38 protein-coding genes and 1 pseudogene (1 of these 39 only partly in view) are annotated in these 44,843 nt (G+C 67.6%); 18 read left to right on the forward strand and 21 right to left on the reverse strand.

Annotation, left to right across the window (positions count from 1 at the left end; translation table 11 throughout):
- Window positions 1-381: the end of a formate/nitrite transporter family protein gene (locus ROA7023_RS11545; RefSeq protein ID WP_085879192.1), read on the forward strand. It extends 435 nt beyond the left edge of the window; 381 of the gene's 816 nt are visible here — the last part of the coding sequence; the start codon falls outside the window, past its left edge; its stop codon occupies window positions 379-381.
- A 17-nt stretch (window positions 382-398) separates the two neighbouring features.
- Here the strand turns inward: ROA7023_RS11545 and ROA7023_RS11550 are convergent, their stop codons facing one another.
- Together ROA7023_RS11550 and ROA7023_RS11555 are read right to left on the reverse strand one after the other, a co-directional pair.
- The gene (locus tag ROA7023_RS11550) at window positions 399-1,127 is read right to left on the reverse strand and encodes a gamma-glutamyl-gamma-aminobutyrate hydrolase family protein (RefSeq protein ID WP_085879193.1); all 729 of its coding nucleotides are present in this window, start codon (window positions 1,125-1,127) and stop codon (window positions 399-401) included.
- Window positions 1,124-2,137 carry an amidoligase family protein gene (locus ROA7023_RS11555; RefSeq protein ID WP_159458490.1) on the reverse strand — a complete coding sequence of 338 codons (1,014 nt, stop codon included), beginning with the start codon at window positions 2,135-2,137 and terminating at the stop codon, window positions 1,124-1,126. The genes ROA7023_RS11550 and ROA7023_RS11555 overlap by 4 nt, the downstream gene beginning before the upstream one ends.
- A gap of 480 nt (window positions 2,138-2,617) precedes the next feature.
- Here ROA7023_RS11555 and ROA7023_RS11560 point away from each other — a divergent pair, with 480 nt between their 5' ends.
- From ROA7023_RS11560 to ggpS, 3 genes are all read left to right on the forward strand, one after another.
- Window positions 2,618-3,598 carry an NAD(P)H-dependent glycerol-3-phosphate dehydrogenase gene (locus ROA7023_RS11560; RefSeq protein WP_306372487.1) on the forward strand — a complete coding sequence of 327 codons (981 nt, stop codon included), beginning with the start codon at window positions 2,618-2,620 and terminating at the stop codon, window positions 3,596-3,598.
- A 158-nt stretch (window positions 3,599-3,756) separates the two neighbouring features.
- Window positions 3,757-4,533 (forward strand): HAD-IIB family hydrolase, encoded by a 777-nt coding sequence (locus ROA7023_RS11565; RefSeq protein ID WP_085879195.1) that lies wholly within the window; start codon window positions 3,757-3,759, stop codon window positions 4,531-4,533.
- A gap of 12 nt (window positions 4,534-4,545) precedes the next feature.
- On the forward strand, window positions 4,546-6,036 hold the full coding sequence (ggpS, locus tag ROA7023_RS11570; protein ID WP_085879196.1) for a glucosylglycerol-phosphate synthase: 1,491 nt from the start codon (window positions 4,546-4,548) through the stop codon (window positions 6,034-6,036).
- A 129-nt stretch (window positions 6,037-6,165) separates the two neighbouring features.
- Here ggpS and rhaI read toward each other — a convergent pair whose 3' ends face one another.
- Window positions 6,166-7,440, reverse strand: coding sequence for an L-rhamnose catabolism isomerase (gene rhaI, locus ROA7023_RS11575; RefSeq protein WP_085879197.1), 1,275 nt, complete (start codon window positions 7,438-7,440; stop codon window positions 6,166-6,168).
- A gap of 13 nt (window positions 7,441-7,453) precedes the next feature.
- Entirely contained in the window at window positions 7,454-9,556 is a 2,103-nt protein-coding gene (locus ROA7023_RS11580) for a bifunctional rhamnulose-1-phosphate aldolase/short-chain dehydrogenase (protein WP_085879198.1), read from the reverse strand.
- A 187-nt stretch (window positions 9,557-9,743) separates the two neighbouring features.
- Between ROA7023_RS11580 and ROA7023_RS11585 the strand changes: the two genes are divergently transcribed.
- The 8 genes from ROA7023_RS11585 to ROA7023_RS11620 all read left to right on the forward strand — a co-directional run bounded on the left by ROA7023_RS11585 (window position 9,744) and on the right by ROA7023_RS11620 (window position 19,028).
- Window positions 9,744-10,547 (forward strand): DeoR/GlpR family DNA-binding transcription regulator, encoded by an 804-nt coding sequence (locus ROA7023_RS11585; RefSeq protein WP_085879199.1) that lies wholly within the window; start codon window positions 9,744-9,746, stop codon window positions 10,545-10,547.
- A gap of 36 nt (window positions 10,548-10,583) precedes the next feature.
- Window positions 10,584-11,579, forward strand: a complete 996-nt coding sequence (rhaS, locus tag ROA7023_RS11590; protein WP_085879200.1) for a rhamnose ABC transporter substrate-binding protein — start codon at window positions 10,584-10,586, stop codon at window positions 11,577-11,579.
- A gap of 83 nt (window positions 11,580-11,662) precedes the next feature.
- On the forward strand, window positions 11,663-13,198 hold the full coding sequence (locus tag ROA7023_RS11595) for a sugar ABC transporter ATP-binding protein (RefSeq protein WP_085879201.1): 1,536 nt from the start codon (window positions 11,663-11,665) through the stop codon (window positions 13,196-13,198).
- Between the two features lie 3 nt (window positions 13,199-13,201).
- Window positions 13,202-14,185, forward strand: a complete 984-nt coding sequence (locus ROA7023_RS11600) for an ABC transporter permease (RefSeq protein WP_200812494.1) — start codon at window positions 13,202-13,204, stop codon at window positions 14,183-14,185.
- Window positions 14,182-15,183: an ABC transporter permease gene (locus ROA7023_RS11605; protein WP_085879202.1), complete on the forward strand. Its 1,002-nt coding sequence runs from the start codon at window positions 14,182-14,184 to the stop codon at window positions 15,181-15,183. Before ROA7023_RS11600 ends, ROA7023_RS11605 begins: the two co-directional genes overlap by 4 nt.
- Window positions 15,180-15,497: an L-rhamnose mutarotase gene (locus ROA7023_RS11610; RefSeq protein ID WP_085879203.1), complete on the forward strand. Its 318-nt coding sequence runs from the start codon at window positions 15,180-15,182 to the stop codon at window positions 15,495-15,497. The genes ROA7023_RS11605 and ROA7023_RS11610 overlap by 4 nt, the downstream gene beginning before the upstream one ends.
- Window positions 15,494-16,873: an FGGY-family carbohydrate kinase gene (locus tag ROA7023_RS11615; RefSeq protein WP_085879204.1), complete on the forward strand. Its 1,380-nt coding sequence runs from the start codon at window positions 15,494-15,496 to the stop codon at window positions 16,871-16,873. The genes ROA7023_RS11610 and ROA7023_RS11615 overlap by 4 nt, the downstream gene beginning before the upstream one ends.
- Window positions 16,874-16,973: 100 nt before the next feature.
- Window positions 16,974-19,028: a putative bifunctional diguanylate cyclase/phosphodiesterase gene (locus ROA7023_RS11620; RefSeq protein WP_159458491.1), complete on the forward strand. Its 2,055-nt coding sequence runs from the start codon at window positions 16,974-16,976 to the stop codon at window positions 19,026-19,028.
- Window positions 19,029-19,164: 136 nt separating this feature from the next.
- On the opposite strand, the gene ROA7023_RS11625 is transcribed toward ROA7023_RS11620, so the two are convergent.
- Window positions 19,165-19,992, reverse strand: a complete 828-nt coding sequence (locus tag ROA7023_RS11625) for a 3-oxoadipate:acetyl-CoA acetyltransferase (protein ID WP_085879206.1) — start codon at window positions 19,990-19,992, stop codon at window positions 19,165-19,167.
- 374 nt (window positions 19,993-20,366) lie between these two features.
- On the opposite strand from ROA7023_RS11625, the gene ROA7023_RS11630 reads away from it, so the two are divergent.
- Window positions 20,367-21,380, forward strand: coding sequence for an aldo/keto reductase (locus ROA7023_RS11630; protein WP_085879207.1), 1,014 nt, complete (start codon window positions 20,367-20,369; stop codon window positions 21,378-21,380).
- Window positions 21,381-21,428: 48 nt separating this feature from the next.
- Here the strand turns inward: ROA7023_RS11630 and ROA7023_RS11635 are convergent, their stop codons facing one another.
- Window positions 21,429-22,385, reverse strand: a complete 957-nt coding sequence (locus ROA7023_RS11635) for a LysR family transcriptional regulator (RefSeq protein WP_085879208.1) — start codon at window positions 22,383-22,385, stop codon at window positions 21,429-21,431.
- A gap of 273 nt (window positions 22,386-22,658) precedes the next feature.
- Between ROA7023_RS11635 and ROA7023_RS11640 the strand changes: the two genes are divergently transcribed.
- The 4 genes from ROA7023_RS11640 (at window position 22,659) to ROA7023_RS11655 (ending at window position 25,151) form a co-directional block, all read left to right on the forward strand.
- Window positions 22,659-23,477, forward strand: coding sequence for a class I SAM-dependent methyltransferase (locus ROA7023_RS11640; protein WP_085879209.1), 819 nt, complete (start codon window positions 22,659-22,661; stop codon window positions 23,475-23,477).
- A gap of 140 nt (window positions 23,478-23,617) precedes the next feature.
- The gene (locus ROA7023_RS11645) at window positions 23,618-24,103 is read left to right on the forward strand and encodes a hypothetical protein (protein ID WP_085879210.1); all 486 of its coding nucleotides are present in this window, start codon (window positions 23,618-23,620) and stop codon (window positions 24,101-24,103) included.
- Between the two features lie 9 nt (window positions 24,104-24,112).
- The gene (locus tag ROA7023_RS11650; RefSeq protein ID WP_085879211.1) at window positions 24,113-24,772 is read left to right on the forward strand and encodes a hypothetical protein; all 660 of its coding nucleotides are present in this window, start codon (window positions 24,113-24,115) and stop codon (window positions 24,770-24,772) included.
- Window positions 24,773-24,857: 85 nt separating this feature from the next.
- Window positions 24,858-25,151: a Dabb family protein gene (locus ROA7023_RS11655; RefSeq protein WP_085879212.1), complete on the forward strand. Its 294-nt coding sequence runs from the start codon at window positions 24,858-24,860 to the stop codon at window positions 25,149-25,151.
- A 40-nt stretch (window positions 25,152-25,191) separates the two neighbouring features.
- On the opposite strand, the gene ROA7023_RS11660 is transcribed toward ROA7023_RS11655, so the two are convergent.
- The 14 genes from ROA7023_RS11660 to ROA7023_RS11720 form a co-directional block, all read right to left on the reverse strand.
- Window positions 25,192-26,400: a M14 family metallopeptidase gene (locus ROA7023_RS11660; RefSeq protein WP_085879213.1), complete on the reverse strand. Its 1,209-nt coding sequence runs from the start codon at window positions 26,398-26,400 to the stop codon at window positions 25,192-25,194.
- 1 nt (window position 26,401) lies between these two features.
- The gene (locus tag ROA7023_RS11665) at window positions 26,402-27,454 is read right to left on the reverse strand and encodes an aldo/keto reductase (RefSeq protein ID WP_085879214.1); all 1,053 of its coding nucleotides are present in this window, start codon (window positions 27,452-27,454) and stop codon (window positions 26,402-26,404) included.
- 2 nt (window positions 27,455-27,456) lie between these two features.
- On the reverse strand, window positions 27,457-27,804 hold the full coding sequence (locus ROA7023_RS11670) for a TIGR04076 family protein (RefSeq protein WP_085879215.1): 348 nt from the start codon (window positions 27,802-27,804) through the stop codon (window positions 27,457-27,459).
- On the reverse strand, window positions 27,801-29,462 hold the full coding sequence (locus ROA7023_RS11675) for a hydantoinase B/oxoprolinase family protein (RefSeq protein ID WP_234992169.1): 1,662 nt from the start codon (window positions 29,460-29,462) through the stop codon (window positions 27,801-27,803). Before ROA7023_RS11675 ends, ROA7023_RS11670 begins: the two co-directional genes overlap by 4 nt.
- Entirely contained in the window at window positions 29,455-31,128 is a 1,674-nt protein-coding gene (locus ROA7023_RS11680) for a hydantoinase B/oxoprolinase family protein (protein WP_085879217.1), read from the reverse strand. The genes ROA7023_RS11675 and ROA7023_RS11680 overlap by 8 nt, the downstream gene beginning before the upstream one ends.
- The gene (locus ROA7023_RS11685) at window positions 31,125-33,179 is read right to left on the reverse strand and encodes a hydantoinase/oxoprolinase family protein (RefSeq protein ID WP_085879218.1); all 2,055 of its coding nucleotides are present in this window, start codon (window positions 33,177-33,179) and stop codon (window positions 31,125-31,127) included. The genes ROA7023_RS11680 and ROA7023_RS11685 overlap by 4 nt, the downstream gene beginning before the upstream one ends.
- Before the next feature lie 9 nt (window positions 33,180-33,188).
- Window positions 33,189-34,784: a dipeptide ABC transporter ATP-binding protein gene (locus ROA7023_RS11690; RefSeq protein ID WP_085879219.1), complete on the reverse strand. Its 1,596-nt coding sequence runs from the start codon at window positions 34,782-34,784 to the stop codon at window positions 33,189-33,191.
- Window positions 34,781-35,623, reverse strand: a complete 843-nt coding sequence (locus ROA7023_RS23805; RefSeq protein ID WP_143535534.1) for an ABC transporter permease — start codon at window positions 35,621-35,623, stop codon at window positions 34,781-34,783. The genes ROA7023_RS11690 and ROA7023_RS23805 overlap by 4 nt, the downstream gene beginning before the upstream one ends.
- Before the next feature lie 3 nt (window positions 35,624-35,626).
- Window positions 35,627-36,637: an ABC transporter permease gene (locus ROA7023_RS23810; protein WP_143535535.1), complete on the reverse strand. Its 1,011-nt coding sequence runs from the start codon at window positions 36,635-36,637 to the stop codon at window positions 35,627-35,629.
- 9 nt (window positions 36,638-36,646) lie between these two features.
- Window positions 36,647-38,260 (reverse strand): ABC transporter substrate-binding protein, encoded by a 1,614-nt coding sequence (locus tag ROA7023_RS11700; RefSeq protein WP_085879220.1) that lies wholly within the window; start codon window positions 38,258-38,260, stop codon window positions 36,647-36,649.
- A 1-nt stretch (window position 38,261) separates the two neighbouring features.
- Window positions 38,262-38,990 (reverse strand): GntR family transcriptional regulator, encoded by a 729-nt coding sequence (locus tag ROA7023_RS11705; protein ID WP_085879221.1) that lies wholly within the window; start codon window positions 38,988-38,990, stop codon window positions 38,262-38,264.
- A complete protein-coding gene (locus tag ROA7023_RS11710; protein ID WP_085879222.1) occupies window positions 38,987-39,814 on the reverse strand; it encodes a hormone-sensitive lipase in 828 nt (275 codons plus the stop codon). The genes ROA7023_RS11705 and ROA7023_RS11710 overlap by 4 nt, the downstream gene beginning before the upstream one ends.
- Window positions 39,811-40,986, reverse strand: a complete 1,176-nt coding sequence (locus ROA7023_RS11715; RefSeq protein ID WP_159458492.1) for a M14 family metallopeptidase — start codon at window positions 40,984-40,986, stop codon at window positions 39,811-39,813. Before ROA7023_RS11715 ends, ROA7023_RS11710 begins: the two co-directional genes overlap by 4 nt.
- 182 nt (window positions 40,987-41,168) lie before the next feature.
- Window positions 41,169-41,888 (reverse strand): endonuclease/exonuclease/phosphatase family protein, encoded by a 720-nt coding sequence (locus ROA7023_RS11720; protein ID WP_085879224.1) that lies wholly within the window; start codon window positions 41,886-41,888, stop codon window positions 41,169-41,171.
- Between the two features lie 313 nt (window positions 41,889-42,201).
- Here ROA7023_RS11720 and cls point away from each other — a divergent pair, with 313 nt between their 5' ends.
- Window positions 42,202-43,614 carry a cardiolipin synthase gene (cls, locus tag ROA7023_RS11725; RefSeq protein WP_085879225.1) on the forward strand — a complete coding sequence of 471 codons (1,413 nt, stop codon included), beginning with the start codon at window positions 42,202-42,204 and terminating at the stop codon, window positions 43,612-43,614.
- A 157-nt stretch (window positions 43,615-43,771) separates the two neighbouring features.
- Here cls and ROA7023_RS11730 read toward each other — a convergent pair.
- Window positions 43,772-44,583 (reverse strand): annotated as a pseudogene (locus ROA7023_RS11730) (transposase).
- Between the last annotated feature and the right edge of the window lie 260 nt (window positions 44,584-44,843).

Below are 44,843 nucleotides of genomic sequence, written 5' to 3' on the forward strand. Positions count from 1 at the left end.
CACGGGCGGATCATCCCGCCCGATCGCCTGGACGGCGTGCTGGAGATCTCGCGCCACTTCGCCGAGGCCTCCACCTTCGAGCATTTCTCGCGCGGGATACCGGCGGGGTTCATGATCGCGGCACTGGTCTGGATCCTGCCGCGAATGACCGGCGCGGGAGAGACGCTGATCATCATCATCCTGACCTACATGATCGCGCTCGGCGATCTGTCGCACGTCGTCGCGGGGGCGACAGAGCTGTTCGTCGTGATGTTTCACGGAGAGATCTCGGTCTGGCAGACCGTCTTCGCGGGGATTCTGCCGGCACTGGCGGGCAATGTGCTTGGCGGCACGGGCATATTCGCGGCGCTGACCTATGCGCAGGTGCGCCAGGAGATCTGAGCCTGCGCGGCCCCTGCCTAGGCCCGCCGGTCGACCCGGGCCAGCTGCGGATCGCCCCCGGCGGCCTCGTCCCGGCGGGCCCGCGCGGCCACCACGAGTGCGCTGAAAAGCCGCCGCTGCCGGCGCTGGTAAAACAGGTGTTCGGGATGCCATTGCACCCCGACGGTGAAGGGATCGCGCGTGCCCTCGACCGCCTGGACCATGCCGCCGGTATCCTCGGCCGCGATCTTCATCCCGCGCCCCAGGCGATCGACCGCCTGGGTGTGCAGCGCATTGACCCGCACCGCAGAGCCACCCAGCAGCTGGCGAAGCCGGGTCTGCGGACAGGTCCGGATCTCGCGGCGCGGCAGGATCGTCTTGTAGTGGCGGGCCTGCGGATACTGGCTCCAGGCGTCCTGATGCAGGGTCCCGCCCATGGCGACGTTCAGCATCTGCGCCCCGCGACAGATGCCGAGGACGGGCAGCCCCTCGTCGACCGCCGTTTCCGCCAGACGCCGTTCCAACGCGTCCCGGGCGGCATCGATCCGCGCCGTCGCCCGCAGCTCGCCGCCGTAGAGCTCGGCCGAGATGTCGTCGCCGCCGCCGATGATGAGCCCGTCGATCGTGTCGAGATCCGCGGGCCGCCCGGTGCCCCAGCGCACGGCGCGCCCGCCCGCAAGCCAGACGTTCAGCGCCACCAGCGGAAAAATCCGCCAGCCGGAGCGGCGCGAGGTGGTCACGCCGATGGTCGGGGTGGTCCTGGTCATTGCGGCGCCCCGGGACCGCCTTCGGGCGCGAGCTGGGCGAGTGGACCCAGCGCCTCGGTCATCCTGTCCTGCCAGTCCTGGTGGGGCGGGCGCAGGGGGACGTTTTCGAAATCGCCGCGCAGGGCACAGAGGCGGGAAAGACAGTCCGGGTCTGCGGCAACCCTCTCTGCCAGGATCCAGCGCCGCCATTCGTAGCCCAGCGACCAGCCTGGGGTTCCGAACCGCGTCTCGGGCATCCTGTAGTGATAGGTCGGACGCGCCTTGACCGCCCCCGCCTCCGCCTGACGGCGCGCAAAGCGGTCGGGCGCGAGATGGGCATAGGCCGGCAGCAGGTCGAGCCCGTGGTTGCGATCCGAGATATGCGCGTCGACCGCGTCGAGCAGGTGGCCCAAGTCGGCATCGCCGCCCATTTCCGCCAGCGCATCCACGAAGGCGCCCGGAAAGATCCGCGTGAACGGCAGCACCCGGCGGCTGACATCGAGCGGATCTCTCGCCCGCAACCAGGGCTCCAGCAGGGCGAAGGCGAGCGCTGTGCGCGGCATGTCCGTCCCGTTCTCAGGGTCCGCCAGTTCGACATTCAGATGCAGCCCGAAGCCATAGAGCAGCCCGTCGCGGGAGCCCGACGCCCCGGCGTCCGACAGCGCGTCCATCATCCGCTCCACCAGCGGCAGCCGGGACCGGGCAAGCGGCTCGGTCACGATCTCGAGCGGCACCACGCGGCGGGCGATATCGACGGCAAGCTCGGCGCCCTCCGACGTCGCCTCCGGCCGCAGACGCGTGTCCAGGTAGAGGTCCAGGCCGCCGATCCGGCTGTCCTCCAGCCGCCATTGTCCAGCCTTCGGGTGCGAGAGGTCGCCCCCAAGGCAGTCCCGCAGGATCGCCGCCGCGGGTTCGTCGTCGAGGTCGCCGAACTCGATCTCGATCCCCGTTCTGCGCCCGTCCTTGCGCTCGTCGCCATCGGCGCCCGGCAGTGGCGGGAAAGCGTCGAGCGCCAGGGCGGTCTCTGTCACATTCTGGTCCATGACGGGGGAACGCGAAGGCCCGCACCGAAGTTCCGATGGCGGGTACCCCCAAGAGCGGTCCTGACCCCTAACTTCATACCATCAAGTTACTTTTCAGAATCTACCGTCAAGATTTCCGCCTCAGTGCCCCCGGCCTGACAGCCCGAATCCCGCCCCTGCTCCGCGCGGCGGACCGGAGGGCTTTCGACGCGCAGAACGGCGCCGGCCGATTCAAGAGAATGCCCGATTTTTGCGCGGCATGCCTGAAAGGCGGGCCGCCTCTCTATCCCGCCCCGGAAACCGCCGCGAAATTCCGACAATGCCCGACATCTTGCACCCGCAGCATTGACTTTGCCCCCGTTGAACACATCGTTTACGACATGAATGGTACGTAAGCGACAAATATCGAAGGCCCCGCGAGACCTTCGCAAAGCCCCGGGCTAACCCCCCAGTGGACAATATTTCGCTTTTCTGGATCCGAGGACATCAATGAAAGATCAAGTCGTCTCTGGCGCTCCGTCGTCCTTTCCTGCGCATCCCTACCGCAAGGCCGCCGTCATCGGCGCCGGCTCCTGGGGGACCGCGCTGGCCGTCACCATGGCGCGGGCGGGCTGTGCCGTCTCGATCTACGGACGCGATCCGGAAGTGATCGCCGAGATGAACACGAAATCCACGACCGAACGCTTTCTGCCCGGCGTGTCGCTGCCCGGGAACCTCACCGGCGTCACCGACATGGCGCAGGCGTTGGAGGGGGCAGAGGCGGTGCTGATCGTCGTCCCCTCGCGCAGTGTCCGCGAGGTCTCGAGGCAGGTCGCCGAACACGTGCCCGCCGGCATCCCCATCGCCGTCTGCGCCAAGGGGATCGAGCCGGACACCGGCCTTCTGATGACCCAGGTCGCCGAGCAGGAGCTGAACGGCCACCCGATCGGCTGCCTTTCTGGCCCGACCTTCGCGCTGGAGACGGCCCTGGGCCATCCGACGGCGGCCACCGCGGCTTTTCCGTTCTCCTATGGCGACCGGCTGAAGCCCCACGACAGCCCGGCCGTCCGCCTGGCGGTGTCGCTGTCCACGGAAAGCTTCCGCGTCTACGTCTCCGACGACCTGGTCGGGGTCGAGATCGGCGGCGCGGTCAAGAACATCATCGCGATCGCCTGCGGCCTGATGACCGGCGCGGGCTTTGCCGAGAATACACGCGCCGCACTGATCACCCGCGGCCTCGACGAGATGAAGGCCCTGGCCGAGGCGCTCGGCGGGCGGCGCGAGACGGTGACCGGCCTGTCCGGGATCGGCGACCTCGCGCTGACCTGTTCCAGCGCCACGTCGCGTAACATGGCACTGGGCCAGCAGCTGGGCGAGGGCCTGTCCCGCGCGCAATGCTTCGAGGGCAAGCCCGTCGTCGTGGAAGGCGAGCTCAACGCCATATCGGTGACGGACCTCGCCCGCAGCCTCAAGGTCGCCATGCCGATCTGAGAAACAGTGCGCTCGATCCTCCATGACGGCGCCGGCCTCGGCAAGGCCTTCGCCAGCCTCTGGGCCCGCCCGATCGAGGCGGAACCCCGGGCCATGGACCTGTCATTCGACCACCCCGCAACAGAACAAGACATTGCAACATTTGCAGAAAGGATCTCATGAACCGGCGCGAAAAATTCGGTGTATCTGACATATCCGACAAGGACTTCGTCCTCGCAACCGACCTAGATGGCACCTTCCTCGGGGGATCGGACGAGCAGAGGAAGAGCCTCTATTCCTGGATAGAGACCAACCGGAGCCGCGTCGGACTGATCTTCGTGACCGGGCGCGATCCTGGCTTCATCCATGACCTGACGCGCAAGATGGGCGTGCCGCGCCCCGATTTCGTGATCGCGGACGTGGGGACCACCATCGCCACGATGGACCGGAACCACATCGTCTCTCCGATCCCCGAGCTGGAGGAAGAGATCGCGGTCGCTTGGGGCGACGCCGGGTCCAAGGCGCAATTCGCGCTGACCGGCGCGGCCGGGCTCAGGCTGCAGTCGACCCTGTTCCGCTACCGGCTGAGCTACGACATGGACCCGGCGCTGTTCGACGAGGCCGCGGTCGACACGATCGCGGAGCTCGGCCTCGACACGATCGTGTCTGACAACCGCTTTTTCGATGTCCTGCCGAAAGGGGTCAGCAAGGGCCCCTCGCTGCTGCGCCTTCTGACGCACCTGGGCATCGACAACCGGCGCGTCCTGGTGGCCGGCGACACCATGAACGACCTGACCATGTTGAAGATGGGCCTGCCGGCGGTGGCCGTCGGCGGATCCGAGCCGGCGCTGATCGACGAGGTGGAAGACCTGGAGCACGTCTACGCGGCACAGGCCGAGGGCGCCGCCGGGATCGCCGAGGCGATCCTGCACCACAACCTCTTCACTGCCGACTGAAAGGACCGTCCCATGTCATCCGAAATGGTCATCGTGTACCATCGCCAGCCCTACGAGGAAGTCGAGGAAAACGGCAAGATCGTCCTGCGCGAGAACAAAAGCCCGAACGGGATCGTGCCGACGCTCAAGGGGTTTTTCGGCAAGGTCAATCACGGCGCCTGGATCGCCTGGAAGCTGGCCGACGATCCCGACAATCCTGATTTCGAACGACGGATCGAGATCGACGACGATTACGGCAGCTACTCGGTGTCACGCCTGGCCCTGTCCGAGGACCAGGTGCGCGAATTCTACCACGTCACCTCGAAAGAGGCGTTCTGGCCGATCCTGCACGGCTTCAAGGAGCGCTACAATTACGACCCTGTGGACTGGGCCAACTTCCAGTCCGTCAATCGCCGCTTTGCGCAGGCGGCCGCCGAAGAGGCGGCAGAAGGGGCGCTCGTCTGGGTTCACGATTACAACCTGTGGCTCGTCCCCGGGTATCTGCGCGAGATGCGCCCCGATGTCAGGATCGCCTTCTTCCACCACACGCCGTTCCCGTCCTCGGACATCTTCAACCTGCTGCCCTGGCGGCGCGAGATCATCGCGAGCCTTCTGGCCTGCGACGACGTGGGCTTTCACATCCCGCGCTATGCCGCGAATTTCGTCTCGGTTGCCAGCAGCCTGTTCGACGTGGAAGTCATCGAGCGCAAGCAGGTCCCCGAGAAGTGGATCTCGGACGGGGCCGCGCTGACCGAACGGACCTGGCCCAACGCCATCCGGTGCGACGACCATGACGTGGCTGTCAGCGTCACGCCGGTAGGGGTCGACATCGGCTATATCGACGACATCGCCCGCTCCGAGGAGACGGCTGTCCAGACCAAGCGGATTAAGGAAGAGACGGACGAGGTGAAGCTGATCCTGTCGGTCGGCCGCACCGATTACACCAAGGGCGGCATCGAGCAGCTGGCGAGCTTCGAGCGGATCCTGGAGTTCAACCCCGAGCTGCGCGGCAAGGTCCGCCTGATGCATGTCTCGGTCGCGGCAAACCGCAACATGGCCGCCTACGAAGAGATCCAGACCGAGATGGAGCAGATCGTCGGGCGGGTGAATGGCCGCTTCGGCACGCTGGAATGGCAGCCGGTCACCTTCATCTCGCGCGCTATCCCGTTCACCCGGCTCGTGTCCTACTACCAATCGGCGGACGTGGCCTGGATCACGCCCCTCGCGGACGGCATGAACCTCGTCGCCAAGGAGTTCATCGCCTCGCGGATCGATGGGGGCGGTGTGCTGGTGCTCTCTGAATTCGCGGGCGCCGCGGTGGAACTGGCGGATGCGATCATCACCAATCCGTTCTCTTACAGGGCCATGGACCTGACGATCCTGAGCGCATTGGAGCTGCCGGAGCTAGAAGCCCGCCAGCGGATGAAGGGCCTGCGCAAGGCCGTGCAGGAAACCGACGTGCGCGGCTGGATGCCGGGGACACTGAAGATGCGAAGCGACGAGAACAGCGAAAGCGCGGCCTGACGCCGACGCGCCCGCCGGGGCCGGATCGGCCCCGGCAGAGGACATTGCCCGCCAGGCCCCCGAACCGCACCCCCAAGGGTGCCGTCGGGGCAGGCCGGGCGCGTAACCGCCCCCCCCCCCCCCCAGAAATCAGACGATGCCGCCGCCCGCCCCGCTGACCGCCGGACGCTCTGCCGCGACCGCGGCGCGGTAGCCTGACGCGCGGTAGGCCGCGACCGGGTCGATGGCGCCGCCCGCTTCGAAGCGGGCCATCGCCAGGATCGGCTCCACATCCGTGCGGAACCCGGCCTTGAGCAGGGTGGTCGCCATCAGCGCGTCATTCGCCTCCTGACATTCCGCCAGCGCCGCGCGATCCACCAACAGTGCCTGGGCATAGGCCCGCTGCACCTCTGTGGCCGAGACCATCAGGCTCTCGATCGGATCGGTGACGTTGTGGCTTTGATCGAGCATGTGCATCGGGTTGAAATCCGGGTTGTGCGCGGCCTCGACCAGCTCGTTGAACACCAGGAACAGGCGATAGGGGTCGATGCTGCCGGTATCGAGGTCGTCGTCCCCGTACTTGCTGTCGTTGAAGTGGAACCCCCCGAGTTTGCCGAACTGGGTCAGCCGGGCGACGATCATCTCGATGTTCACGGTCGGCGCGTGGTGGCCGAGGTCCACGAGGCACTTGGCCTTGTCCCCCAGTTGCTGCGCGATCAGCAGGTTGGTGCCCCAATCCTGCACCACCGTGGAATAGAACGCGGGCTCGTAGATCTTGTGTTCGGTCAGCAGCGTCCAGTCGTCCGGCAGGGCGTCGTAGACCGTGCGTGTGGCGTCGAGATAGCGTTCGAACTGGCGGGTGAAGTTGGTCTGGCCAGGGAAGTTGGACCCGTCCCCGATCCAGATCGTCAGCGCCTTCGACCCGATCTGCCGGCCAAGCTCGATACAGGCGATGTTGTGGTCGATCGCCTGCCGGCGCGTGGCCGCATCCGTGTGCGAGAGCGATCCGAACTTGTAGCTGAGCGCCTGGTCGGGCTGGTCTTGGAAGGTGTTGGAATTCATCGCGTCGAACGTCAGCCCGACCTCTTGCGCCTTGCTGTTGAGGTCCGCCGCCGGCTGCGCATCCCACGGGATATGCAGCGACACCGAGGGCGTCGCCCGGGTCAGCTTATGGATCACGCCGCAATCTTCGAGCTTGTCGAAGATGTCGCGCGGCTCTCCGGGGCCGGGAAAGCGGGCAAATCGGGTGCCGCCGGTGCCGACGCCCCAGCTGGGCACCGCGACACCGTAGCCCGCCACCTTCGCCTTGATCGCCGCGATGTCGATCCCGCGCCGGTCCAGATGCGCGCCCAGCGCCTCGTAATCGGCCGAGAGCCGTCCCTCGGCGGTGTCGTTGGCCGCCGCGATCCTGTCTGGATGTATCATGAAACCCTCCCCTTCAGCGCGTGAACGCCTGGACGTTGCCTGCGTCCACGTTGATGATGTTGCCCGTCGATTTCGACGAGAGATCCGAGGCCAGGAAATACGCGGCCTCCGCGATGTCCTCGGGCAGAACGGACCGCTTGAGCATGGAGCGTTCGCGGTACATCTCCTCCAGCCCGTCCTTGTCGGTGCCGTAGGTGCCTGCGCGCTGGTCCAGCCATTCGCCCTGCCAGATCTTGGAGCCCTTGAGCACCGCGTCCGGGTTGACCACGTTCACCCGCACCCCCATCGGCGCCCCTTCGAGCGCGAGGCACCGCGCGAGGTGAATCTCCGACGCCTTGGCCGTGCAATAGGCCGAGGCATTGGGTGACGCGGCCAGCCCGTTCTTGGAGGCGACGAAGACCACCGCCCCGCCGATGTCCTGCGCCCGGAACAGCTTGAACGCTTCGCGGCTGACCAGGAAATAGCCCGTCGACAGGATCGCCATGTTGCGGTTCCACAGCTCCAGCGTCGTGTCCTCGACCGGAGCCGAACTGGCGATGCCCGCGTTCGAGACCAGGATGTCGACGCCGCCGAACTCGGTGGCGGTCTCGGCATAGGCCGCGGCCACGGCGGCCTCGTCGGTCACGTTCATGGTGACAATGCGCACGACGTCCGGGGAGAAACGCGCCTTGAGATTGTCGGCGGTTTCGGCAAGGGCCGCGTCGTCGATATCGGCGAGCATCACGCAGGCCCCTTCGCGCAGATAGCGTTCCGCCGTGGCCGAGCCGATGCCGCCCGCGCCGCCCGTCACCAGCGCCACCCGTCCGGCCATGGATTTGGGCGCGGGCATCCGTTGCAGCTTTGCCTCTTCCAGCAGCCAGTATTCGATGTCGAAGGCCTCCTGTTCAGGCAGGCCCCGGTATTCAGACACCGCGTCTGCGCCGCGCATCACGTTGATTGCGTTGACGTAGAACTCGCCCGAGATCCGCGCCGTCGCCTTGTCCCTGGCGAAGGTGATCATACCGACGCCAGGCACCAGGTAGACCACCGCGTTCGGATCGCGCAGGGCCGGGCTGTCGTCATGTTTGCAGCGGTCGTAGTAGGCCTTGTAGTCCTCGCGATAGGCCGCGACCGCGTCGGCAAGGCCGGCCAGCGTGGCCTCCACGTCCGGCGTTGCGGGGTCGAACCCGACCACCAGCGGCCGGATCTTGGTGCGCAGGAAGTGGTCGGGGCAGGACGTGCCGAGCGCGGCCAGCCGTTCCATGTCGGCGGCATTGACGAATTCCAGCACCGCGTCGCTGTCGTTGAAATGGCCAACCATGTGCTGGGCGCCCGAGACCATCCCCCGGATCGCGGGCATCAGCCGGGCCGCGGTCGCGCGCCGCTCCGCCGCTGGCAGGCTTTGGTGCACCGCCCCGCCGAAGGCCGCCTTGCCGGCGGTTTCCTGGGCGAACCAGTCCATGGCCTTCTGGATGATCTCGAGCGTCAAGTCATAGCATTCCCTGGCGTCGTCCGACCAGGTGAACAGCCCGTGGCTTTCCAGCACGACGCCCTTCGCCTCGGGGTTCTTCGCGCAGAAATCCGACAGCCAGAGGCCCAGCTCGTAGCCCGGCCGTTTCCACGGCAGCCAGCCGATATCGTCGCCGAAGATCTTCCGCGTCAGCGCCTTGCTGTCCTTTGCCGCGGCGATCGCGATGATCGCGTCCGGATGCATGTGGTCGACGTGTTTCGCCGGCACATAGGCATGCAGCGGGGTGTCGATGCTGGCCGCGCGCGGGTTCAGGTTGAAGGTGCAATGGGGCAGGAAGCCCACCATCTCGTCCTCGAACCCGGGCCCGCGATAGACCCCGCGCAGGGCGTTCAGCTTGTCCATGTAGAGCGTCGCGAACCCGTCCATCCGGATCGAGCCCACGTCGCCGCCCGAGCCCTTGACCCAGAGCACCTCGACGGCCTCGCCGGTCAGCGGGTCGGTTTCCATTGCCTTGGCCGAGGTGTTTCCCCCGCCGTAATTCGTGATTCTCTTGTCCGATCCCAGAAGGTTGGACCGATAGAGCAGCTTCTCCGGCTCGCTCATCGCGGCGGCGCGGCCAACGTCCCATTTGTTTTCAAGACGTTGGCTTTGGGGCATTGGGGTCATTTGTGTCTCCATGGGCGACGGAAAACGGCGCGGATTTCGCCGACAAGCTGTCCCTGAAATCATCGCCTGTCAATCATGTTCAATCATTAATGGTCATGCTGCACTGCAGAATGATTGAATATGACAAATAATGATTGACAGATCGCCGCGAGTCGCAGCACGTTGCAGCCATCGAGGGAGGCGTTCCATGCACGAGAAAGACCGACATCGCGTCATCCTGTCCGCCGTTCAGGACCGGTCGCTGGTGACCGTGGTCGACCTCTGCGCCCTGACCGGCGCCTCCGAGGCGACCGTGCGCCGCGACATCAACACCCTCGACAAGCAAAAGCGCCTGCGCCGGGTGCGCGGCGGCGCCGAGGCCTTGGCCGCGAAGCCCTTCGTTGGCCTCGCCGGGCGGCCGTTCAGCGTCAACGAGACGCTCAACATCGCCGAGAAGCAGGCGATCGCCACCGCGGCCGTGGAGCTTTGCGAAGATGGCGAGCCGATCATCATCAACGGCGGCACGACCACCTTCCAGATGGTCCACCCGCTCGCCTCGCGCCGGCTGCAGGTGTTCACCAACTCCTTCCCGATCGCCGAGCACCTGCTGAAGAACACCACCAACACGGTGATGCTGTCCGGCGGGATCATCTACCGCGAGCAGAACATCATCCTGTCGCCATTCGACAACGACGTGACGCGCAATTTCTACGCCCGGCGCATGTTCATGGGCGCATCGGGCATCGGCCCGCTTGGCCTGATGGAGCAGGACCCGCTGCTGATCCAGGCCGAGCAGAAGCTGATCGGCCAGGCCGAAGAGCTGATCGTGCTCGTGGACAGCAGCAAATTCGCGAACCGCTCCAGCCTGGTGTTGTGCCCGCTGGACCGGATCGACACCATCATCACCGACGACGGCATCGACGATCGCACCGCGCGCATGCTGGAGGCGGCGGATGTCACGCTGATCGTGGTCCCGTCCGGGAGCGCGCAGAAAGAAGGGGTGGCGTCATAGCCCGCCCTGCCCAAACCACTCTTAAGGGAGGAAACCATGAGTGTATTTGACAAACTGATCGCCTCGGCCGCGCTGGCCACCGCGATGTTCGCCGGACCGGCGATGGCCCAGGACGACGTGCGCATCGCGCTGGTCGTCAAGGCGCTCGGCATCGGCTTTTTCGAGGCGGCCGCCGAAGGCGCCGAAGAGGCCGCCGAAGAACTCGGCAACGTCGAGATCATCTATACCGGCCCCACCGACACCACCGCCGAGGGCCAGATCGAGGTCATCAACTCGCTGATCGCGCAGAACGTGGATGCCATCGCCGTGTCGGCCAACGACACCGATGCGCTGGTGCCGGCCCTGCAGCGCGCCATGCAGCGCGGGATCACCGTGATCAGCTGGGATTCCGGCGTCGCGCCGGAGGGCCGCGAGCTTCACCTCAACCCGTCCTCGAACTCGCTGATCGGCAACATGATCATCAAGCTGGCGGCCGACCATCTGCCCGACGGCGGCGAAGTGGCGGTTCTCTCGGCCACCACCACCTCGACCAACCAGAACATCTGGATCGAGGAGATGAACAAGGTGATGGGCAATTATCCCGGCATCGAGGTCGTGGCGACGGTCTATGGCGACGATCTGGCCGACAAGTCCTACCGCGAGGCCACCGGCCTGATGCAATCCTACCCCGACCTCGACGCGATCATCGCGCCGACCTCCGTCGGGATCGTGGCCGCGGCCCAGGCCGTGGTCGATGCCGGCAAGGTCGGCGAGGTCAACGTGACGGGCCTCGGCCTGCCCTCCGAGATGGCCGGCGCCATCGAGTCGGGCGCCTCGCAATCCTTCGCGATCTGGAACCCGATCGACCTGGGCTACTCGGCGACGATGCTGGCCTACGAGCTGAGCCAGAACGGTGTCGAAGCCGCCCCCGGCGCGGAGATCCCGATGGGCCGCATGGGCACCCTGACGCTGGATGACAACAGCGAGGGCGCCATGGCGGACCCCTTCGTCTACGACGCCAGCAACATCGACCAGTTCAAGTCGATCTTCTGAGGTTTCCTCCCCGATTGGTCCGGCACGGGTAACCCCGTGTCGGGCCAAACGCCCCTGCCCCCATCTTTCGAAAGAATGCCGTCATGACAGAGCGTGCCGCGTCTGCCACTGCGCCCGTCGTCTCGATGGATGCGATCACTAAGACCTTTCCCGGGGTCAAGGCGCTCGACCGGGTCCGGCTCGACCTCTACCCCGGCCAGGTCACGGCGCTGGTGGGTGAGAACGGCGCGGGCAAATCCACCACGGTGAAGATCCTGACCGGCATCTACCGGCCCGACGGCGGCACGATCCGGATCAACGGCGACCCGATCGTGCTGAACACCCCCAACGACGCCTCCGAGGCCGGGATCACCGCGATCCACCAGGAGACGGTGCTGTTCGACGAGCTTTCGGTGGCCGAGAACATCTTCATCGGCCATGCCCCCCGCACCCGCTGGGGCCTGATCGACACCGCCGCCATGCACCGCGCCGCCCGCAAGCTGCTGGACGAGATCGGCGCCCCCTTCGGCACCCACACCCAGCTGCGCGAGCTTGGCATCGCCAGCAAGCACCTGGTCGCCATCGCCCGCGCCCTGTCGGTGGACGCCCGCGTGGTCATCATGGACGAACCGACCGCCGCCCTCTCTCACAAGGAGATCGAGGAGCTCTACGAGCTGGTCGAGACGCTCAAGTCCCAGGGCAAGGCGATCCTGTTCATCAGCCACAAGTTCGACGAGATCTTTCGCATCGCGGATCGTTATACCGTGTTCCGCGACGGTGCCTTCGTCGGCGACGGGCTGATCGCCGATATCGACGAGGACGCGCTGGTCAGGATGATGGTCGGCCGCGCCGTCGACCACATCTTTCCCCAGCGCGACCCGGTGGTGGGCGAGGACGTGTTGCAGGTCGTGGGCTACGATCACCCGACAGAGTTCGCCGACATCGGCTTTACCCTCAAGCGCGGCGAGATCCTGGGGTTCTACGGGCTGGTGGGGGCAGGCCGGTCGGAGCTCATGCAGGCGCTTTTCGGCATCACCCGGCCCAGCAAGGGCGTGACCAAGGTCAACGGCCAGATACGGGTCATCCGCTCGCCGGCCGCGGCGGTTGCCAGCGGCATCGTCTATGTCCCCGAGGATCGCGGCAAGCAGGGCGCGATCATCGGCCTGCCGATCTTTCAGAACATCACCTTGCCGTCGCTCCGGCGGACCTCGCGGTCCGGCTTCCTGCAGCTTGCCGAAGAGCTGCGCCTTGCCCGCGAATATTCCGAACGGCTGGACCTGCGTGCGGCCTCGCTGGACCAGGACGTGGGCAATCTGTCGGGCGGCAACCAGCAGAAGGTGGTCATCGCCAAGTGGCTGGCCACGCAGCCGCAGGTCATCATCCTCGACGAGCCCACGAAGGGCATCGACATCGGCTCCAAGGCGGCCGTCCATGAATTCATGGCCGAGCTGGCCAGCCAGGGCCTGTCGGTCATCATGGTCAGCTCCGAGATCCCCGAGGTGATCGGCATGTCCGACCGGGTGATCGTCATGCGCGACGGGCGCATCGTGGCCGAGGTGACCGGAGACGAGATGCGGCCCGAAACCCTTGTGCGCCACGCCGCCGGTATTGCCGCCACCCCCCAGAAGGAAGAGGCCTGACCCATGCTGCCCCGGATCATCCCCGTGCGCGAAACGATCCTGGCCGGTGCGATCCTGGCCCTGCTGGCCCTTATCGCCTCGCGGTTCGCAGGCTTCGTCGCGCCGTCGAACCTTGCCAATGTCTTCAACGACACCTCTCCACTGATCATTCTCGCGCTCGGCCAGATGGTGGTCATCCTGACACGCTGCATCGACCTGTCGGTCGCCGCCAACCTGGCCCTGACGGGAATGGCCGTCGCCATGATCAACGTTGCCATGCCGGGCCTGCCGATCCCGGTCATCATCGTCATCGCCCTGTTGCTGGGGGCTGCAATGGGGGCGGTCAACGGCCTTCTGGTGTGGAAGCTGTCGATCCCGCCGATCGTGGTCACCCTGGGCACCATGACGATCTTCCGCGGCATCATCTTCCTGATTTCAGGCGGAAAATGGGTCAATTCGCACGAGATGAGCGAGAGCTTCACCGGCTTTCCCCGGGCCGAGGTCCTGGGCCTGCCGCTGTTGTCCTGGGCGGCCATCGTCACGGTGCTGCTCTTTGCCATCATGATGGCGCGCACGCCGCTGGGCCGGTCGATCTTCGCCGTCGGCGGCAACCCTCACGCGGCGGTCTACACCGGCATCAACGTGGGCCGGACACAGTTCCTGGCCTTCGTCATCTCCGGCGCCCTGGCCGGCCTCACCGGCTATCTCTGGGTGGCGCGCTACGCGGTCGCCTATGTCGACATCGCCGGCGGGTTCGAGCTCGAGGTCGTGGCCGCCTGTGTCATCGGCGGCATCTCGATCGCGGGCGGGGTCGGATCGGTCGGCGGCGCGGTCCTTGGCGCGCTGTTTCTGGGCGTGGTCAAGAACGCGCTGCCGGTCGTCAACATCTCGCCCTTCTGGCAGCTGGCGATCTCGGGCAGCGCGATCCTGATCGCCGTGGCCTTCAACGCCCGGGCCGGGCGCAAGAAAGGCCGGATCATCCTCAAGTCAGCCGAGGCGAAATCATGAGCGACACCCTCCCCGAGCGCCGCATCCCCGACCGGCTGAACAGCCGCGCCTACCGGCTGTTCCGCAGCTGGGAGGCGCTTCTGCTCGCCGTGGCGATCGCGATCTTCGTCGTGAACAGCTTTGCCTCGCCCTATTTCCTCAGCGCCTGGAACCTCAGCGACGCGACCTTCAACTTCACCGAGAAGGCGATGATCGCCTTCGCCATGGCCCTGCTGATCATCTCGGGCGAGATCGACCTGTCGGTCGCCTCGATCATCGCGCTGGCCAGCACCGCGATGGGGCTCGCCCTGCAATACGGCGCGGGCACGCCAGAGCTGGTGGTCGTCGGCCTTGTCGTGGGCCTGCTCTGCGGCGCGTTCAACGCGGTCTTCGTGACCATCCTCGGGCTGCCGTCCATCGTCGTCACCATCGGCACCATGAGCCTGTTCCGGGGCATCAGCTACATCATCCTGGGCGATGACGCCTTCCGCGGCTATCCCTCCAGCTTCGCCTGGTTCGGACAGGGCTACATCTACTGGGTGTTCACGGTCGAGATGCTGTTCTTCGTCGTCATCGCCGTGATCTACGGGGTCGTGCTGCACAAGACCAACTTCGGCCGCGCCGTCTATGCCATCGGCAACAACCCGACCGGCGCGCTGTTCAGCGGGATCCGCGTGCAGCGGGTGAAGTTCATCCTGTTCCTGCTGACCGGGCTGATGTCCGGGGTCGCTGCGGTCTGTCTGACCTCGCGCCTGGGCTCGACCCGGCCCAGCATCGCCCAGGGGATGGAGCTTGAGGTCGTCACGATGGTCGTGCTCGGCGGGGTCAACATCCTCGGCGGGTCGGGGTCGATCCCCGGTGTCGTGATCGCGGCCTTCGTCATGGGGCTGGTGACCTTCGGCCTCGGCCTGCTGAACGTGCCGGGGATCGTCATGTCGATCTTCATCGGCCTGCTGCTGATCGGGGTGATCGCCCTGCCCCGGCTCTGGACGATGCTCGCGCGGAGGGCCCGGTCATGAGCGAACGCCACGTGTTCCGGATGCGCCTTCTGCCAGGGATGGAGGCCGAATACGAGCGTCGCCACGACGCGATCTGGCCTGAACTGACGGCCCTGCTGCGCGACGCGGGGGTGAGCGACTACAGCATCCACTTCGACACAGAGACAAACCTGCTGATCGGCGTCCTGACCCGCCGCGACGATCACCGCATGGACAGCCTGCCCGACCACCCGGTGATGCAGAAATGGTGGGCCCATATGGCCGACATCATGGAGACCGGGCCCGACAACGCGCCCGTCGCCATTCCGCTGCGCCGGCTCTTTCACATGCCATGACAGCCCCGCGCCACATCGCCGTCATCGACATCGGCAAGACCAACGCCAAGCTTGCGCTGGTCGACCTGGATGCACTCGAGGAGATCGCGGTCGTCACCCGACCCAACACCGTCGTGCCGGGGCCGCCTTGGCCCCATTTCGACGTGGCGGGCCACCGCGCCTTCCTGCTGGAGGCACTCGCGGCCTTTCACCGTGCACACCGCATCGACGCGATCTCCGTCACCACCCATGGCGCGAGCGTGGTGCTGCTGGACGATCGCTTCGGGCTCGCCGCGCCGATCCTGGATTACGAACACGACGGGCCCGAGGCGCTGACCGAGGCTTATGACAGGATCAGGCCCCCTTTCGCCGTGACCGGATCGCCGAGGCTCGCCGCGGGGCTCAACGTCGGGGCGCAGCTCCATTGGCAATTCCATGAGGACCCGGCCCTGCGCGACCGGACCGCCCATGTGCTGACCTATCCGCAATACTGGGGCCATTGGCTGACCGGCGAGATCGCCTGCGACGTGACCTCCATAGGCTGCCACACGGATCTCTGGCAGCCCTCGGCGGGCACGGTCTCGGACCTTGCCGAGGCGCTCGGCCTCGCGGGCAAGATGGCCCCGGTGCGCAGGTCGACCGACATCCTCGGCACGATCCTGCCGGGCATCGCCGACGCGACCGGATTGCCGCGCAACACGCCGGTTGCCGTCGGGATCCACGATTCCAACGCGTCGCTCTACCCGCATATCCTGGCGCAGGCGGCGCCCTTCTCGGTCGTGTCGACCGGCACTTGGGTCATCACCATGGCCGTCGGCGGCACCAGGGCGGCGCTCGACCCGGACCGGGATACGCTGGTGAACGTGAATGCCCTGGGCGATCCCGTGCCCTCGGCCCGCTTCATGGGCGGGCGGGAATACGAGATCGTGCAGGCCGGCGGCACCGCCGAACCGACCGGGCCGGACATCGCGCAGGTGCTGGCCTCGTCGCTCATGGTCCTGCCGGCGGTGGAGCCGCGCACCGGTCCGTTCAGGGGGTGCCCCATGCGCTGGACCGGCCCGGAGCCCGCCGTGGGCAGCGGCCAACGGGCGGCGGCGCTGTCGTTCTACCTCGCGCTGATGACCAACACCTGCCTTCGGCTGACCGGCGCGGAAGGCCCGACCATCGTCGAGGGGCCATTTGCCCGCAACGGGCTCTTCACCGGCATGCTTGGCGCGGCGACCGGTCGGCCGGTGCTGCAAAGCGGCACCGCGACCGGCACCAGCATCGGCGCGGCCCTGCTTTTTGCCGACCGATCCGCGCCCCCGCCCCGGATGGCCGAGGCGGCGACCGCCCCTCCGCCGGGCTGGGGCGACTACGCCGAGGCCTGGCGTCGGTGCACGGAAAGCCGGCCCTGACGGCCGCACCGGGGCGTGGCGTTCGAGCGGACATAAACACTCTGTCAATCTATGGCGGTCACATTGGCGTCCAACGTTCTCAAACCGGAACATGCAGTCAATGATCGGACCCCCCCTGTCGAAGCTGCGCTCTTATTGGGTGCGCTATGCGCTGGCGTTCGCCTTGCTGATATCGATGATCGCGGGGGCGCAATTCGTCAGCTGGCAGAGGCTGGAGTCCAGCGCCCGGGACGCCCGCATCATACGGATGAGCGACAGCCAGAAAATGCTCAGCCAGCGCTTGGCCTTCATGTCCCACAGACTGCATGTCGCCGGCGACGTCGAGGTGCACGGCCGGACCATCCTGACCGACCTGGAACAGTTCTTTTCCTCCCACAAGGCGCTGGTCGACATCGCCGAAGAGGTGCCGACTGCGGATGCCATCTATGCAACCGGGGAGGAGGCGGGGCTTGACGCGCGGGTCCGGCAGTTCGTGGCCGACATCCGCCTGATCCTGACTCTCGATCCGGCAGATCCGCGTTTCGACGTGGTCCTCCAGCGGATCGAGGAGGAGGCAAGCGGCCCGTTGCTGGCCGATCTCGAGGCGGCCCTCACCGCCTTTTCCGAGAACGCCCAGAAACGCTATGACCGGCTGCAGATCCTGCTGCGGGTCTTCTTCAGCCTGACGGTGGCGCTGCTGATCGCCGAGGCGACCCTGGTGTTCTGGCCGACCCACAGGAACATGAACAGGGCGCTGCGGATTGCCGAGGAACGGTCGAGGCGCCTGGAAGAGCGCAATACCCAGTTGGTGCAGCTGTCCGAGCGGCTGGAACATTCCGCCCTGCACGACCAGCTCACGGGGCTGGCGAACCGCAAGAAGCTCTACCGCAATCTCGAACAGCGGCTGGAGGATCGCCGCTCCGCCGGCGACTGCCAATGCGTGATGCACCTGGACCTCGACCGCTTCAAGGAGATCAACGATACCCTCGGCCATGCTGTTGGTGACATCGTGCTGAAGCGCGTGGCCGCCGCGATGCGCAGCCTGGTCCGGGCAGAGGACCTCGTGGCAAGGATCGGCGGGGACGAGTTCGTGATCGTCGCGGGCTTCACGGGCGCCAACCCGTCCGAACAGGCTGACCGGATCGCGACCAGCGTGATCCGGTGCATCCGGGCGCCGATGGTGATCGAAGGGCACAATTGCATTGTGGGCGCCAGCGTGGGCTACACGTTTTCCATGTCGGACCAGGACACGCCCGAGCGGCTGATCGCGAACGCCGACATCGCGCTTTACGAGGCAAAGCGGGCCGGCAAGGGGATCGCGGTCAAGTTCGACCCCTCGATGCGCCAGGGGATCGAGCGCCGGCACGAGCTGATGCAGGATCTGGAACGCGCGATCGGGCAGGATGAATTCGTGCCCTATTTCCAGCCGGCCATCTGCCTCAAGTCCGGAAGCGTGGTCGGGTTCGAAGCGCTGACCCGCTGGGAACACCCCGAGCGCGGAACGCTGCACCCATCGGAATTCGTCCACCTCGCCGAAGAGGCGGGCCTTCTGCGCCAGATCGAGACCCGCACGATGATCCTGAGTCTTGACGCCCTGACCGCGCTGCGGTGCGAGGGCTGGCACATTCCGTCCCTGGCCCTGAACACCTCCACCGACTCGCTGACCTCGCCCGACTACACCGCCGAGCTGGAGGAAGCGCTGGCAGAGCGCGGCCTGGCCCACGTGGACATCACCATCGAGGTCGTCGAGCGGACGTTGATCAACGCCCGCGACAGCCCGGCGCTCAAGACCCTGCGAACCCTGTCGGAGCGGGGCTGCGCCGTCGAGCTCGACGATTTCGGCACGGGCTATGCGTCGCTGTCGATGCTCGCGACGCTCGATCTGTCGGGGCTCAAGATCGACCGGTCGCTGATTGCCGACCTGCGGTCCACCCGCACCTGTCAGATCGTCGAGGCGGTCACCGGCCTCGGCAAGAGCATGGGGCTGAGGATCGTGGCGGAGGGGGTGGAGCATCCCTACCAGTTCGCCACCCTGCGCAAACTGGGCTGCGACGTGGTTCAGGGCTTCGGCATCGCCAAGCCCCTGTCCCTAAGCGAGGCCCGGGTGTGGCTGCACGATTACGGGTCACACCCGGGGGTCGCCGACAACCTCGCCGCGCCCCCGCGCGGCGCCTGATCCGCCGGATCAGGCGGCGGGGCGGTCCCCGCCCGGCCCGGCAGGGCACACCGACCCATGGCGGCAGCACCGCCCGGCAATGGCATCTGGGCCGTTGGGTGCGTTCACCCCCGGGCCGGGGATCAGCCGGCGCGGGTCATCCAGGCAGACCCAGCAACTGCCGGGCCTCACGCGGTGTCGCGACCGGGCGGTCGTATTTCCGGCAGACCTCGACCGTGCGCTGCACAAGGGCCGCGTTTGACGGGGCCAGCGTCTGCGGGTCGAGGCGGATGTTGTCCTCCAGCCCGGTGCGGGCATGGCCGCCGGCGGAGACGGACCATTCGTTGACCTCCAGTTGATGGCGCCCGATCCCCGCCGCGCACCATTCGGAGTTCGGCAGGAGGCGGGCCATCGTCTCCACGTAGATGTCGAAGACCCGGCTGTCGGCCGGCATCGCGTTCTTCACGCCCATGACGAACTGGACATAGGCATTGCCCCGGATCCGCCCATCCCCATTCATCTCCGCCGCCTTGAAGATATGCGACAGATCGAAGGCCTCGATCTCGGGCATCACGTCGTGGTGGCGCATCTCGGCGGCGAGCCAATCGACAAGATCGGGCGGGTTTTCATAGACCCGCGTCGGGAAATTGTTCGACCCCACCGACAGCGATGCCATCTCGGGCCGCAGCGGCAGCATGCCGCCGCGTTCCTTGCCAGCGCCCGAACGGCCCCCTGTCGACAGCTGGATGATCATGTCGGGGCAATGCCGGCGCAACCCCTCCATCAGCCGGGCGAAGCGGTCTGGGTCCGAGGTCGGAGTCTCGTTCTCGTCGCGCACGTGGGCATGGCAGATCGCGGCGCCGGCCTCATGGGCGGCCTGGGTGCTTTCGATCTGTTGCTCGATGGTGACGGGCACCGCCGGATTGTCTGCCGTGCGGGGAACAGAGCCGGTGATGGCAACGCATATGATGCAGGGTTTGGTCATGTTTCTCTTCATCGCCGGAGTGATGCCATGGCACGAGACGCCATCGATCCTCCGGATCGTCCTTTTGTGATCCCCTGTTTTCATATGCGACGGGGACGCGAGAGCAAACCGGCATCATGGCAAATCCGCGCATCTTCTCCGCCCGGGCGCCTGAGTGCCTGCACGCCGCGGTTTTCCGCAGGAGACCCGTCGGCCCTGCCCGCGGCCGCGGCGACGTGCGATTTGCCCGGGCAAAACCACAGTCAACCCAGCACACCCGCTCGGCCCCTCCGCCGCCGTCCGGGACGGCCGGCTCGGCGCGACGCGCCCGACCGGGACGTTGAACCTCGCAGCGGAGGGGTTCAGGTTTCGCAGAAATCTCAAGGAGACGCCAGATGAAGTACAGGACACTGGGCCGGTCCGGCCTGAAGGTTTCTCAACTCTGCCTCGGCACGATGACCTTTCACGGCGGCGACGGAATGTGGAAGGCGATCGGCCAGGTCGGTCAGGACGAGGCCGACGCGCTGGTCAAGACCGCGTTCGACGCGGGCATCAACTTCGTCGACACCGCCGATGTCTATTCCGATGGCGCGTCCGAGACGATGCTGGGCCAGGCGATCCGGAACCTCGGCATTCCGCGCAACGAGCTCGTGATCGCGACCAAGGCCTTCGGCAGGACCGGCGAGGGGCCGAACAACCGGGGCACGTCGCGCTATCACCTGATGGACGCCTGCAAGGCCAGCCTGGACCGGATGGGCGTCGACCACATTGACCTCTACCAGCTACACGGCTTCGACACAGAGACGCCGCTGGAGGAACAGCTGGAGGCGCTGCATACGCTGGTTCAGCATGGCCACGTGCGCTATGTCGGCGTGTCGAACTGGGCGGCCTGGCAACTGTCCAAGGCGCTGGGCATCGCCGAGCGCAAGGGCCTGACGCCGATTCGCTCGATCCAGTCCTACTACACGCTTGCAGGCCGCGACCTGGAGCGCGAGATCGTGCCCGCGCTGAGGGAGGAAGGGGTCGGCCTGATGGTCTGGAGCCCGCTTGCCGGCGGCTATCTCTCGGGCAAGTACACCGGGCAGAATGATGACGACGGGCGCCGCGCCTCGTTCGACTTTCCGCCCATCGACCGGGACAAGGCCGACCGGATCGTCGAGGTCATGCGCGGGATCGCGAAGGACAAGGAGGTCTCGGTGTCGCAGATCGCCCTGGCGTGGCTGTTGCACCAGGAGGTGGTGACCAGCGTGATCGTCGGGGCCAAGCGGCTCGACCAGTTGCAGGACAACATCGCCGCGACGCAGGTGCGCCTCAGCGACGCCGATCTGGGTGCGCTCGGCGAGGTCAGTGCCCTGGCGAAGGAGTATCCGGGCTGGATGTTCGAGATGCAGCAGGCCCGCCACGACTGACGCATGGCTCTGGCCGCCGCGTCGCGTCTGGCTGCGCGGTGGCGCCCCTCAATCCTTGAGCGAAATGGCTGCCGCGCGCATCTGGCGGTTCACCTCTGCCTGATGCTCTGCGTAGGCCCGGATCACGAGGTCGCGCAGCCAGGCATTGCCGGGGTCAGAGGAATTGCGGGCCGACCAGGCAAAGCGAATCGGGAAATCCGTGGGCGCCGCCACCGGTTCCAGCACCTGCAACTCGTAGCGCTTCCACAACTCCAGCATCACGAAGCTCGGCTGGGTCGCGATGAAATCTGTCGCGGCCAGCATCGGGCCGACGAGCGTGAAGTCGTGCACCTTGCCGCCGATGGTCCTCGGCCGGTTCAACTGCCGGTGTTCCTTTTCGATCGGCGTGCTGCCGGTGTCCTCGACCGCGACCTGCAGATAGCGGTATGACGCGGCCCTGTCCGCGCACCAGTCCCGGGCGACCGGATGGCCCTTGCGCACGAAGCTGAAGAAGGTGATCGGCTCCAGGTCGACCGCTTCGATCCCGTCCACCAGATGGGCGCGGCCACCCACATGCAGCAGGTCGATCAGCCCGTCGACCAGGTCGATCTGGTTGTTGGACCGGATCCGCACCCATTCGACCATGACGTTCGGCGCGACAGACTGGATCGCCGCCGTGGTCCGGGCCATGAAGGCCGGCGAGGAGTGCAGCGCGATCAGGAAGACGCGGTCGCTGGTCGCGGGGTCGAAGGGCTCCGGCGGCTCCAGCGCCCGGCGCAGGCCCCGCAGAACCGGCGCAAGCTGATCGGCCAGAAGCAGCGCCTGCGCGGTCGGCTGCATCTTGCCCCCGACCCGGACCAGCAGCGGATCGTCGAACTGCGTCCGCAACCGGCCCAGCGCGTGGCTGACCGCCGAGGGCGTCAGGGCCAACCGGTCCGCCGTGGCCGCCACGCTTCCCTCCTCGATCAGCGCCTCGAAGGTGATGAGCAGATTGAGGTCGACCTTGTGAAGCTGAATCTGGCTCATGTGCACCTGAAATCGTTTCGCTGCATGAAATTTTGCACGTGGGCTATGGTCGTTCAAGTCCAGAGAAATGTCAGACCGGTCGCAGCGCACCACACTTAAGATGTTGAAATAGCATGCGGTTCCCGCTTGGGGGACAACAAGGAAGCCATGTCTGGTGAGCGGGCAAACCAAAATGTGACCACCTGAATATCGTTCCTGGCGACCACGTCGGGACGGCTGATACCCCCCCCCGGCCGCATTGCGGGACCCGGCAACAAACCCGAGGAGAGACCAATGACAGACACCAAAGAAGCCCCCGCCCGCACCATGAGCGGCGAAGCCAACGGCCGCATATGGGGCCTTCGCGCCAGCGATTGGGCCAGCATCCAGGAACAGCAATGTGCGGTGACCTATCACGCCGTCTTCGACAGGGGCGTGGTCGGGTCCGGGACGCGGCTTCTGGATGCGGGCTGCGGCGCCGGGATGGCGCTGGAGCTCGCGGCCGATCTCGGCGCGTCCGTCTCGGGCATCGACGCCTCGGCCGCTCTGCTGAAGATCGCGCGGGACCGGCTTCCCGGTGTCAGCCTGGTGCAGGGCGATCTCGAGCGCCTGCCGTTCGACGACAACGACTTCGATATCGTCACCGGCTTCAATTCTTTCCAATACGCCAGCGATCCGGTCGCCGCCCTGCGCGAAGCCGCCCGCGTGACCCGGCCGGGCGGGCGCGTGTTCGTCATGACCTGGGGCGAGCCCGCGGGGATGGAGGCCGCGGCCTTCGTCGCGGCGCTGAAGCCGCTGCTGCCGCCGCCGCCCCCAGGCGCCGCCGGCCCCTTCGCCCTGTCCGAGCCCGGCAAACTCGCCGAGCTTGCAGGCAAGGCCGGGCTGACCGCGCTTGAGGTCTTCGACGTCGAGTCGCCCTGGGGCTACCCGGACCTTGCGACCGCCCTTAGGGGCCTGGGCTCGTCTGGAGTGGCCACCAAGGCGGCCGAGCACAGCGGCCAGGAGGCCCTCGATGCCGCCCACGAAACGGCGCTGGCCCCCTTCCGCCAGCCGGACGGAGGCTATCGCATCGGCGCGACATTCCGTATCCTTATGGCTGGCGTCGAAGGCTGATACCGCTTGGTCGCCGCGGCCCGCCGGTCTACCCTGCGGCTGCGGCTGCGGCTGCGGCTCCGGCTGCGGCTGTGGCTGTGGCTGTGGCTGTGGCGACCCGCTTTACATCGAAGTCCCCATGCGAGAGGCCCGAGGACAATATGGCACAGATATTTCAGGTGGTGGCCCTTGGCGTTGCAACGCTTGGCACGGGTGCCGCGACGATGACGGTGATGCGCGGCGACGTCCCCGATCTTGTTGTCCCCGAGGGCAACTGGTCGGCCGGCACCCAGCTCGACGGCAAGACGTTCGACTTTGTTGGCGCCGACCTGAACAGCGGCGAGGTCCTGACGGACGAGCTTGTCTTTCGTGACGGCACGTTTCAGTCCAGCAATTGCCAGATCTACTGCGATTTCGGATGGTCCGACTACCAGACCAAGACGGTAGGCGACGTGATCCATTTCACCGCCCGGACGGCCTGCCCGACCGCCCCGCATACGGTCGTGTGGTACGGCACGGTGAACGGTGACACGGTGGAAGTCGAAGGGACCTGGACCACGCGGCGCTGGTACTGGACCCATCAGATCGTCTTTGCCGGATCGGGATCGGCCGCGGCGCCTGTGCCTGGCCAGGACGTCGAGGGATAGGGCCCGGTCGTGACCCCCTCCCCATCGCGCATCGGCGGCCTGGTGCTGCGGATCGTGCTTTTCCTTGCGGTTCTCGCGCTCGCCACCTGGGGGGCGCACATGGTGCGCGAGGCCCTGAACCTCGAGATCCGGCCCGGCAACGAGCAGCAGGTCCATCGCGCGATCATGATGGGCGCGGTGGCCTATGTCGGGCTTCTGGCGCTGCCTTTCGTGCCGGGGGCCGAGATCGGGCTGGCGATGCTTGCCGCCTTCGGAGCGGGGATCGCGCCGCTGATCTATGTGGCCACGGTGGCCTCGATGACGCTGGCCTACACGGTCGGGCGCTTCCTGCCGATCAGCTTGCTGGAGCGTCTGTTGTCCCTGTTGCGCTTGCGGCGCGCGGCGGCCCTCGTCGCCCGCGTGGCCCCCCTGTCGCCGGACGACAGGCTCGCGGCGCTGCTCGACGGACAATCGCAACGTGCGCTGAGCCTCGGGCTGCGCTACCGCTACGTGGCACTCGCGCTTGCGGTGAACACGCCGGGAAACGCGATCGTCGGCGGCGGGGGCGGCATCATGATGATGGCGGGCCTGAGCGGCGTGTTCTCCCCGCTCGCGACCTTCGTGACCGTCGCGGTTGCCGTCTCTCCGGTGCCACTGGCGATGATGTTTCTCGGGCTGCAGATCGGATGAGAGCACCGGGGCCGCGGCATTGCGTTTGGCGCTTGATCCTGACGCGGGAAACGCAGAGCTTGAGGGTCTGTCCAGAGGTGTCTCTATGATCCGCCATGTCGTTCTCGTCTCGTTCAAACCCGAAGCGTCGGCCGACCAGACCTCGGCCTGGCACGACGCCGTCACCGAATTGTGCAAACAAAGCCCAGAGGTGCTGTCGTTTTCCCTCGGTCGGAACATCGGAAGCGGGCCGAACCATCACGACGCGGCGCTGGTCGCCGATTTCGCCGACATGGAGAGCTTTCGCCGGTACGTCGGCAGCGACCAGCACAAGGCCTATGTCGAAAACCACGCGCGTCAGGTGACCGCCAAGCTCGCCGCTATCCAGCACGAGATCTAGGACCTCCGACCGGGCCTGTCCCGCAGCCTGCCTGACCCCGTCAGCCGGGCGTCCCGGTCGCCGCCCCGGTTGATGTCGAGACCCCTCCGAGATGGGGCAGGACCGCCAACAGCGGGCTGACGAGGCTTCGCCCCAGGGCCCGGGCGCGGTCCGGCGACCAGCCGGTCGAGGGCACGGGAGCCTTGGTCACGTCCTTGAAAGGCTGCTCCAGCAGCACTGACAGGGCCTGCGGGAAATGATTGCCGACCCAGTTCCAGCCCATGCTCAGATCGGGCTCGGCCGGGCAGCCGCCCGGATAGGGATGGCCCGTCTCGTAGTCCGGCGTGGCCAGCGCCCAGGCCACTTCGAAAACCCGGAACGGGGCCCAGCGTTCGGAGCGCCAGGTGGGCACGTTCTCGGACGGCCAGATGAAGTTGCACCGCAGCTCGCCGTCGGCGTGGCAATCGAGGAAGAAGTCGACGCCGCGGTCCATCATCGCCGCGCGGATCACCGCGACTTCGGGTGTGGTTTCGGGGTCGGGCGCGACCCAGGCACGATTGAGATTGCACCGCGCCGCGTTCGAGCGCGACAGGCCCAGCGCGGAGCCGTCGGGGTTCGCGTTCACGACCACGTTGAGCTCCGCCCGCGCCAGCAGCATCCGCGCGGTGGCATCCGCCGGGTCCAGCAACCGCTCGAACAGGCCCTCGAGCAGAAAGCCGCCCTGGGTCTCGGACGGATGCTGCCGCGCGACGATCCATAGGGCGGGCTTGTCCGCGCCGGCGCCGAAGGTCAGCAGGTCCAGAGGCCGCCCGTCGACCGATTGCCCGATCTCGCGCAGCGCCGCATCTGGATGCGCGAGGGCCGCGGCGACCAGGGCCGCGTCGCGTTCCGGCCCGAACGGGGGGAACTGGCAGATCTGGACGATGTCGCGCTCGGGCCGCAGCGTGAAGCTGAAGGTCCGGCCGTCGTAGTCCGCGCCGATCCGGCGCCAGCTGACCCCGTCCTCGCTGACCATCGGCCCGGTGTCGGTCCATTTGTCGGCGTAGTCCTCACGATTGGCCATCCGCGCCGCCAGCGCCTCGGCCACGTCCTCGAACACGAAGGTCACCGTCCGCCCGCGCACGCCCGAGGCGCGGAAATTGTACCAGCCGATGAAGTTGGTGCCGGGATCGGGCGGGACCCGAAGCCTTATCAGCTCCGGGTCGCTGGCATCCAGCACCTCGATGCGCCCGCAGGGGATGGCCGCCGAAATCTGGACGGGCGCGCGCATCTCAGGCCTCGTTCAGGTTGTATTTCATGATCCGCCCGTGCCGCCCGTCGCGGTCGCGCTCGAGATCGAAGACATCCCCCTCGACCGTCGGCATCTGTGCGATCATGGCGTCGATGCGGGCCAGGTCGCCCGCGTCCAGGACGATGTCGAACAGCCGCGCGTGCTTGTCCAGGTGGCCGCCGTGGCGCACCCCGACGATGATCGCGGCGACGGCCGGGTCCTGCAGCATCGCCTTCATCGCGATCGAGGCGATGTCGGCGTCGTGCTTGTCGGCCAGCTCCCGCAAGAGGGACAGCAGCGCCTGGAATGCGTCCCACCCGCCGGCGTCCTCGATGATCAGGCGATATTTCGTCAAAGAGCGGTTTTCGAGCGTGTCGCCCGGCATCGGCTGCCCCAGCCACTTGTCCGACAAGAACCCGCCCGCGACAGTGCCGTAGCACAGCAGCTTGATATCGTGCTCGGCGCAAAAGCCGATCATCTCGCGCTGCGGGCGCCGGTCCAGAAGGGAATATTGCAGCTGCGTCGAGGCCGGGCGATAGCCGCTGTCGACCAGCTCCCGCATGCAGCGGGTGTTGAAGTTGGTGGTGGCGAGCCGGTCGATCTTGCCCTCGCGCTGGAAATCGGCGAGCCATCCGGCGACCTCGACCTGGCGCGGGACGGCAAGGTCCCACCAGTGGAACTGCACCAGGTCGAGCCGGTCCGTCCCGAGGCGGCGCAGGGACCGGTCGATCGTCGCCTGGACCTGCGTTTTGGTGATCGTGCGAAGCTTGTCGAGGTCCGGCACGCATTTGGTATGCACCTTGAGCATCGCCAGCCTGTCGTCGCGCCCCCGCGCCTTGCAGTCGCGCCGGTAGGCGCCGATCAGATCCTCGACGCCGGTATAGATGTCGGCGCAGTCGAAGGTGGTGATGCCCGCGCGGACGTAATCGTCCATCTCGCGGACGGCGCGGTCGGGGTCGACGGGGCCGTGTCCGCCCGACAGGTGCCAGCCACCCTTGATGATCCGGCTGATGTCGAACCCCGGGGCCAGTTCGGTGCGGTCTACCTGGGACATGATCACTCCTGCGGTTTGGTCGGCAGCGGCACGGCGGTGGTGGCTGCATGGCTGAACCTGCGTTTGCCGATGCGGGTGATGCGCAGGCGCGAGGGGCAGTTGGGATCGGGACAGGCGACCTCGGCGTCGGTGCTCATCCAGTCGTTGGCGTCGGTCACCCGCTGCTTGGCCGGCAGCAGGGGCAGCACCGCCGACAGGGAATAGATCGAGAACCCCTGCCCCGGCGGCAGCTTCAGCACCTCGCCGTGCAGCTCGAACCAATCGCCCTCGTTGCCGCAGTAGATCTGACCGGGACCGCTGCGCACAAGTTCGACCCTCAGGTCGTAGAGTTCGAAGTCGTCATCGCTCATCGGGCTGTCTCCTGTTGCCGGGGCCTGCGCAGCCCGTCCTGTTCGTCCCGCAGGATCGCGGCCGCATCGCGCGTGGCCGGGTCCCCGTAGCCCGCGCCGCCCGCCGTCTCGACCCGCACCCGGTCGCCGGGCTGGACCGGGGCCCGCCAGGTGCCGGCCCGCCGCTCCCGGTCGGTGCCGGGGAAGTAGGTGAAGCACGTGGGCTCCGGCTCCTGCCCGCCGGCGATGGCCCAGGGTCGGGTGCGCGTCTTCTTGGCGATGGTCAGGAACTCGCCCGGCGCGGTGAAGCTCAGCTCACGCAGCACGCCGGGGCCGCCGCGATGGCGGCCGTCGCCGAAGGAGTCCGGCCGCAGCTCGAACCGGTCGACCCGCATCGCCGTCCGAGTCTCCAGCACCTCGATCGGCGTGTTGCGGACGATCGACTGGGACAAGTGACTGCCCGCCAGCCGCCCGTCGTGCCGCGCCGTCGCTCCCCAGCCGACGCTTTCGTTGTTCGACAGGGCATAGCCTGCGCCCGTCTCGGGATGGGTGCCGATCATCATGAAGCCCGGCACATCGCCGCCCGACGAGGCCTGGACCTTCTCGGGCATGCCCTTGGCCAGGGCGGCAAAGATCAGCTCCAGCGCGACGATCCCGGTCCATTGGGTGAAGGTCGGCGCGGGATAGACCGCGTGAAACAGCGTGCCGGGCTCGGCCTTGACCGACAGGGCGCGCATGTGGCCCGCGTTGCTCGGCTCGCCCGGCGAGGTCAATGCCTTGAACGCAACCTTGGCCGTGGCCAGCGTCGAGCCGAACGGCAAGTTCACCGGCCCGCGGGTCGCAGGCGCGGAGCCCTCGAAATCGACGGTCAGACGTCCGCTCTCGTGGGTCACCGTGACCTTCATCGGGACCGGCGTGTCGTCTATGCCGTCACCGTCCAGCCAATCCTCGGCGGACCATGCCCCCTCGGGCAGGTCGGCCAGGGCACGGGCCGCCATCGCCTCGCCATAGGCGATGAGCGCGGCGATCCCGCGGTCCAGCGTGTCCGCGCCGTGGCGGGCGATCAGCGCCTCCATGCGCCGCAGCCCGGTCTGCAGGGCGGCAAGCTGGGCGTGGATGTCCCCCGTCAGGGGCACCGGCATGCGCGAGTTGAAGCGGATCAGCGCCAGCAGCTCCTCGTCGAGGACGCCGCCCTTCACCAGCTTCAGCCCCGGCAGCACCAACCCTTCCTGGTGCATGTCGGTCGAATCCAGCACATAGCCCGGATCCTTGGCGCCCAGGTCGATCCAGTGCGCCCGGACGCAGAGCCATGCGAAGGGCCGGGGCCGGCCCGGCGCGAAAACCGGCGCGATCAGGCAGGCGTCGGAGACATGCGCCGCGGTCCAGTAGGGGTAATTCGCCACGATCACGTCGCCGGGCCCGACGTTGGCGGCGCCGACATGGCCCATCACCGTGGGCACGGCGAAATCGTTGGCCCCCAGAAAGCGCGTCAGCCCCGGCGCCTCGGCGATCAGGTCGAACCGCGCATCATAGACCGAGATGCCGAAATCGAGCACCTCGTAGATCACCGGGCTGAACGCGGTCCGGATCAGGGTGGTGCGCATCTCCTCGGCGACCTGGGCCAGGGACGCCCGCAGGATCTCGACCAGCCCGCCGTCGATCGCGCCAGGGTCACTCATGCCCATAGTCCCGCCTTGCCCCCTGCGGCGTGACGTAGCCCTCGGCGAGGTCCGCCTCGATGGCAGAGCGCGGACGCTCGGACGCCGGCCCGTAGCCGCCGCCGCCCGCGCTCATCACCCGCACACGGTCGCCGGCCTTCACCGGGACACGCTGGGTGGAGACCGCGCGCTCCTGCGCGGTGCCGGGAAAGAGGACGATCCGGTTGGGCAGGCTGTCGGCCCCGCCGGCAAGGCCCCATGGGGCGCTCTTGGTCTTCTTGATGACAGTCAGAAACTCGCCGTCGGTGAGAAAGCGGATATCGCGCGTGAGGCCCAGCCCGCCGCGAAATCGGCCGGGGCCGCCGGAATCGGGCGTGACCTCGACCCGCTCCATCAACATGGTCGTCCTGGTCTCCATGATCTCGGTCGAGGTGGAGCGCACGATGCTCTCGGACAGGTGGATCAGCGCGTTCGATCCGTCGTGGCCGGGCGCCCCGCCCCAGCCCACCGGGTCGTTGTTGGAAATCGCGAACATCTCTCCGGTATCGGGGTGGACCCCCAGCATCATGAAGCCCGGCACGTCCCCGCCCGAGGAGGCCGCGAGCCTGTCGGGCATCGCCTGCGCCAGCGCCTTCAGGACCAGTTCCACCGCGACGATGCCGGTCCAGAGCGTGAAGGTCGGCGCGGGGTATACGGCGTGGAACAACGTGCCCGGCTCCGCCTTGATCGAGAGCGCCCGCATCTGGCCGGCGTTGGAGGGCTCCTCCGGGGTGGTCAGCGACTTGAACAGCACCTTGCACATCGCAAGCGTCGCGCCGAACGGCATGTTGACCGGGCCCTTGGTGGCCGGGGCGGAGCCGTCGAAATCCACCTCGAAGACCTCGTCGGTGATGGTGACCCGGACCTGCATGTGCACCGGGTCGGTGCCGATGCCGTCGTCGTCGAGGATGTCGCTCGCGGTCCAGCTGCCCTTCGGCAGATCGGCCAGCGCGGCGCGGGTGGCCGCCTCGCCATGGGCGTGCATCCCCGCGACGGCCGCTTCGAAGTCGTCGCGGCCGAACTTGGCGAGGATCTCGTGCATCCGCCGCTCGCCGGTGCGCAGGGCCGCGACCTGCGCGTGCAGATCGCCGATCACCAGGTCGGGCATGCGCGAGTTGAAGCGGATGATGTCGATGATCTCGGGGTTGGCCTTGCCGCGCCGGTAGATCTTGGTGGCGGGGAACACCAGCCCCTCCTGATGCATGTCGGTGGAATCCAGCACATAACCCGGGTCCTTCGCGCCAAGGTCCATCCAGTGCGCCCGCACGACCAGCACCGAGACCAGATCGCCACGCTCGGGATCGAACACCGGGGCCAGCAGCGTCGCGTCCGACACATGCGCCCCGTTCCAGTAGGGATAGTTCGAGATGACGATGTCGCCAGGCTCCAGGTTTTCGGTGCCGAGGTAGCCGAGGACCTGCCGGACGGAATAGTCATTGGCCCCCAGAAAGAACGTCAGGCCGGGCGCTTCGCCGATCAGGTCGAGGCGCGCGTCGTAGATCGAGATGCCGAAATCGAGCACCTCGTAGATCACCGGGTTGAAGGCCGTGCGCACCAACGTCGCGCGCATCTCGTTGGCCGCCGCGGCGACATAGCTCTGGACGATCGCGGTGAAGGCGCCGTCGGCCTTTGGCGTGGTCGCTGTCATGCCCCTGCCCCCCGGTTGGCGATGATGAGGTGCCCGTAGGCGTTGACCGAGACGCTCTGGTCCGAATGCACCACCGTGACCGAGGTGCCTTCGTCGATCAGCGCGGGGCCGGCAAGCCCGCTGAACCGCTCCAGCGCGTCGCGGTCGTAGACGGCGAAGGAGGTCATGCTGCGGGTCGCGAAATCGAAGGCGCTGCGATGGGCCACGGGCGCGGGCGGCGGTGGCGGGTCCGCAGGCCGCTCCGCCTTCACCAGCGTCGGGCGCCGGGTCCGGCCGATGCCGCGGACGCGGGTCGTCAGGATCTGCACCGGCGCCTCCATGCTGTGACCGTAAAGCCCCTCGTGCGCCTCGGCGAAGCGCCGCACCAGGTCGGCGGCATCGAGGGTGGCGCCGACGGTGAGGGTCAACGCATGTTCTTGGCCCATGTAGCGCAGCTCCAGCTGACGCTCCATCATCGCATCGCCCGATTTCACGCCCTGGGCCAACAGGGACTGCATCGCCTCTTCTTCCAGCTTGCCGAACCTGGCGTCGAGCGCAGCGGCCGGCTCGCTGCCAAGGACCGTCAGGTCGGTCTGCGCGAAATCGTCGACGATATCCGCGCCCAGCATCCCCCAGGCGGAAAAGCCAGACGGCAGCTGCGGCACGATGGTGTCCTTCAGCCCCATTTCGCGTGCTGCCAGCGGCCCGATCAGCGGGCCCGCGCCGCCGAAGGCGAGCAGGCTGAAATCGCTGGGGTCGCGCCCGCGCTCGACGGTCAGCTGGCGCACCGCGCCCACGTTCTTGGCGAGGCTGACGTCGAAGATCCGCGCCGCCGCCTGCACCGGGTCAAGCCCGAGGGGGGCGGCGATCTGATCGGCGATGCCCTGAAAGGCGCCGTCGGCATCCAGCGGCATCCGCCCGCTCAGAAAGCTCTCCGGGTCCATGTAGCCCAGCACCACGGCGGCATCTGTCACCGTGGGCTCGGTCCCGCCGCGGCCGTAGCAGATCGGCCCCGGCTCCGCCGAGGCGGAGCGCGGCCCGACCTTGAGCAGCCCCAGGTTCATCGACGCGATGGAGCCGCCGCCGGAGCCGATGGTGCGGATGTCGTAGGACGGGATCAGCAGCGGCAGCTCCTCCAGCGAGGCCTCGTGGGCGATCTTGGGCTGCGTCCGCTCGATCAGGCAGACGTCGAGCGAGGTGCCGCCGATGTCGAATGTCACAAGGTCAGGCTGCTCCAGCACCTCGGCGATCAGCGCCCCGCCCACGAGCCCGCCCGCGGGGCCCGAGAGCACGGTCTGGGTGGGCGACGACTTGGCCGCCTCCGCCGACATCGCCCCGCCGCCCGAGCGCATGATCGCGAAGCGCCCCGCAAAGGCCCGATCCTCGAGTGCGCGGCGCAATTCGTCGATATAGCGTTCGAAGATCGGGCGGACATAGGCATCCAGCACCGTGGTGGACGTGCGTTCGTATTCGCGATGCTCGCGGGTGATGTCCGACGAGATCGAGACCTTCATGGCGGGATACATCTCGCGGATGATTTCGGCGGTGCGCCGCTCGTGCGCGGGGTTTCGGAACGAAAAGAGATAGGTCACAGCGATCGCCTCGATCCCCATGTCCTCGACCAGTGCCCTTGCCGCGGCGCGGACGGCGTCCTCGTCCAGCGGCGTGATCTCGCGGCCCTTGTAGTCGAACCGGCCGGGGACGCCGAAGATGTGCCGGCGCCGGACGATGGGGTCGGGGCGCTGATACTGGAAGTCGTACATATGCGCGTCCGGCACGTTGCCCCGCCCGATCAGGAAGATGTCGCGAAAGCCATGGTTGGTCAGGATCGCGGTCAGGGCGCCGCGACGCTCGAGCACGGCATTGAGGCCCAGCGTGGTGCCATGGATGAACAGCGACACGTCCTCCAGGCTGTCGCGCAGCCGGCCGACGGCGTCGATCACACCCTCGGCCGGGGCGCCCGGGGTGGTCGGCGCCTTCTCGAAGCGGAACGCGCCGGTGGCCATGTCCAGTTCCACGGCGTCCACGAAGGTGCCTCCGATGTCGACGGCGATGCGGTAGTCGGCGGTCATGTCACGGTCCTATGTTGCGTCGGTGTAGAGCCGCGGCGCGGCATCGAGCAGCGCGCGGGTCTTGGGCGAGGCGGGGTTGGTGAAGACGTGCTCGGTCGGGCCTTCCTCGACGATGCGGCCGGCGTCGATGACGACGACCCTGTCGCAAAGGGCCCGCACCGTGGCAAGGTCATGGCTGACGATCAGGTAGGCCCGGTCGCGCCGCTCGGTCAGGCGGCGGATCAGGTCGAGCAGCTGTGCCTGAACGGTGACGTCGAGCGCCGACGCCGGCTCGTCCAGCACGACGAGTTCCGGCGCGATCGACAGGGCACGGGCGATGCCGACCCGCTGCGCCTGCCCGCCCGACAGCTCGTGCGGCCGGCGCGTGCGGAACGTCGGGTCGAGCCCGACCTCGACCAGCACCCGGTCGATGGCGGCAGAGCGCCGGGCCGCGTCGCGTTCGACAAGGCGCAGCGGGTCCGAGACGATGTCCTCCACGCTCATGCGCGGGTTGAGCGCGTCGAACGGGTCCTGGAACACCATCTGCATGTAGCGGCGCAGGCCGCGCCGCGCGGAAAAGCGCATGGACGACATCGTCTTGCCGCGGAACCGGATCTCTCCCCGGCTGGGGGCCAGCAGGCCCATGATGGCGCGCGACAGGGTGGACTTGCCCGAGCCGCTTTCGCCCACGACCGCGATGGTATCGCCCATCCGGATATCGAGGCTGACACCAGTGAGCGCCGGGGCGGGCCTGCGGCCGAAGCGGGCCGGATAGGTAACGTCGATGTCGCGGATCGCCATGACCACGCTGCGGCCGTCCTCGCGAGGCTGCGCCCGGCGGCGGGTGGTGACGTCGGGCACGGCCTCGATCAGGCGGCGGGTGTAGCGATGCCGCGGCGCGGTGACGATGCGGCGGGTCGACCCTTCCTCGACGATCAGCCCCTTCTCCATCACCACCAGACGGTCGGACACTTTCGACAGGGCGGCGATATCGTGCGAGATGATCATGACCCCCCGGGCACCGTCGCGGGCCTGCCTCGCGATCAGGGTCAGGATCTCTCCGGTCAGGGTGACGTCGAGCCCTGTGGTGGGCTCGTCGGCCACCAGAAGGCGCGGGTTGCAGGCCAGCGACAGCGCGATCATCACCCGCTGCGCCATGCCGCCGGAAAGCTGGTGCGGGAACTGCCCCATCATTGTTTCGGGCGACCGCAGACCCACGGCGGCCAGGGCGGTCACGGCCCGCGCCCGCAGGTCGCCGCCGGGGGCATGCTCCCTCAACCGGTCGATCAGCTGGTCGCCGATCTTGCGGACCGGGTTGAGCGCCGAGCGCGGGTTCTGAAAGCACAAGCCCACGGACCGGCCCCGAAAGCGGCGCAGCGCCTCACCGCGGAGCGTCATCACGTCCGTGCCGGCGAGGGTGACCTGGCCCTGCGCCTCGGCCTGCGCGGGCAACAGGTGGGTCAGGGTCCGGGCGATCATCGACTTGCCGCCGCCGCTTTCCCCGACGATGCCCAGCACCTCGCCCGGCGCCACCGAAAGCGACACGCCCCGCAGCGCCTCGATGACGCCCGTGGCGGTGGGAATGGCGACCCTGAGGTCGCGGATCTCGAGCAGCGGGGCCGTCATCGCTGGGCCTGCCTTTGTTGCAGGCCCTCGCCGATCAGGTTGAACCCGAGCACCGTCAGAAACAGCGCGAGCCCCGGGAACGTCGCCGTCCACCAGCGCCCGCCGACCACGTCCGCCGCCCCGGCGGAGATCATCGCGCCCCATTCGGCCTCGGGCACCGGGATGCCCAGGCCGACGAACGACAGGCCCGCCAGCGTCAGGATCGCCCAGCCGCAATTGAGCGGCGCGATCACGAGGATCGGCGTCAGCGCGTTGGGCAGAAGGTGCCGCAGCATCAGCGAGCTGTGTGAATTTCCGGCGCATTCGGCGGCCTCGATGAAGGTCCGGTGGCGCAGGGCGACGACCTCGGCCCGGATCAACCGGGCATAGGGTGGCGCGTTGATCAGCCCGATGGTGAGGATGAGGTTGGGCAGGCTCGTCCCCAGGATGGCGGCGATGGCGAGCGCCAGGATGAACACCGGGAAGGCCTGCAGGATATCGAGAACGCGCATGCCGATATCGTCGACCCAGCCCCCGGCATAGCCCAGCGGCAACCCGACCGCGGTGCCGAGGACGACCGCCAGCGCGACCGAGGCCAGCGCGATGCCGATGTCGATCCGCGCCGCATAGAGCACGCGGGCAAAGACATCCATGCCGTTGCCGTCGGTGCCGAACCAGTGCTGGGCGTTGGGCCCCTCGAGGAAGAAGAACGGGTCGATCTGGGTCGGCTCCCACGGGGTCAGCCAGGGCGCGGCGATGCCGGCGGCCAGCACCGCAAGGACGATGGCGGCGCCGATCGCCGTGATCGGCTCGAGCCGCGACCGGCGCTGCGCGGGACGGTTGGGGGCGGCTGCGGGCACGGCCTAGATCCTCACGCGCGGGTCGAGCATCGCCTGCACGATGTCGGCCACCAGGAAGACGAGGACATAGGCCGTCGCGGTAACCAGCACGAAGGACTGGATCACCGGGTAGTCGCGCACCTGCATGCCGCGCAGGGCCCATTGTCCAAGCCCCTGCCAGGAGAACACGAACTCGATCAGGACGCTGCCGCCGATCAGGTTGCCGAAGACCAGCGCCGCCAGCGCCGGCAGGCGGGTCAGCGTCTGGCGCATCAGGTAACGGTTCACCAGCCTGCCCTCGGGCAGGCCGTGGGCGGCGGCACAGCGGTAATTGTCGCTCTGCATGACTTCGATGGCCGAGGCGCGGACCGACCGGATCAGCGGCGCCGAGGTCGCGACGGCGAGCGTCACCACCGGCAGGGCCAGATGCGCCAGAGCGTTCAGGAACGAGTCCCACCGGCCGGCAAGCAGGGTGTCCACGGTGATCAGCCCCGTGACCGTCGGCACGGCGAGCGCCGAGTCGATCCGGCCCGACGGCGCCGGCGCGATCCCCAGGCCCTGGTAGAACAGCAGGATCAGCATGATCCCGAGCCAGAACTCGGGCAGCGAATTGCCGATGATCGCGCCGATCCGGGTCACCATGTCGCCCAGCCGGTTAAGCCTGCGGGCGGCATGGACCCCCAGCGCGACCGAGGCCGCGACCGCCAGCAGCATCGCCAGCGTCACAAGCTCCAACGTCACCGGCAGGCGCTGCGCGAGATCCATCGCCACCGGCCGGTTGGTCGCGATCGAGGTGCCGAAATCCCCCTGCAGCACCCCGCCGAGGTAGCGCAGATACTGCACCGGCACAGGCTGATCGAGCCCGAGCCGTTCGCGTGCCGCCGCGATGTCCGCCTCGGTCGCCGTCTCGGGCACGATCAGCAGGACCGGATCGCCCGGAATGAGGCGGATCAGGAAAAAGCTCGCGATGCTGACCCCGATGAGAACCGGGATCAGCAGGGCCAGCCGTTTCGCGATGAAGGCGGCGATGCGCACGGGGCGGCGTCAGGCCGTCAGGTAGCGCAGGCGGAACAACCCGTCGACCGGCTGGACCCAGCCCCCGACCCGATCGCTGATCGGCAGCACAAAGTTCGGCTGTGCGAGGCAGAGCCAGGGCACGTCCTCGGCCAGCTGTTCCTGCGCTTCGGTGATCAGCGCCATGCGGGTATCGGTGTCGAGCTCTCCCTGCAGCGAGGCCAGGATGCCGTTCACCACGTCCGAGCTGTAATTGGCGTAGTTGAGGAACCCGCCCTCGGTCAGCGCGACGGCCAGCAGGTATTCGACATCGTTGACCCACATCTGCCCGGCCGCGACCTGCAACGGCACCGTGCGGTCGCGCCGGCGCTGCTGCAGCGTTGCCGGGTCGACGGTCTCGATCTCGAGGGTCACGCCGATCGCCGCGAAAGAGGCCTGAAGCAGCACCGCGATCCGCTCTGCGTCCACGTCGCCCGAGGTGATGACGATGGAGGTCTCGAACCCGTCGGGATAGCCCGCCTCGGCCAGCGCCGCCGTGGCCGCCTCGACGTCGTAGGCGAACGGATAGCCGATCTCGCTGTGGCCGGGCATGTCGATCGGCACCGGGCTCTTGAGAGGCCGCGCGTCCCCGTTGTAGACGCTGCGGATGAGCGCCTCGTAGGGGACGGCCATGGCCAGCGCCTTGCGCACACCGGCATTGTCGAACGGGGCCATGGCCATGTTCATCGGGACGAAGACGAACTCGTTGTTGGGCGAGGACAGCAGGGTCAGCCCCTCGACCCCAGCCATGTCCTGGGCATCGCGGCGCGCGAGGCCGAGCGCGATGTCCACATCGCCGTTCTGAAGCAGCAGGCGCCGGTTCGCCGGGGCCGGCACGACCTGCAGGCTTATGGTCTGCACCGCCGGCGGCTCGCCCGGGAAATTCGGGTTGGCCGTCAGCACGATCTCTTCGCCGGGACGGTATTCCGAGACGTTGTAGGCGCCGCCGTCCTGAGGCGTCTGGTTGACATAGGCCTGGGCCCATGGGTCGTCCTCGGTCGCGTTTTCCTGCAACAGCTCGCTGTCGTAGACGTAAAGCGAGATGATCTGGATCTGAGAGGTCAGCGCCGAGGGCGTCGATTGGGTGAATTCGACGGTGTAGTCGTCGATCACCTTGACCTGGTCGGCCTCGGTCAGCCCGATGATCCGGTAGATCCCCGCGACATTCGCCTGCGCGGCGAAGGCACGGTCCTTCGACCATTTGACGTCATGGGCCGTCAGCTCGTTGCCCGAGGGAAACAGGATCCCCTGGCGCAGGCGCAGGGTCCAGACGGTGCCGTCCTCGTTCGAGGTCCAGCTTTCAGCGTAAAGCGGCACGACGGTCTCGGTGTCGCCGACCCGGCCGCCGTCGACCTCGCGGACGCCGTAGTCGATCATGAACGGATAGACGTTCTTCATCACCGACAGCGCGACCGTGTCGAAGGCGACGTAATCGTGGTCCCAGCCGCTGAGGTCCGAAGGCACGGCGATGCGCAGGCTCGTGCCCTCCTGGGCCATGGCGCCCGGCCCGAGCGGCAGCGCGAGGGCGAGGCCGAAGCCGCCGCCGATCTGGAGCATCTGGCGCCGGGTCGGGCCCGAGGCGGTCTGGACGTCTGTCTTTTTCATTTCACGATCCCCTGTTGATTTGGCTGAGTGCCGGGTCCTGTCCGACCCGTCGGTTTGGATTGCGCGCACGCGGCGCGGTGACGGCCTCGTCCGAGAGTAAGAGCGTCATGGCCCGCGAGATATCGGCGATGATGGCCCGCTCGGCCGCATCCTCGTCCCGGGTGCGCAGGGCCTCGACCACCTGCCGATGATAGGTGTCGCCGGTCCCCATGCTGGCGCCGGCCATCGCGGTCACGCGCGAGAGATAGGGGCCGAATTGCAGCCAGAGGCTCTCGATCAGCGGCAACAGCACCTCGGATTGCGAGGCCTTGTAGATTGCGAAATGGAAATCGACGTTCTTGCCAAGGTCGGGCCGGCCCGTGGTCTCGCTGGATTCCAGGATTGCCTCGATCCGGGCCAGCTGATGCGGTTGCCAGCGCCGGGCCGCCAGCCGGGCGGCGGTCCCTTCGAGGTTCTCTCGGATGGTCTTGAGGTCGTGCAGCCGGGCGCTGTCGAGCTGCGGCACCGCGACAGAGCGGTTGCCGTTGGCCACGACGAGCGCCCGCTCGGCCAGCAACTGGCGCAGGGCGTCGCGCACCGGCATCGGGCTGACGCCGAGCTGCTCGGCCAGCCTGCGATGGGTGAGGATCTCGCCCGGGGCCCGCTCCCCCCGCATCAATTGCAGACGCAACTCTCGCGCGATACGCAGGTTGGCCGGTTCAGGCCCGGCCGGGCGACGGTCGTCGCTCATGTCGCGGCCTCCGTGTCGTCGAGGCCGAGGACCGTGCGGGTCAGGGCACTGTCGGGGTCGGCCAGGCCCTCGATCACGTCGAAATGGTGCTTGCCAGGCTCGGGCGTCCAGGCGGCCTTCCACTTGTAGGCCAGGCGCCGGGCCTGCCACAGGAACGCAGGGCTCTCGCTTGCGCCGACCCAGACATGGACGTCCACGCCCGGTTGCGGCGCGGCAAGGGCCGGGCTTTCCTCCCGGGCTTCCTGCGCATCGAGGCGCAGCTTGTCGTTCAACGTGGTGAACACCAGCGGACGGAGATCGCCCAGCGGAGAGATCGGCACGACGCGTCTGAGCCGCCCGGCAAAGGCCGGCGGCGGCGACAGGGTCAGCATCCGGGCCGCCAGGTGCCCGCCCGCAGAATGCCCGGCCAGGATTACAGGCCCGTCGATGTCCTGCGTGATGGCGTCTATCGCGGCGCGGATATCGGCGGTGATGTCGCGCATGCGCACGTCCGGCGCCAGCCTGTGGCATGGCATGGCCACCGCCCAGCCATGGCGGATCGCCCCGGCGGCAAGATGCGACCAGCTGCGCGGATCATAGGACATCCAGTAGCCGCCATGGATGAAGACGAGCAGGCCCTTCGGCTCTCCGGCCGGCCGGAAGATATCGGTCCATTGTCGAGGATCGGGGCCGTAGGGCAGGCCCAAGTACGCCGCCGCTGCTTGGCCGTCGCGGAACGCCTCGGCCCGCGCGGCCCAACGCGGCGGATAGGCCTCGGCGTCGGGGATCGCGTCCGGATCGAGGTATTCGAGGTTCAGCTCCTCCGGATCCAGAAACGCGGTCATCGCAGGGACCCCGCGACCGCGGCAATGGCCTCCAGCGTGGCCCACCCGAAGGCGGCGCAGCGTGCGGGCGACCAGCCCATCTCCGGATCCGGTTGCCGGTGCGTGTCCTTGAACGGCATCTCGAGAAGCACCGAGAGGCAGTCGAATTCCTCGGCCACCCAGTTCCAGGCCATGCGCAGATCGGCCGTGGCGGGTGCGCCGCCGGGATAGGGATCCGCCAGCCGGTAGGCCGGGCAGGCCCGCTCCATCGCCCGGGCATAGGTCTCGAAGAGGCCGGACAGCCGCGCGGTGCGCGACGGGATCTCCAGCGGGCCACCCAGGAAGACATAGGGCAGTTCCTCGTCGCCATGGGCATCGAGGCAGAAATCCACGCCCTCGGCCCGCATCCGGTCGCGGATCAGCACCACTTCGGGTGCCCGCTCGGGATCCGGGTCGGCCCAGGCCCGGTTGAGGTTCATGCCACGCGCGTTGGTCCGGGTATGCCCGCGACGGCAGCCGTCGGGGTTGACCGTCGGAATGACGAACAGGTCACAGGTCTCGGCAAGGTGGCGGCCCAACGCGTCCGCAGGGTCGAGCAACCGCCCGAGCAATCCCTCGATGAAGTAGCCCGCCATCGTCTCGGACGGGTGCTGGCGGCCCATCAGCCAGACCTTGGGCTTGCCGCGTTCGGGAGTGCCAATCCGCAACAGCTCCAGGTCGTGGCCGTCCGGCGTCTGGCCGAGCACCTCCAGCCGCGCCCGCGGATTCGCCAGCGCCCGGCCAAGCATCGCCGTGTGACGCGCCATCGGGAACGGCGGGTAATAGGCGAACCAGAGCGTGTCCGCGCCCGGCGGCACGGGAATGGTCAGCGTCCCGTCCTCGTAGAGGGCATCGCAGCGCACCCAGTCCTGGCCGTCGCGGGACCGGAAAGGGCGATACCCCGTCCAGCAATCGGGCACCTGCTCGCGCCCCTCCAGCCGGGATACCCGGCCTGAGTTCTCAACGACGATCCGGGCCGTCCGCCCGGCGATCCCGCTGACCCTGAAGAAGAACCATTGCACGTCGCCGGAGATCGGATCGGCGGCAAGTGAGACCCTTATGTCCCCGCCGTCACCGACGCCGGCCACCTCGATCGCCCCCGCCTCGAAGCCGGTCGTCACATGGATCGGACCAAGTCGCTCAGCTTCGTGCACCAACGCATCCCCGGAAAACTGCGATCTCATTTCTAGAAGCGAGATTTCAGTTTGACAAGTGGGCCGGAGGGGGCCGTCCTGCTCGGCAGTCGTGCATTGGCCACCATGAATATGCCGGGACACGGGCCCCAGCCCGCGAGGTGCGCGACGGGCGCCGGGTTCCGCACCTGAGGCGGGCCGCATCAAAGCGGGCGGGTCACCCGCTCGATGTCCAGCCAGATCGGTCGATGGTCCGAGGCGACACGCGCCAGCGCCCCCGCCGCGACCCCCGCCCCGATCAGTCGCAGCCCTGACCCCAGCGCCGCCCGGTCCAGCGACCCGATCGGCCGCAGGGACGGATAGGTGCGCCCGGGCGTGACCAGGTGGAAGTCCGCACAGAGCGGCCCCAGACCTTTGCGCATGGACCATTCGTTGAAGTCGCCGGCGATCACGGTGCCGGGCCCATCGTCACGCAGGGCATGATCCCCCAGCGCCCGCGCCTGGCGCCGCCGCCAGCTGCGCAGCAGGCCCAGATGCGCCCCGATCACCGTGATCCCGGCGGGGTCGTCGCCGTCACCCGGCGGCAGGACCCGCACCAGGACCGCGCCCCGCGGCTCCAGCCCGGGCAGGGGCAGTCGCGCCGTCCGCTGCACGCGCAGCCCCTTGCGCACAAGGACCGCGTTGCCGTGCCAGCCGAGGCTCCCGTCGGCTTCGGCCACGTCCGCCGGCACCAGGTCCGTCTGCTGCTCGATCAGAAACCGGGGCAGAGCCGTCGGCCGCACCCCGAGCCGCTTGTCGGCCTCCTGGATCACGACGACGTCGGCGTCGAGTTCCGAGATTGCGGCCAGGACCCGCGCCGGATCGCGGCGCAAATCCTGCCCGACGGCCTTTTGAATGTTGTAGCTGGCCAGCCTCAGTCGCATGTCTCGATTTCGCTCACGGGTTGTTCGGGTTTCGGGGATGGGACTGCCGCGCGCCCTGCCCCGTTTCGTCAGGCGCGGAGCAGGCCATCCGTGAAGGCTCCGGTCTGATGCAAGACGCCCCCGCAGTGGCCACGATTTGGCGCAGAATGTCATCGGCCCGCCGGCCAGGCAACCTGTGCACGGGGCGGCCGGGCGGCGGCGAACGAGGCGGGCCGGGGCCTGCGTCCGGGAATTCTCGGGCAAAGGCTGGAGTCTCGACCGCACGCCCGTATGATCCGTCCCGAGCAAATTCACTGCGCGAGGACAGATCTTCATGGGTATCGGCTTTGTCGCCCTGTTCGTCGCACTGCTGCAACTCGCGGCATTTTATTGTGCCTGGTGCGCCGTCACGTCCGCCCGGACGCCGCAGGGCGCGGTGGGCTGGGTCGTGTTCCTGCTGACCGCACCGTATATCGGCGTGATAAGCTATCTCTTTCTCGGCCATCACCGGTATCGCGGCTACATGGTCTCGCGCCGGTCGAGCGCCGGCGTGATCGAGAGCGTGCGGCACTATGCAACTGCCCATGCGCCCCTGGTGCGGCCGCGCGTCGATCCCACCCCGTTCGAACGGATCGCCGAGATGCCGGCCGTGCGGGGCAATGCGCTGACCCCGCTGATCGACGGCAAGGCGACCTTCGACGCGATCTTCGCCGCCGTGGACGCGGCCCAGAGCTATGTCCTGGTGCAGTTCTTCATCGTCCATGACGACGATATCGGCCGCGCCTTCCGCGACCGCCTGATCGCCGCCGCCGGACGGGGCGTATCGGTGCGGTTCATGGACGATGCCATCGGAAGCAAGGCGCTGCCGCCCAGCTTCGTGAACAAGATGCGGCGCGCGGGCATCAAGGTGGCCGATCCCTTCGGTGCAAGACGGCGGCCGCGGGCCCGGTTCCAGATAAACTTTCGCAACCACCGCAAGACCGTCGTGGTCGACGGCACCGTGGGTTTTGTCGGCGGGCTGAACGTCGGTGACGAATACATGGGGCGCGACCCAACCTTCGGGCATTGGCGCGATACGCACCTGGAGATCCATGGCCCCATCGTCTCGCAGCTGCAACTGGTCTATGTCGAGGATTGGCACTGGTCCGAGGACGAGCTGATCCATGAGGACCTCACCTGGAACGTGCCCGAGGCCGAGGCCGACACGACCGCGCTTCTGGTGCCGACCGGCCCCGCCGACCGAATGGAGACCGGTGCGCTGTTCTTTTTCGCGGCGATCTCGGCGGCGCGAGAGCGGATCTGGATCGCCTCGCCCTATTGCGTGCCCGATACCGACGTGCTGACCGCGTTGAAACACGCGGCCCTCGCCGGGCGCGACGTGCGTGTGCTGGTGCCAGACATGATCGACCACCATATCCCGTGGCTCGCTGCCTTCGCCTATTTCGACGAGCTGCGCGACGCCGGGGTGCAGATCTGGCGCTACCGGCGCGGCTTCATGCACCAGAAGGTGGTGCTGATCGACGACGACCTTGCCGCGATCGGGACGTCAAACCTGGACAACCGGTCGTTCCGGCTGAACTTCGAGGCCATGGTCGTCGGCTTCGACGAAACCTTCGCGGCCCGCGTGGCAGAGTTCCTGGAGGAGGATTTCGGCAACGCGACCCTGTCCGACAGCCCCCTCTCCGCCCAAGGCGTACGCATCCGCTACGGCGCCCCCATCGCCCGCCTCTTCGCGCCGCTGCTGTAGGCCCGGACCAGCGGTCGTACCGTTCCGCGCAGGCTCCACGGCAACACCGCGACTTTACGCCCAGACCGTCGGAGGCCACGCCAAGCCGATCAGAGCCCTCGCCCGGCATTCTTGCACAACTCTCGCGTGACGCGTGACTTCTCCTCCCCCACTGACGTCATCCCGCGCGGACGATCTCGGCGGTGCCGAGGACGTTGAAGCGGTTCATGAGTGCTATGTGGATGTGGATCTCGGCGGTCTGTCAGTCCGGGGTGAGCCATTTCGCGCCATTGGTCCGAGCGACAATGGCGAACGCCATGAAACGGTCCCCGAAGGATTTCAGGCAGCGCATCCTCGCCTCGATCCAGCTTCGGGCGTGGGAACCGGTCCAGCGTTTCCGGAACGCCCGTCCGTACTATCGGGTGGCGCACAGGTTCTCGTTGCGGACCTCTGCGGCTGGACAGTCTTCCTTCCACGCACGCCCGTTGTTTTGGATCGGGATGATCGGGGTGGCTTGCCGGTCGGTGATGGCCCTGTGACGTTGGCGCGTGTGGTAGGAGCCGTCCATCGCCCGGCAGGCGCTTGCGGAGCAATCTGCCGAGAAGGGCGGTGACCTTTCCGATCTGCGCGTCTTGCGGAATCTGGCCGAGCAGGACCGACAGCGCGGGACTGTCGCCGTCGCAGCTGGGGGTGACCTCCACGGCGCTGATGTCGGCCGTGACCGGGTGCCATGGCCAGATGTACCCTGCGCCATTGGCGCCGCCCCTGTGGCCCGTGCTTGCGGGTCGGCCACCCGCCATCGCCCAGGAACTTGATCCCGGGCATTGGACAGGTAAAATTGTATGGTCGCATCGGAAAACACTGGGGGCGTCCCGGTCGACCGACATGCGGCGCACGCCAGGTGGTGTCATTGTCGACCCGGATCCGCGGCGATGCGTTGTAGCTGGACCAGTTCGTCCTGCGATAGCGGGCGGGAGGCGGCTTGCTCATCCCGTCCGTGGCACTGCGTGGATTCGCAAAGTGGATCCTCACATGGCAGAGGTCTGCAACAACGCCGCGCGAGTGCTGTCATCGTAATGGAAGCTGAAGAATACCTTGCGCGGCATCGTGGGCCCCAAAGTGAGGTCCCTTCTCGATCTGTGTGGGTTGGCGGGCCGAGTGCGGCCTGACGCGACCCGACATGTTGTGCCCCCGGTAGGCGCGTTCGGCGCGTAGACCTCAACGATCGAAGCGGCGGACGCGCCGGGCCA

The sequence above is a fragment of the Roseisalinus antarcticus genome (genome assembly GCF_900172355.1).
Taxonomy (GTDB): domain Bacteria; phylum Pseudomonadota; class Alphaproteobacteria; order Rhodobacterales; family Rhodobacteraceae; genus Oceanicola; species Oceanicola antarcticus_A.

What these genes read in the sequence shown, in the direction of transcription:
- ROA7023_RS11620 (WP_159458491.1), top strand. Translation starts at nt 16,974, where the DNA reads ATGATCGGACCCCCCCTGTCGAAGCTGCGCTCTTATTGGGTGCGCTAT.
- ROA7023_RS11640 (WP_085879209.1), top strand. Translation starts at nt 22,659, where the DNA reads ATGACAGACACCAAAGAAGCCCCCGCCCGCACCATGAGCGGCGAAGCC.
- ROA7023_RS11685 (WP_085879218.1), bottom strand. Translation starts at nt 33,179, where the DNA reads ATGACCGCCGACTACCGCATCGCCGTCGACATCGGAGGCACCTTCGTG.
- ROA7023_RS11625 (WP_085879206.1), bottom strand. Translation starts at nt 19,992, where the DNA reads ATGACCAAACCCTGCATCATATGCGTTGCCATCACCGGCTCTGTTCCC.
- ROA7023_RS11610 (WP_085879203.1), top strand. Translation starts at nt 15,180, where the DNA reads ATGAGCGAACGCCACGTGTTCCGGATGCGCCTTCTGCCAGGGATGGAG.
- ROA7023_RS11600 (WP_200812494.1), top strand. Translation starts at nt 13,202, where the DNA reads ATGCTGCCCCGGATCATCCCCGTGCGCGAAACGATCCTGGCCGGTGCG.
- ROA7023_RS11660 (WP_085879213.1), bottom strand. Translation starts at nt 26,400, where the DNA reads ATGCGCGCGCCCGTCCAGATTTCGGCGGCCATCCCCTGCGGGCGCATC.
- ROA7023_RS11720 (WP_085879224.1), bottom strand. Translation starts at nt 41,888, where the DNA reads ATGCGACTGAGGCTGGCCAGCTACAACATTCAAAAGGCCGTCGGGCAG.
- ROA7023_RS11565 (WP_085879195.1), top strand. Translation starts at nt 3,757, where the DNA reads ATGAACCGGCGCGAAAAATTCGGTGTATCTGACATATCCGACAAGGAC.
- ROA7023_RS11675 (WP_234992169.1), bottom strand. Translation starts at nt 29,462, where the DNA reads ATGAGTGACCCTGGCGCGATCGACGGCGGGCTGGTCGAGATCCTGCGG.
- ROA7023_RS11680 (WP_085879217.1), bottom strand. Translation starts at nt 31,128, where the DNA reads ATGACAGCGACCACGCCAAAGGCCGACGGCGCCTTCACCGCGATCGTC.
- rhaS (WP_085879200.1), top strand. Translation starts at nt 10,584, where the DNA reads ATGAGTGTATTTGACAAACTGATCGCCTCGGCCGCGCTGGCCACCGCG.
- ROA7023_RS11710 (WP_085879222.1), bottom strand. Translation starts at nt 39,814, where the DNA reads ATGACCGCGTTTCTGGATCCGGAGGAGCTGAACCTCGAATACCTCGAT.
- ROA7023_RS11560 (WP_306372487.1), top strand. Translation starts at nt 2,618, where the DNA reads ATGAAAGATCAAGTCGTCTCTGGCGCTCCGTCGTCCTTTCCTGCGCAT.
- ROA7023_RS11700 (WP_085879220.1), bottom strand. Translation starts at nt 38,260, where the DNA reads ATGAAAAAGACAGACGTCCAGACCGCCTCGGGCCCGACCCGGCGCCAG.
- ROA7023_RS11635 (WP_085879208.1), bottom strand. Translation starts at nt 22,385, where the DNA reads ATGAGCCAGATTCAGCTTCACAAGGTCGACCTCAATCTGCTCATCACC.
- ROA7023_RS11595 (WP_085879201.1), top strand. Translation starts at nt 11,663, where the DNA reads ATGACAGAGCGTGCCGCGTCTGCCACTGCGCCCGTCGTCTCGATGGAT.
- ROA7023_RS11605 (WP_085879202.1), top strand. Translation starts at nt 14,182, where the DNA reads ATGAGCGACACCCTCCCCGAGCGCCGCATCCCCGACCGGCTGAACAGC.
- ROA7023_RS11665 (WP_085879214.1), bottom strand. Translation starts at nt 27,454, where the DNA reads ATGTCCCAGGTAGACCGCACCGAACTGGCCCCGGGGTTCGACATCAGC.
- ROA7023_RS11615 (WP_085879204.1), top strand. Translation starts at nt 15,494, where the DNA reads ATGACAGCCCCGCGCCACATCGCCGTCATCGACATCGGCAAGACCAAC.
- ROA7023_RS11705 (WP_085879221.1), bottom strand. Translation starts at nt 38,990, where the DNA reads ATGAGCGACGACCGTCGCCCGGCCGGGCCTGAACCGGCCAACCTGCGT.
- ROA7023_RS11690 (WP_085879219.1), bottom strand. Translation starts at nt 34,784, where the DNA reads ATGACGGCCCCGCTGCTCGAGATCCGCGACCTCAGGGTCGCCATTCCC.
- ROA7023_RS11585 (WP_085879199.1), top strand. Translation starts at nt 9,744, where the DNA reads ATGCACGAGAAAGACCGACATCGCGTCATCCTGTCCGCCGTTCAGGAC.
- ROA7023_RS11670 (WP_085879215.1), bottom strand. Translation starts at nt 27,804, where the DNA reads ATGAGCGATGACGACTTCGAACTCTACGACCTGAGGGTCGAACTTGTG.
- ROA7023_RS11550 (WP_085879193.1), bottom strand. Translation starts at nt 1,127, where the DNA reads ATGACCAGGACCACCCCGACCATCGGCGTGACCACCTCGCGCCGCTCC.
- cls (WP_085879225.1), top strand. Translation starts at nt 42,202, where the DNA reads ATGGGTATCGGCTTTGTCGCCCTGTTCGTCGCACTGCTGCAACTCGCG.
- ROA7023_RS11580 (WP_085879198.1), bottom strand. Translation starts at nt 9,556, where the DNA reads ATGACCCCAATGCCCCAAAGCCAACGTCTTGAAAACAAATGGGACGTT.
- ROA7023_RS11645 (WP_085879210.1), top strand. Translation starts at nt 23,618, where the DNA reads ATGGCACAGATATTTCAGGTGGTGGCCCTTGGCGTTGCAACGCTTGGC.
- ROA7023_RS11655 (WP_085879212.1), top strand. Translation starts at nt 24,858, where the DNA reads ATGATCCGCCATGTCGTTCTCGTCTCGTTCAAACCCGAAGCGTCGGCC.
- ROA7023_RS11630 (WP_085879207.1), top strand. Translation starts at nt 20,367, where the DNA reads ATGAAGTACAGGACACTGGGCCGGTCCGGCCTGAAGGTTTCTCAACTC.
- rhaI (WP_085879197.1), bottom strand. Translation starts at nt 7,440, where the DNA reads ATGATACATCCAGACAGGATCGCGGCGGCCAACGACACCGCCGAGGGA.
- ggpS (WP_085879196.1), top strand. Translation starts at nt 4,546, where the DNA reads ATGTCATCCGAAATGGTCATCGTGTACCATCGCCAGCCCTACGAGGAA.